This window comes from Mesorhizobium sp. B2-5-3, assembly GCF_006441005.1.
GTDB lineage: Bacteria > Pseudomonadota > Alphaproteobacteria > Rhizobiales > Rhizobiaceae > Mesorhizobium.
Map to the genome: position 1 here is coordinate 1 of NZ_VFUS01000010.1, position 56,823 is coordinate 56,823.

The following is a 56,823-nucleotide window of genomic DNA, read 5'->3' on the forward strand; positions in this document are numbered from 1 at the left end:
TGACTGGAGGTCAGAAAATGAACATCAAGAGCCTTCTTCTCGGCTCCGCTGCGGCCCTGATCGCAGTTTCCGGTGCGCGCGCCGCCGACGCCGTCGTCGTCGCCGAGCCGGAGCCCGCTGAATACGTCAAGATTTGCGACGTCTACGGCGCTGGCTACTTCTACATCCCCGGCACCGAGACCTGCCTGCGCGTCGGCGGCTATGTCCGTTACGACATCGGCGTGGGCGACACCGGCTCGTTCGACGGTGCGAAGGCTGCCGATCACCAGGACGGTGACGACCACAACACCTACTACAAGAACACGCGCTTCACGCTTAAGACCTGGACCGGCCAGGAAACCGAGCTCGGCACGTTGAAAACCTACACCGAGACCCGCTTCAACTTCGGCGACGACAATGCCTTCGACGAGCCGATCAACGCCGCCCACAACCGGGACGTCTCGCTGAACTTCGCCTGGATCCAGCTCGGTGGCCTGCGCGTCGGTAAGGACGAATCGGCCTTCGATACGTTCGTCGGCTACGCCGGCAACGTCATCCAGGATACGCTGGTTCCTTACGGCGATTTCGACACCAACGTCGTCCAGTACTACTTCGACGCCGGCAACGGCTTCTCGGCCGTGGTTTCGCTCGAAGAAGGCACCGGTACCGACACGATCGACAGCTATGTTCCGCACGTCGTCGGCGGCGTGAAGTATACGCAGGGTTGGGGCGCCATCACCGGCGTCGTCGCTTATGACAGCAATTACGAGGAAGTTGCCGGCAAGGTTCGCTTGGACGTCAATGTCAGCGACGCACTGTCGCTGTTCATCATGGGCGGCTACGGCACTGATGACAACCTCAACGACGATGCCGGCAATTTTGTCGAAGCCCATGGTCGCGGCTTCTACAAGGCGTGGGGCGGCAACTGGGCAGTCTGGGGCGGCGGCACCTACAAGTTCAACGAGAAGACCTCGTTCAACCTTCAGGTGTCTGCTGACGACTGGAAGAACGTCGGCGTTGCGGCGAACGTTGCTTATGACGTCGTTCCCGGCTTCACCGTCACGGCCGAAGTCGACTACCTCCATGCCGGCCGGTTTGACGATGCTGGCTTCGTCAACCCATCGTTTACGCCTGCCGATAAGAAGAACAGCGTCGGCGGCATGCTCCGCTTCCAGCGCTCGTTCTAACAGCTATCGCTTCGAATATAGAAACCCGGCGGGCAACCGCCGGGTTTTTTCATTGGGAGTTTCGACTGCGCGATTCCGCAGCGGACGATGATTGCTCTGGGATGCATCAGGTGTTTGGATCAGGCGGGCGGCAACGATTGCTCATTGCGCGCAACTTGCACCCGCCTACTGACCGCGCTAGCAAGAAGCCCCTTCCCTCACGCGAGCTTTTGCCATGCGTCTGCGCCCTCCCCTTATGCCGCTCGTTGCAGCGCTTCCGTCGACCGTGCCGTTTGTCGGCCCCGAAGCGCAGGAGCGCGAGCGCGGGCGTGCATTCCGCGCCCGCATCGGCGCCAATGAGAGCAGCTTCGGGCCGTCGCCGCGCGTCATCGCCCGGATGGCCGAGATCGCGCGCGACATGTGGATGTATTGCGATCCGGACAATCACGACCTGAAGGTGGCCGCGGCAGCGCATCATAATCTCAAGGTCGAGAACGTCGTGGTCGGCGAAGGCATCGATGGCCTGCTTGGTCTGGTGGCGCGCATGTATGTTGCGCCTGGCGATGCGGTGGTCACCTCGCTCGGCGCCTATCCCACCTTCAACTTCCACATTGCCGGTGTCGGCGGAAGGCTTGTCACCGTGCCCTATGCGAACGACCACGAGGATTTGGAAGGGCTGCTGGCTGCGGCCGCCAGGGAGAAAGCGCCGCTGGTCTATCTGTCCAATCCGGACAACCCCATGGGGAGCTGGTGGGAAGCGGCCGAGCTGACGCGCTTCATCGAAGCGCTGCCGGAAACCACCATGCTCGTGCTCGATGAAGCCTATGGAGAATTGGGGCCGGCCTCCGCACTGCCGCCCATCGACGTCTCGCGGCCGAACGTCATCCGCATGCGCACCTTTTCGAAAGCTTACGGGCTTGCCGGCATACGCTGCGGCTATGCGGTCGCCGAGGCCCAGGTGATCAGCGATTTCGAGAAGATCCGCAACCACTACGGCGTCAGCCGCATGGCGCAGGTGGCGGGCGTCGAGGCGCTCGCCGACCAGGATTATCTGGATTCAGTGGTGGCGCGGGTGGCGGCAGGGCGCCGGCGCATCGCGCAGATAGCCGAACAGAACGGGCTGACGCCCCTGCCGTCGGCGACCAATTTCGTCACCATCGATTGCGGCCGCGACGGTGCTTTCGCGCTGAAGATCCTGCAAGGCTTGTTGTCGCGCGACGTCTTCATCCGCAAGCCGATGGCGCCGGGGCTCGATCGTTGCATCCGCGTCAGCGTCGGACTGGACCACGAGCTCGACATTTTTGCTGAGGAACTGCCCGGCGCACTGGCCGCCGCCCGTGGAAACTGAACGAGCGTTGCCATAGCGGCGACACTTGCCGGCCCGTTAGAGATCGAGCTCCCAGTTCTGGCCGGTGAGTTCCTTGCCGAAACTGTGATGGCGCTCCTGTGAGACCAGTCTGAACCCGGCGCGCTCATAAATCGCGCGGGCGGCGACCAGAATGTCATTCGTCCACAGAACGAGCTTGATGTAGCCGCAGGCGCGCGCCTGGTTCACGCATTCCGCAACCAGGCGCTTGCCGATGCCCAACCCGCGCGCCGCAGCCTCGACATGCAGCAGCCGCAGTTTCGCGACCTCGTCGTCCTGGTGAACCAGAAACACCGCGCCAAGCGGGAGGCCGGCGCGTTCGGCGATCCAGCAGAAATCGCGCCCTGGCTTGAAATTGCGGATAAAGTCGGCCCCGATTTCGGCAACCAAGGCTTCGAACTCGATGTTCCAGCCATATTCCTCGGCGTAGAGCTGGGCCTGACGCTGCACCACCCAGCCAATGTCGCCGACGCGATGCGGACGCAACGTCACCACAGGGGCAGCCGCCTCGCCTTCAGCCGCCGGATCGCCCAGCAGCTCCGCTGCCTTGCGCAAGGCGTCGCCGAGTTCGGCCAAGCGGTGGTCGGGCAGGTTCTCGATAAGCCGGGAAGTGTCGCGGTCCGCCGCGGCCTGCAGACCGGCAAGGGCGTCCCGCCCCCTTGCCGTCAGCGACAGGATACGCCTTCGCCGGTCGACCGGATCGGTCCGGGTCTCGGTCAGGCCTTCGCCGGCGAATTTTCGCAGGATCCGCGTCAGATAGGCCGCGTCGAGACGCAGTTGCCTGGCGATGTCGGAGGCGGCCGGGCCGACATCGATGTCGAATGTCTCCGAAAGGAAGCCTCGCTCGCCGGCGATTTCCGCCGCCGCCGGGCGATCCCGATGACCAAGCTCGAACAGGACGCGCGCCTCGGTGAGCGTGAACGGGCTCTGCGTCAAGGTCTCGTCGAGAAGGCCGACAGTGCGGGTGTAGAAACGGTTGAAGTGCCTGATATCGGCCACCAAAGCACTGCGTTGGTCCAGCATCTGCGTTCAGCCCTTGGATGATGATAGCCACAGTGTTAGAAATTTAGTGGACTGAGTCAATTAAATTCGAGTTCGACTCGGGCCCCCTCCATCCTCGTTCGACCGGCCTGTTGCATTCCCCGTCGCCTGCGCCAGATTCCAGCAGACGAGCCTCGGGAGAGACGCAATGGCTGACGATCGCAAGGCAGTGCGTGTGCGGGCCCACGGCAAGGTGCAAGGCGTCGGCTACAGGATCTGGGTCCGAAGCCAGGCCGCCAGCCTTGGGCTTGCGGGCTGGGTGCGCAATGAAGCGGATGGCTCGGTGACCGCCGAGATTGCCGGCACAGGCGAAGCCGTCTCGACCATGATCGGCCGGCTTTGGAAAGGACCGCCGGGAGCGTCCGTTTCCGGGGTTGACGTCGAGGATGCGGTATCCAGCAATCCTGTTACCGGCTTCCGGATCGATGCCTGATGCGGCTTCGGCATACCTCTTGAATTAATTGAACGTTCGTTTTATTAATTCGCAACAAGGGAGGCTCTTTTGGCGCGCACGACAGGATCCGATGGCGGGAAGACCGAGGCGGCAGCCCGCGAGGCGGCGGTCAACCTGATCGCGCGGCTCGGCTATGAGGCGATGTCGATGCGCCAGCTGGCATCCGAAGTAGGCGTGCAGGCAGCCGCGCTTTATCGCTATTTCCCGACCAAGGAGGATTTGCTGTTCACGCTGATGCGCGAGCATATGGAAGAGCTGATCGCAGCCTGGAACGCCGCACGGCCCGCCGATGCCGATCCGGCAAGCCGGCTTTCGGCCTATGTCGAGAACCACATCGCCTTCCACATCGCCCGCCGCCATGCGACGCATGTTTCGAACATGGAGCTGCGCAGCCTGTCGCCCGAAAGACTGACCCAGATACTGCGGATGCGCACGGCCTATGAGAAGGAACTGCGCGCCATTCTGCGTGACGGCGCCGAGGCAGGCGTGTTCGTCGTCGAAGACACCGGCCTCACCGCCATGGCGCTGATCCAGATGATGACCGGTGTCATCGTCTGGTTCCGGCCGGGCGAGCGGCTGTCGATCGCAGAAGTCACAGCGACATATCTTTCGATGACGATGCGGCTCGTCGGCGCGACGATCGACACCTACAGCGCCGCACATCCGTTTGGACGCGCAAACGACGCCGTGGGATTTTAGTTTCGCGCATGATCTTTTCCGAAAATCCAAGTCGATTTTCGGGGGTCATGCGGCAGGAGGAACCGGATGTACACGAACACGCTCAGCTTCGGGCATGACGAGGATGTCGAGGCATTGCGCGAGCTGGTGCGGCGCTTCGCCCAGGACAGGATCGCGCCGATCGCGGCGGAAATCGACCGCTCGAACGAATTCCCGGCGCATCTGTGGGCGGAACTCGGCAATCTCGGCCTCCTCGGCATCACCGCCGATCCGGAGTTCGGCGGCAGTGGCATGGGCTATCTCGCGCACGTGATCGCCGTTGAGGAGATATCAAGGGCCTCGGCCTCGGTCGGCCTGTCCTACGGCGCCCACTCCAATCTCTGCGTCAACCAGATCAACCGCTGGGCAACGCCGGCGCAGAAGGAGAAATTCCTGCCGCCGCTTTGCTCGGGCGAGCGCGTCGGCGCGCTGGCCATGTCGGAGCCCGGCGCCGGCTCCGACGTCGTCTCGCTCAAGCTGCGCGCCGAAAAGCGCAACGACCGGTACGTGCTCAACGGCACCAAGATGTGGATCACCAACGGCCCGGACGCCGAGACGCTGGTGGTCTATGCCAAGACCGATCCGGAGCGCCATGCCCGCGGTATCACCGCCTTCATCGTCGAAAAGGCCTTTGCCGGATTTTCGGTCGCGCAAAAGCTCGACAAGCTCGGCATGCGCGGCTCCAACACCGGCGAACTGGTTTTCGATAATGTGGAGGTGCCGTTCGACAACGTGCTGCACGAGGAAGGGTGTGGCGTCGAGGTGCTGATGTCTGGTCTCGACTATGAGCGCACGGTGCTGGCCGGTGGCCCGATCGGCCTGATGGCCGCGTGTCTCGACGTCGCGGTGCCCTATGTGCATGAGCGCAAGCAGTTCGGCCAGGCGATCGGGGAATTCCAGTTGGTGCAAGGCAAGCTCGCCGACATGTACACGACGATGAACGCCGCGCGCGCCTATGTCTACGCGGTCGCCGCCGCCTGCGACCGCGGCCAGACCACCCGCAAGGACGCCGCAGGCTGCATTCTGTTTGCCGCCGAAAAAGCAACGCAGATGACGCTTGACGCACTCCAGCTTCTGGGTGGCAACGGATACATCAACGACTATCCGACCGGCCGGCTGCTACGCGACGCCAAGCTCTACGAAATCGGTGCCGGCACCAGCGAAATCCGGCGATGGCTGATCGGCCGCGAGATCATGGCGGAGGGGGTATAGCATGGCCGTCCTCCGGACCCAGATCTCCCCTTCCTCCGATACCTTCCACACCAATGCCGAACGCATGCGGGCGCTGGTCGGCGATATCGCCGAAAAGGCCGCGAGCGTCGAGCGCGGTGGCTCGGAAGAGGCGCGCGAGCGACACGTCGCGCGCGGCAAGCTGCTGCCGCGCGAGCGGCTGGCGCAATTGCTCGACACCGGGTCGCCCTTTCTTGAGATCGGCCAGTTCGCCGCATGGTCGATGTATGGCGAGGACATTCCCTCCGCCGGCATCATCGCCGGTATCGGGCGCGTCGAAGGCACGGAAGTGATGGTCGTCGTCAATGACGCCACGGTGAAGGGCGGCACCTATTACCCGCTGACGGTGAAGAAGCATCTGCGCGCGCAGGAGATCGCGCTGCAGAACAATCTGCCTTGCGTCTACCTGGTCGACAGCGGCGGCGCCAACCTGCCCAACCAGGACGAGGTGTTTCCCGACCGCGAGCATTTCGGGCGCATATTCTACAACCAGGCCAACATGTCCGCCTCAGGCATCCCGCAGATCGCCTGCGTCATGGGTTCGTGCACGGCGGGCGGCGCCTATGTGCCGGCAATGTCGGACGAGACGATCATGGTGCGCAACCAGGCGACCATCTTCCTCGGCGGTCCCCCGCTGGTGAAGGCCGCCACCGGCGAGGACGTCAGCGCCGAGGATCTCGGCGGCGCCGACGTCCATACACGGCTCTCCGGCGTCGCCGATCACTACGCGCTCGACGACGAGCATGCGCTGGCCATCTGCCGGCGCATCATCAAGAACCTCAATCGGAACAAGACCGTAAGCCTTGCCGTCCAGAAACCGATTCCGCCGCTTCATCCGGCAGATGAGATCTACGGCATCGTGCCGACGGATCTGCGCCAGCCCTATGACGTGCGCGAGGTGATCGCGCGCCTCGTCGACGGTTCGGAGTTCGATGAGTTCAAGCAGAATTACGGCACCACGCTCGTCACCGGCTTTGCCCATCTCCACGGCATGCCGGTCGGCATCATCGCCAACAATGGCGTGCTGTTTTCCGAAAGCGCGCTGAAGGGCGCGCATTTCATCGAACTGTGCTGCCAACGCAAGATTCCACTGGTGTTCCTGCAGAACATCACCGGCTTCATGGTGGGGCGCAAATATGAGGCAGGCGGCATCGCCAAGGACGGCGCCAAGCTGGTGATGGCAGTCGCCACCGCCCGCGTGCCCAAGGTCACCGTGATCATCGGCGGCTCGTTCGGCGCCGGCAACTACGGCATGTGCGGGCGCGCCTACTCGCCCCGCTTCCTGTGGATGTGGCCGAACGCCCGCATTTCGGTGATGGGCGGCGAGCAGGCGGCGACGGTGCTGGCCATGGTCAAGCGCGAGGGTATCGAGCGCAAGGGCGGCGAATGGAGCGCTGAGGAAGAAGCGAAGTTCAGGAAGCCGATCCTGATGAAATACGAGCATGAAGGCCACCCGCTCTATTCCTCCGCAAGGCTATGGGACGACGGCATCATCGATCCGGCCAAGACGCGCGAGGTGCTGGCGCTCAGCCTCTCGGCCGCGCTCAACGCGGAGATCGAGGAAACGCGCTTCGGCGTGTTCAGGATGTGAAATGGGCGAGGTGCAGGACAGGATCCGCATTAACGTCGGCGACATCACCAAGTTGGATGTCGACGCCATTGTCAACGCGGCCAATTCCTCGCTGCTCGGCGGCGGCGGGGTCGACGGCGCCATTCACCGGGCGGCGGGGCCGGAACTCCTCGCCGAATGCCGCACGCTCAACGGCTGCAAGACCGGCGATGCAAAGTTGACCAAGGGCTATCGGCTGCCGGCCCGCTACGTCATCCATACGGTCGGTCCAGTCTGGCAGGGCGGCGGCAAGGGCGAGGCGGAGTTGCTCGCCTCCTGCTATCGGCGTTCGCTCGAAATCGCCGCCGAGAAGGAATGCCGCTCGGTCGCCTTTCCGGCGATCTCGACGGGCATCTACCGCTATCCGAGGGATGAGGCGGCAGCAATTGCAGTCGGCGCCGTAAATAGCTTCTTGAGCGGAAATACGACGCCGCAGACCGTCATCTTCTGCTGCTTCGACGAACAAATGGCCGAACTATACCGTGAGGCCGTTGCTTCCTCGAGGCGAACGCAGTCTACGGAGGTTTCATGTTCACAAAGATCCTGATCGCCAACCGAGGCGAGATCGCATGCCGGGTGATCCGCACGGCGCGCAGGATGGGGGTGCGCACGGTTGCCGTCTATTCCGATGCCGATGCGAAATCCCTGCATGTCGAGATGGCCGACGAGGCGGTACATATCGGTGCCTCGCCTGTCAGCGACAGCTATCTGCGCGGCGACAAGATCGTCGCGGCCGCCTTGGCGACAGGCTCGCAAGCCGTTCATCCCGGCTATGGCTTCCTGTCGGAAAATCCTGATTTCGTCGACCAGGTGGCGGCCGCGGGGCTCACCTTCATCGGCCCGTCGGCGGCCTCTATCCGCGCCATGGGGCTGAAGGATGCCGCCAAACGGCTGATGGAAAAGGCCGGCGTGCCCGTCGTGCCGGGCTACCATGGCGAGGCACAGGAGATCGTGGTCCTGGCCTCCAAGGCACGCGAAATCGGCTACCCCGTGCTGATCAAGGCGCGGGCCGGCGGCGGTGGCAAGGGCATGCGCCGGATCGAGCACCCCGACGAGTTTTCCGAAGCGCTGTCGAGCGCACGACGCGAGGCGAAATCCGCTTTTGGCGACGACCGTGTACTGGTGGAAAAATATATCGACAAACCGCGCCACATCGAGGTGCAGGTTTTCGGCGACAATTTCGGCAATGCCGTCCATCTGTTCGAACGCGACTGCTCGGTGCAGCGACGCCATCAGAAGGTTATCGAGGAAGCCCCCGCCCCCGGCATGACGGAGGCGTTACGCAAGGCCATGACCGAGGCGGCGGTGAAGGCCGCCAAGGCGATCAGCTACTGCGGTGCCGGCACCATCGAATTCATCGTCGATGCCTCGCAAGGCCTGACGCCTGACCGCTTCTGGTTCATGGAGATGAACACGAGGTTGCAGGTCGAGCACCCGGTCACCGAGATGGTCACCGGCACTGATCTGGTAGAATGGCAGTTGCGGGTCGCATCCGGCGAGAAGCTGCCGAAAACGCAAGGCGAGATAAAGCTAGCCGGCCACGCCTTCGAGGCGCGCCTCTATGCCGAGGATGCCGCAAGGGAGTTTCTGCCTGCGACCGGCACGCTGCATCATCTGAAATTTCCCGACATGGTTCCCCAAGGGGCCGCCATGCGTGTCGAAACCGGGGTGCGGGCCGGCGACGCCATTTCTCCCTATTATGATCCGATGATCGCCAAGCTGGTGGTGCATGGCGGGGACAGGCCGGCTGCGCTGGAGGCACTCGGCGCGGCGCTTGCGCGAACCGAAGTCGCCGGTTCGATCGTCAATACCGCCTTCCTCGCCGCGCTGGTGACCGATCCGGACTTTTCGGCGGGCGATGTCGATACCGGCCTGATAGGCCGCCACCAGCAGGCGCTGACCGAGATTGCGCCGCCGAGCGGCGAAACGGTCGCGGCCGCGGCCATAGCGGCCTCCGGGGCGGGCGCGCTGCCGGCATCGGATGATCCATGGTCGTCGCTTGCCGGCTACACGCATTTCCATGGCATGGCGCGACAGATCCGGCTGAAGTTTGGCGAGGACGATATTCTGGCGAGGGTTTCGGTACGACCAGACCGGCGTTCCCAGGTGACGCTCCATGCACCCTATGACAGCGCCAATTCGCATGACCTTCGCGCCGTTCCTCGCCTCGCCCGCTGGCCAGGCCACATCACGATATTCGAAGGCGCGGCCGGCTATACGTTCGCGGTGCCGGACCCGTTGGCCAGAGGCGATGATGCGGCGGCGGCGTCAGGCAGTTTGCGCGCGCCAATGCCGGGACTGGTCAAGCTTGTGCGGGCGACAAAGGGCGATACGGTGATGAAGGGGCAACCGCTGCTTATTCTCGAGGCGATGAAGATGGAGCACACCATCGCCGCGCCCCATGATGGCGTGATCGCCGAGATCGCCACCGAGGGCGCGCAGGTTACCGACGGCACTGTGCTGGTGCGGTTCGAGGATATGCAAGGCTGACAGCCTCGCTGCCGGACGCCAAGCGTCCCTGTCCTGCCGGACAGAGAGAGGCGCCGTAGAATGTCGACCGCCGTTATATGTCCATGGCAAGACACACAGGCAGAAATGAAATGGCCGGGACGAGCCCGGCCATTTCATCGATATAGGCAGCGATTACGGCTGGATCGGCGCATACTTGCCGTCGTGCCACTGGTTGATGTCGTAGCTGGCGTTCTTGAGGTCGCCCTTCTCGTCGAAGGTGACATTGCCGACAACCGTGCTGATTGGCTGCCCGTTCTTCAGCGCCTCGGCGACCTTGGCCGGATCATCGCTGCCGGCACGCTTGATGCCTTCCGCAAAGGCCTGGATCGTGGCGTAGGAGAATAGCGTGAAGCCTTCCGGCACGAAACCGCCGGCTTTGATCTTCTCGACGGCTGCCTTGGCTTCCGGCTTTGCCTGAGGATCCGACGGGAAGACGAACATGGTCCCTTCGCCGGCCGGGCCGGCAACCTGCCAGAATTCCGGCGAGGCTATCGAATCCGGCATGATCAGCTGGAACTTGATGCCCTGTTCCGCCGACTGGCGCAGGATCAGGCCAGCCTCCGGGTGGTAACCGCCGAAATAGACAACGTCGGCCTTGAGGTCCTTGAGCTTGGTGACGAGCGCCGAATAGTCCTTTTCGCCGGCATTGATGCCTTCATAGTCCACTTCCTTCAGGCCGCCGGCATTCATCGTGGCCTTGACCGCATCGGCAACGCCCTGACCGTAGGCACTCTTGTCATGCAGGATGACGACGTTCTTGCCGGCATACTTCTTCGCGATCCAGGGGCCAATGAAGGCACCCTGCGCATCGTCACGCGTATAGAGGCGCATGATCGTCGGCCAGCCGGCCTTCGCTGCGGCGTCGGTCAGCACCGGGTTCGAGGAGGCCGGGCTCATCATCAGGGCACCGGCTTCGGCATAGACGGCGGAAGCCGGAATGCTCGAACCCGAGCAAGCGTGGCCGTCGATGAACTTGACGCCATTGGCGACGATACGGTTGGCGACCGAAACCGCCTGCTTCGGGTCGCACTGGTCATCCTCGATATCGAGCTTGATCTGGCGACCGTCGACACCGCCGGCAGCATTGATCGCGTCGGCGGCAGCCTGCGCGCCCTGCTTGAACTGATCGCCAATGGTGGCGAGCTGTCCGGTCATCGGACCGACCACCGAAAAGGTGATGTCGTCGGCATAGGCGACCGGCGCGCTCATCATCAGGCCGAAAATGGCCGCGTTCAAAATACTTAATTTTTTCATTGCGGTATGACTCCTCCACTCACGCGCGGCCGCCCCGGCCACGCTTCTTCCAGAGAGGCCGGACAATTTCATCCTTCGTGTGGCCTGTCTAGGCGCATTGGCGGCGCTCGATTAGGCCTGCGGAGCATCTCTGGAGCAAAAAGGCAAAAGCCGCGCCGGCCTTGTTCCGGCCGGTCGCGGCTTTGCCTGTCGAGCTGTTTCTCAAGCGCCCCCGCACTCGAACCCAACTCGCCTTCCCTGTCTTCCTGCTGGCCCTGATCTTTCCGAAACCGGATCATGGCCGCCGCGCCGCTGGCCCTGTCGGGCGTGCCGCGTTTTTGGTTTTGTCACGTGGCCGTCTTACCGCGGCCTTGTCCTTGCCTGGCGGACCAGAAGGCCGCCCTGCCTTATCTCTAAATTCAGTGCATCGTCATCCATTCGCGGGCTTCGCGCAGCGCCTTGGCGATCTCGACCTTCGACATCGCAGCCGACAGTTCCGAACGCAATTCCGCAGCGCGGGCCGAACCCTTGATCGCGGCGATGTTGAACCATTTGTGGGCGGCGACGACATCGGTCTCGCAATCGCGGCCCGTCGCATACATCATCCCCAGTTCGAAAAGAATGTCGGCCTGGGCAGTTGCCCCCATGGCGCCGAAGCCTGCTTCAAGCATTTCAAAACGTGCCATTTTTCAATCCTCTCTTCCGGCCCTGTCTGGCTCCCGAGAGCTGCCTCCGTTTGTCTGCCCGGGCTGCTCTTTCGATGCTTTCGAGAATGCCGCTCAGGCTTGAATCCGTCGTTAAATGGCGTGCTTAATTTGAGGAAAACAAAGCTAAAACAATAGGTAAACGTGGAAATTCGTTAAGGATACAAAGCCAGCGATTCAGCCGGATAGCGCCAAATTTGACGACAATTTTCGCGGGCGGAATCAACACTCTGCTAACCACGCGAAACAAACGCCGCGCATGCATGCATTCATTTCCCTGCCGACATTGCTTCCGTCGGCGCATCTGAATTGCCAAAGCTTCCGCTGCGGCACCGCTTTTGTTTTGCAGGGAGCTGGATTAGCTTACGTTTGCGTAAGCGGCAGACCGGCGAGGCGTAGCCTCCTGCCGGTATCCAAGGGAGGAAAGATGTTTCGAAAAGCAAGCCTGGCCCTGGCGGCCACTTTGATCCTGACCGGTCTGGCCTGGGCCGATCCGATCGAGGGAAACTGGAAGACGCAGGCCGGCGATACCGCGGCCATCGGGGGCTCGGGTTCATTTTCCATCACGCTGAAGTCTGGCAAATATGCCGGCAAGACCATCGGTTCGCTCAAGGCGTCCGGCGACAACAAATACACCGGCAACATAACCGACCCGGCAAACGACAAGACCTACTCCGGCAAGGCGACACTGTCGGGCACCTCGCTGAAAATGAGCGGCTGCGTGCTCGGCGGGCTGATCTGCAAGAGCCAGACCTGGCACAAGCTCTGATCGACCCCATCCTTGCGACATGAAAACGGGGCCGGCAGGCCCCGTTTTCGTTTCATGATCCTGGCGTGCTGTGCCGGCGGCCATGCTCCTTATGGCCAGCGCCGCCTCAAAACCCATCAACCAATTTGAACGGCAGATGAACGCCGGCATCAGAGCCGGTTCAGTCGTGCCCGGGCATTCTCCTGCGTGTTGAAGGAGACACGACCAATGCTCGCCCGCCGCTTCACCATCGTCTGCCTGCTGGTGAGCCTGTTTGGAATGTTCTTCGCCATCCTCGTCGCCGAAGCGGGCCGTTCGGCCCGTTCCTGGGACGAGGCCAGTTCCAGAACCTGCCGCCTCGCCTGCCCGACCACCCTTCGCCCCTGAGACAGAAACCAAAGACCTGACCAACCACAAGACCTCGAAAGAAAAGCAAAGACCATGAACCGCATCGCCGCCAATCTCTTCAAAACCGTTCGGCTTCTGCCGCGGGCGGCGCTCATCCTGGCGTTTCTTGCCGCACCGGTCCTGGCCGTGCCGATGATGCGTACCGATGCCGGGTCCACGATCGACGCGCCAGCACTGAAGAAATCCGGCGTCGGTTTCGTGCTGCTGGTCAGCCTGCAGCGCGGATAAATTGCGCCTTCGATCGGGACACCCCTCCCAACCGCCTATCCAAATCTCTATATTGAGCCATGGAAAAGCGAATCTACCCCCAAGCCATCGAATCTGTCGTCATGCCCGAGCCTTTTGGCCGGCAAAGCTTCGACACCGCCGAAAAGGCGGTCGCGGCGCTGCAAGCCCTTTATGACCGCAACACCAAGTTCCTGCGCGACTCCTTCGCGGCGCTTGCCGCCGGCGGGGACAGCAGCAAGCGCTACCGCGCCTTCTACCCGGAGATCGGCGTCACGACGAACTCGTTCACCCAGATCGATTCACGCCAAGCCTATGGCCACATGCCGACGCCGGGGCATTTTTCCACCACCATCACCCAGCCGAGCCTGTTCGAAAGCTATCTGGTCGAGCAATTGCGTCTGATCATGCGCAACCACGGGGTCGCGGTCACGGTCTCGGAATCGACAACGCCGATCCCGCTGCATTTCGCCTTTCTCGAAGGCACCCATGTCGACGGAACCGCGGCCGAGCGTATCCAGCGGCCTATCCGAGACCTGTTCGACGTGCCAGATCTCGACGGTACAGATGACCAGATCGCCAACGGCACGTTCGAAGTGGCGTTCGGAGAACCAAGGCCGCTGGCGCCCTTCACCGCGCAGCGGATCGACTATTCGCTCCACCGCCTGTCGCACTATACCGCGACCACGCCGCAGCATTTCCAGAATTTCGTGCTGTTCACCAACTATCAGTTCTATATCGACGAGTTCGTGGCACGCGCCCGTGACCTGATGGAGAATGGCGGCGGCGGATATGCCGAATTCATCGAACCGGGCAACGTGGTCACCAAAGCCGGGCAGAGCGCCCCGAGCGAAGGGGTGGCGCCGCAGCGCCTGCCGCAGATGCCGGCCTACCACTTGAAGAAGCCGAACCATGGCGGCATCACCATGGTCAATATCGGTGTCGGACCCTCCAACGCCAAGACGATCACCGATCATATCGCTGTGCTGAGGCCGCATGCCTGGGTGATGCTCGGCCATTGCGCGGGCCTGCGTAATACGCAGGCGCTGGGCGATTATGTGCTGGCGCATGCCTATGTGCGCGAGGATCACGTGCTGGACGACGACCTGCCAGTCTGGGTGCCGATCCCGCCGCTGGCCGAAATCCAGGTGGCATTGCAGGAAGCGGTGGCCGAAGTGACCGGCCTGTCCGGGTACGATCTCAAGCGCATCATGCGCACCGGCACTGTAGCCACCATTGACAACCGCAACTGGGAACTGCGCGACCAGCGCGGACCGGTGCAGCGGCTTTCGCAGTCGAGGGCGATCGCACTTGACATGGAATCGGCAACGATCGCGGCCAATGGCTTCCGCTTCCGCGTGCCTTACGGCACGCTCTTGTGTGTCTCCGACAAGCCGCTGCATGGCGAACTGAAGCTGCCCGGCATGGCGACCGAATTCTACAAGCGGCAGGTGGCGCAGCACCTCACCATCGGCATCAGGGCGATGGAAAAGCTTTCGGAAATGCCGATGGAGCGGCTGCATTCGCGCAAGCTCAGAAGTTTTTCGGAAACGGCCTTCCAGTAGCCGATCTGCGCGCCGCCAGAGCCATTCGCCGTCTTGCCGGCGATTCGCCATCTTGCCGGCAATTCGCTATCTTGATTGAGCCGCATTTTTGCCGATAACCGGGCGGGGACCATCGCAGGCAACTCATGCAGATCTGATCCGATGAAACGCAGTCGAGACATGGCGGCTTCACTGGTATTCATCGTGATGATGACGCTCTCGGTCGCGCTGGTGGCCGGCTTCTTAGGCGCGTTGCACCCGGCGCTCGATTCCTTTTCGCATTTCCGCATTCACCTCGCCGTGCTGATGGCGCTTTGCGCGCTGCCGCTGCTGGCGACATCGTTTCGCCTGCAAGCGGCCGCGGCCCTGGTTTTTGCCGTGGCCGCTCTTGCCACCGCTTCGACCGCCTTGCCCCGGCCGTGGCCGGTTCAGGCGGTCGCCAAACCCACCGACCAGGTAGTCTACAGCCTGCTGCAGATGAATCTGCGCTACGACAACCCGACGCCGAAAAAAGTGCTGTCACTGATCGGCCGGACCAATCCCGACGTCATCACCCTGGACGAGGTGTCGACGATGTGGGCGACGGAGCTTGGCTACATCGCCAGCGCCTATCCATACCGGATCCTCTGTCCCTATCCCAACGGCGTATTCGGCGTCGCGCTGCTCTCGCGGCGGCCCTTTCTCGCCGGCACCGCGCCACATTGCGAGCGCCGGGGCGCAATGGCCGTTGCGACCATCGATTTCGGCGGCAGGAGCGCCGACGTCGCCGCCATCCATCTCAGCTGGCCGTGGCCGCGGGAACAGTATTGGCAGATCGGCGAACTCTCGGAGCAGCTTTCATCGCTCGGCCAAACCGCCATCATGGCCGGCGATTGCAACGCGGTGCCATGGAGCGCCGCGGTGCGGCGCGTCGCCGCTCTCGGCGGACTGACGGTCATGCCGTCGGCCGGGTCGACCTGGATTCACCGGAAGCTGCCCGACTTCCTGCGCCGCTATGCAGGCCTCCCGATCGACCAGGCGTTCAGCAAGGGCGGCGTGACCATTCTGTCGTCAACGCGACTGGAAGATACCGGCTCCGACCATCTTCCCGTACTCGTGGAGTTCTCGCTTCGCCCCGACGACAGGCTGCCCCATGACGAGCATGAGAGCGCGCTCGCGGCGAGCGACCTTGAAAACAATCCGCGCGGTTGATGCTTCGGCATTCTCAGGGTTTGGTCAACGCTTCGACAAGGTGCTCGACAGGCCCGCCGCCGCGATGCTCGCGCGCATCGAAAGCGTTCTGCCTGGCTTCGTATTCGACATAGATGGTCTTGATTCGGCGCCGCGCCTCGAGATGCGTGCCGGTGCAGAACCAGTTGTCCGGGCGCCGCAGTCCGGCAAGCGCGGTCTCGGTGGCCCGCATCATCCGCCTCGCGATACCGCCATGCGTCTGCTCGTGCTTGCGAACGCCGACCATGAAACGGTCCCAACGCTCGCGCAGGACTGCGCTTGCCGACGAGAGCCGCGGGAAAGTGTAGGTCAGGTTGAGCGTCCCGTTGGCCTGCCGCAGATGGCAGGCTCCATCCTCCCGGACAATATCGAGATCCCAATGCACGGCGTAACCGGTTTCGGCGATGGCGCGCGTCATATAGCCGTGCTTGGGTCCCAGCCGGTCCATTGCCTCGACAAGGGCGGCTCCGGTATTTCCAGCGACATCATAGGTGCGGATGTGAACGGTGAGCTTTGTGCCCGCCGACGCGGCTGATGCGCAAAGCAGCATGAAGGCCATGGCGAGCATCGTCGGGCTGGTCAGGCGCATGTCCGCCTCCTTTGTCGGAGCCGAGCAGACCACACTCGGCGGAAGGCTTCAACGGGCTTGATCGAGGCAGGCGGTCGACGGCGACAGACAAGTCCGCCGCCGCTCGCATGTTTTCGTGACGGCTTAGCCGGGCACGCTCACATGTTCTGATAGACCGGGCCTTCGCCACCTTGCGGCGGCACCCAGTCGATATTCTGGTTCGGATCCTTGATGTCGCAGGTCTTGCAGTGGACGCAGTTCTGCGCGTTGATGACGAAGCGCACGTCCTTGGCCGCCGGATCGGCAGCGGCATTGCCGTCCTTGTCGACCCATTCGTAGACGCCTGCCGGGCAGTAGCGCGTCGAAGGTCCGGCAAAGACGTCATGCTCGGAACGCTTCTGCAGCTCCATGTCCGCCACCAGCAGATGCACCGGCTCGTTTTCCTCGTGGTTGGTGTTGGACAGGAACACCGAGGACAAGCGGTCGAAGGTCAGCACGCCATCGGCCTTGGGATAGTCTATTTTCTTGTGCTTCGCGGCGGGCTCTAGCGTGGCGTAGTCGGCCTTGCCATGCTTCAGCGTGCCGAAGGGCGAGGAGCCGAACAAAGTGTTCAGCCACATGTCCAGGCCGCCGATGGCGACGCCGGCGATGGTGCCGAAGCGCGACCACAGCGGCTTGACGTTGCGCACCTTCTTCAGATCCTTGCCGATGTCTGTCGCCCGCCACGCGGCTTCGTAAGCGGAGAGCTCGTCATTGGCGCGGCCGGCGGCGATTGCCTCGGCGACATGCTCGGCCGCCAGCATTCCCGACAACACGGCATTGTGCGAGCCCTTGATGCGCGGGACGTTTACGAGCCCGGCGGCGCAGCCCATCAACGCGCCACCCGGGAAGCACAGTTTCGGCACCGACTGCCAACCGCCTTCGGTAATCGCGCGCGCGCCATAGCCCAACCGCCTGGCGCCCTCGAAAGTACCGCTGATCGCCGGGTGGGTCTTGAAGCGCTGGAACTCCTCGAACGGCGACAGCCAGGGGTTCTTATAATTGAGGTGGACGACGAAGCCCACCGCCACCTGATTGTCGTCCAGATGATAGAGGAAAGAGCCGCCGCCGGTCTTGAGATCGAGCGGCCAGCCGAAGGAGTGCTGGACGAGACCCGGCCTGTGCTTCTCCGGCTTGACCTGCCACAGTTCCTTGAGGCCGATGCCGTATTTGCCCGGCTCGCGGCCCTCGGAAAGCCTGAACCTGGCGATCAACTGCTTGGCGAGCGAGCCGCGCGCGCCCTCTCCGATCAGCACATATTTGCCCATCAGCGCCATGCCCGGCGCGAAACCCGGGCCGTGTGTGCCATCCTTTTCGACGCCCATGTCGCCGGTGACAACACCGGTGACGGCGCCTTCCTCGTTATAGAGCAGGCCGGCCGCGGCGAACCCCGGATAGATTTCCACGCCGAGCGCCTCGGCCTTGGCGGCCAGCCAGCGGCAGACATTGCCAAGCGAGACGATGTAGTTGCCGTGATTGTTCATCAGAGGCGGCATCATCATGTTGGGCAGGCGGAAAGAGCCGGCGGGGCCAAGCACCAGGAAATGGTCCGCCGTGACCGGCGTTTTGAATGGATGGTCTTGTTCGTCGCGCCAGCCCGGCAGCAACCGGTCGATGCCGATTGGATCGACGACGGCGCCTGACAAGATGTGGGCGCCAACCTCACCGCCCTTTTCCAGCACGACCACGGAAAGCTCGGGATTGACTTGCTTCAGGCGGATGGCGGCGGCGAGGCCGGCCGGGCCCGCACCGACGATCACCACGTCGAATTCCATGCTTTCGCGTTCGATATCGCTCATCAACCCCTCCGCACTGGCTTGTCGCTATTGCGCGTATCTTGCTGGCTCATGCGCTGCATAGCGCATCAAGTCGCGACAGGAAACCGGCGCGCCTGTGACAACGCGGATTTGGCCAAAAAGTCGCGCATCGTGCCGAAGGACACCCGTTTTGCGCCGGCCTGCCCGCAACGCGTACGTTTTTAATTGTTCGACGGCTTGCTTATCGGCCATACTTCGCACCATGCGCATTCCTGGGCCAGCCGGCTTCTCATCAACGCGCTTCCCATCGACGCCCGGCAGGGCCTGCCGGGCGTTCCTTTCGGCCCTCCCCCTGCTGGCGCCGGTCCATGCCTTTGCAGACGAGGTGAAGGTCTGGGCCACCGGTGCCTACTCCTTCTCCGACGAGCTTGGCGGGTTCGAAATCACCGGCGCTTCCGGCACCGGCACCAAGGACGATCCGCTCGTCATCACCGAAGAGCTGAATTCAGCGACGCCGGTGACGTTGACCATCCGTGCAACCAAGCCGATCCAGGCGTTCGGCAAGGCGGGCGAGTTCGCCAACGGCATCATGTATTTGCGCTTGGACGTGCTCAACAACAGCGGCCAGGCCTGGATCGAATTCCAGTTCGAGCTTCAGGAGGTCCTGAATCAGCCGAGCGTCTTCGGCGACGGGCTTTCGTTCGACCAGCGCAACAAGACGCCTGACAATATCTGGTCGAGCAATTTTGCCGATTTCGACCGCGATTTTGAACCGTATGACCGTCTGCTGTTCAAGAACGGCAAGGTCGACCCGCTAAAGACCGCCAGGTTCGAATTCCTGATCACCGACTATACGCCGCGCTGGACCTTTTATCTGGTGCAGGACCCGCGCATACCGACGGGTTAGGTTGCGGTGAGCGTATGACGCTGCCACAGACAGGCCGTCATTGCCCGGTTGTGCCAATGTCCCCAATCACCAACTTGCAATATGCGACCAGTCGAACGATGGTGGCGCCATGACTGCCGCTTCCCCAAACAGCCGACCTGATATCGCCGAGCTGCTCGCCTTCTATGCCAGCGCGGGCGTCGACGAGGCGTTGGAGGACGCGCCGGTGAGCCGCTTCGCGGAAGCCGCGCCCAAGCCGGCGGAGCGGATGCCGGCTGCCGCGCCGAGCGATAGCGGGGCACCGGAGCGGCCCGCCCAACCGCGTCTCGATGCGAGCGCCGTGCCTAACGCTCCGCCGGCGCGCCCGCCCATTTCGGCGGTACCCGACGAGGCGCAGGCGGCGCTGGCGCGTGAATTGGCCTCGGCTGCCTCGACGCTGGACGAGCTTCGCCAGCACATGTCGACTTTTGACGGCTGCAACCTGAAGTTCACCGCCAAGAACCTGGTCTTTGCCGACGGCAACCCGGATGCATCGGTGATGCTGGTCGGCGAGGCGCCCGGCCGTGACGAGGATATAGAAGGCCTGCCCTTCGTCGGCCGCTCCGGCCGGCTGCTCGACCGCATGTTGGCCGCGATCGGGCTAGACCGGACATCCGTCTACATCGCCAATGTCATCCCCTGGCGGCCGCCGGGAAACCGCACGCCGACGCCGCACGAAACCGAGATCTGCCGGCCGTTCATCGAAAGGCAGATCGAACTGGTCAAGCCGAAGGTGCTGGTCAATCTCGGCGGGCCCTCGGCCAAAACCCTTCTGAATACGAGCGAAGGCATCTTGCGGCTGCGCGGCAACTGGCGCGCCCACACGACAGCGTCCGGCGTCGTTATTCCGGCGATGCCGACGCTGCACCCGGCCTATCTATTGAGGACGCCGGCGCACAAGAAGCTGGCTTGGCGGGATTTTCTCGAGGTGAAGGCGAAGCTAAGAGCGCTCACCTCTCCATGACCTCGCGGGTAATTGAAATGCGCCTGCCGTCGCCCTAACCATACCCTCATGATATCTCCTCAAACCTCCGCCGGCAGCCTCATCCGTGAATGGCGCACGCGACGCCGGATGAGCCAGCTCGACCTCGCCACGGAAGCCGATATCTCGCAGCGGCATCTGAGCTTCGTCGAGAGCGGGCGGGCCGCGCCGTCGCGCGACATGGTGCTACACCTGGCCGAGCAGCTTTCGATCCCGCTTCGCCAGCGCAACCAGCTCTTGCTGGCGGCGGGCTTTGCGCCGAGCTTCAGCGAAAGGCCGCGGACCGACATTTCGCTGGCACCGGCCATGGCGGCGGTCGAGACGGTGCTTCGAGGGCACGAGCCGTTCCCGGCGCTCGCGGTGGACCGGCACTGGAACCTCGTTTCGGCAAACACTGCCATTGGGCCGTTCCTGGCCGACGTTTCCGAGCCCTCGCTGCTCAAGCCGCCAGTCAACGTGCTGCGGCTCAGCCTGCACCCTGGAGGTGTCGCGCCGCGCATCGTCAATCTCGCGGAGTGGCGGGCGCACCTGCTGGAACGCCTGAAGCACCAGAACGACGCGTCAGGCGATCCGGTGCTGATCGAACTGGAGCGTGAGTTGCGCGGTTATCCCTCCGGCCTGAAGAGTGGGCGGCCGGCGCGGGTCGAGCCGAGCGGCATCGTGCATCCGCTGCGGCTTGCCCATGGGGATCAGGTGCTGTCGTTCATCAGCACCATCACCGTGTTCGGCACGCCGCTGGACGTGACGCTGTCGGAGCTGGCGATCGAGTCCTTCTTTCCGGCCGACGAGCAGACGCGGACGGCGCTGGTAAGATTGGCGAAAGAGCGGGCCTAACGGTGCTGATCACCCCTGCGGCGGGGCGGCCTTGCGCGTGCGGGTGCGTTCCAGGCCGAGTTGACGCTCGCGCCAGATGATGAAGATGCCGGCGGCAACGACGATCAGACCGCCGGTCAGCGTGTTCAGCGTGGCGACATCGCCGAAGACGAGATAGCCGACCAAGACGCCGAGGATCATCGAGGTGTATTCGAACGGCGCCACCACCGATGCCTCGGCATGGCGGTAAGCCGAGGTCATCAGGATCTGGCCAAGGCCGCCGCAGAAGCCGGCGGCGACAAGAAGGACCGCCTGCCCCGGCGTCAGCGCCTGCCACCCAAACGGCAGCGACAGCAGCGCCATGACGCTCGCGGTGACCGAAAACCAAAGCACGATCGTGGCGGTGCGCTCGCTTTGCACGAGATTGCGCACGAGCAGCATAGCGACGGCCGAAATCGCCGCCGCTATCAATGCGGCGATGACGCCGAGCACCTCCTGGTCGTCGAGCGCCTCGCCGGAACTCAGGAGCGTCAGCTCCGGCCAGGAGATGATCAGCACACCGACGAGGCCGACGGCGACCGCGCTCCAGCGATAGACACGAATGGCTTCGCCGAGGAAAATCGAGCTGAACACCACCACCAACAGTGGCTGGGCGTAATTCAGCGTGATTGCTTCTGGCAGCGGCAACCGCGTCAGCGCGAAGAAGCCGAGCCCCATGGCGCAGACGCCGACGACGCCGCGCGCGATGTGGTTGAACGGACGGCTTGTACTGAAAGCCGTGCCGAGATTTCCCTTGAAAGCCAGAAAGGCAATGATCGGAAAGATAGCGAAGAAGGAGCGGAAGAAGACGATCTGTCCCGCCGGCACAGTGCCCGCCGCCTTGATGCAGGTCGACATGCCGACGAAGACCGCCACCGAGACGATCTTCAGCATAATGCCGGTGAGCGTGTTGTGCCCTACGGTATTGTCACTGTTGTCGCGGCCTGCTGTCACGCTCCCGCCGCTTCCCGCGTGGTTGCCCAGGTGCGCGCCGGCGTTGCCGGTCTCTCGATATGCCTGACGTCGTAGACGGCGGCCATGACTGCCTCGCGATGCTGGAAAGGAAGGTCTGAATAGACCTTGTCGCAGTTTTGTCGAGCCGCCGGTTCGTGTAAAGAGCGCGGACTTCAAATTTTTGGACGGGCAGGACAGGCCCGGAAAGACAGGAACCACGGAATGCGCACCGACACTGGCCAGGTCTTCAAACTCGAAGACTATCGCCCCAGCGACTATCTCATTCCGGAAACGAGCCTTGAATTCCGTCTTTCGCCAGGGGCGACGATCGTCACGGCAATTTTGACCGTCGAGCGCCGGGATGGCGTCGCGGCCTCTACGCCGCTTGTGCTGGATGGCGACGGGCTGACGCTCAGGCGCGTCGAGATCGACGGCAGGAAAGCCAAGCCGACGGATTTTGCCGTGACGCCCGACCGACTGACCATCCTCAAGCCCCCGGCGGCGCGTCGCTTTCGGCTGTCGATCGAGACCGAGCTGGCGCCGTCGGGCAATGAAGCGCTGATGGGCCTCTACCGCTCAAGCAACGTCTATTGCACGCAATGCGAAGCAGAGGGCTTCCGCCGCATCACCTATTTCCTCGACCGCCCCGACATCCTTTCCGTCTACACCGTGCGGATCGAAGCCCGCCGCGACGAGGCGCCGCTGCTTCTGTCCAACGGAAACCGGGTCGACAAGGGCGATCTCGGCGATGGCTGGCACTATGCCATTTGGCACGATCCCTTCCCCAAGCCATCGTATCTGTTCGCGCTGGTCGCCGGCAATCTCGGCCGGGTCGCCGACAGTTTCGTCACCATGTCCGGCCGCACGGTCGAGCTCGGCATCTATGTCGAGCCCGGCAAGGAGAAGCTCGCCGGCTACGCCATGGATGCCTTGAAGCGATCGATGCAATGGGACGAGGAGGCATTCGGCCGCGAATACGACCTCGATGTCTTCAACATCGTCGCCGTGTCCGACTTCAACATGGGGGCGATGGAGAACAAGGGCCTCAACGTCTTCAACGACAAATATGTGCTGGCCGACCGGGAGACCGCGACGGACGCCGATTTCGCCAATATCGAGGCGATCATCGCGCATGAGTATTTCCACAATTGGACAGGCAACAGAATCACTTGCCGCGACTGGTTCCAGCTTTGCCTGAAGGAAGGGCTGACCGTTTATCGCGACCACGAATTCTCCGCCGACCAACGTTCGCGTGCGGTCAAGCGCATCGCCGAGGTACGCACGCTGCGCGCGCATCAATTCCCCGAGGACCAGGGGCCGCTGGCGCATCCGGTCAGGCCGCGCCGCTATCGCGAGATCAATAATTTCTACACGGCGACCGTCTACGAAAAAGGCTCGGAGGTGGTGCGCATGATCCGTACCATCCTCGGGCCTGATAGCTTTCGCGCCGGCATGGACCTCTATTTCGAGCGGCACGACGGCACGGCGGCGACGATCGAGGATTTCCTGACAGTGTTCGAGGAGGTGTCCGGCCGCGACTTGTCGCAATTCGCGCTCTGGTACCATCAGGCCGGCACCCCTAACCTGGCGGTGAGCTCGACTTATAACTGGGCGGAGCGGGAATTCACGCTGGAAATCGAGCAATCGGTGCCGCCAACCCCGTCGGAAAGCCGCAAACGACTGATGCACATACCGCTCGCCTTCGGTCTGATTGGCGCCGGCGGCGAGCCGGTCGCCTATGACGCGGTCGACGGCGCCAGCGTCGAGGACGGCATCATCCACATCCGCAAGCGCCGGCATGTGGTGCGCTTCTCAGGCGTCGCCGAGCGTCCGGCGATTTCGCTGAACCGCGGCTTCTCGGCGCCGATAACGCTTGCCGTCGAGCAGAAGACCGACGACCAGTTCTTCCTTGCCGGCCACGACAGCGACAGCTTCTCGCGCTGGCAGACCTTCAACACGCTGCTTACGGATGCATTGATCTTGGCCTTCCGCCAGATTCTCGACGGCGCCGAGCCTGGCTTCACCGCGCGGCTGACCGAGCTTGCCGGCAGGATCGCGAGCGACGAGACGCTGGAGCCGGCCTACCGGGCGCTGGCGCTTTCGCTTCCGGGCGAGACCGACATAGCGCGCGACATCGGCAAAAACATCGAACCCAACGCCATCTTCGCTGCGCGCGAGGCGCTGGCGCTGGCAATCGCCAGGGCTAACCGCGACGCGTTCGCCGGCCTCTACGAGCGGCTTGCCGACGCCGGCCCGTTCAGCCCGGACGCAGCTTCCGCCGGACGGCGGGCGTTGCGTAACGTCATGCTCGATTATCTCTCGCTGCTGTCAGATGGCGCCGGGCTTGCGGCGGAGCACTTCCGGTCGGCCACCAATATGACTGACCGCGCGGCGGCACTGACCGTGCTGGCGCACCGCCACCATGGTTCGCCGGAGGCAAACAAGGCACTGGCGGCTTTCGAAGCGACATATGCGTCCGACCCGCTTGTGATGGACAAATGGTTCCAGATTCAGGCCAGCGTACCCGGTCCGCAGGCGGTGGAGACGGTTCGCGCCCTGACCACGCATCCGGCCTTCTCGATGGCCAATCCGAACCGGGTGCGCTCGTTAATCGGCACATTCTCCAGTGCCAACCAGACCGGATTCCACCGCGCCGACGGCGAAGGCTACCGATTCTTCACGCAGACCGTGCTCGAGGTCGAAAAACGCAATCCGCAGGTGGCGGCAAGGTTGGCAACGGCGCTCCGGTCGTGGCGTTCGCTCGAACCTGGCCGGCAGGCCAAGGCCAGGGAAGCGCTGCTTTCGATTGCCAATGCCGAAAACCTGTCGGCGGATTTAAGCGATATCGTCGAGCGTACGCTGGCGTGAGCCAGACCCAAGCGGCCACCATGGTGGTCGGCGGCAATGCCAAGGCAACGCCACCGGCCCGTCAGGCTGTGCTTCTGCTGCTCGAACGGATTCCCGCCTCCCTACGCGGGTATCAACATGGCGATGCGATGCACGCCGACCTCGGCGCTCGTATTCGTCGCCTCGTCGGTCTTGCCCTTGGCGCAAGTGTATATGTCGCCTTCCTTGAGCTTGAACTCCTTGTCGGCCTTCTTGATCGTGAATTCGCCCGCAGTGATGGTGCATACCATGTCGTTGTCCATCACCATCGCCGGCGCATGTGTGCCGGGCTGAAACACGACATCGACGATTGAGATGCTTTTGTAGGCAGGAATGTCTGAGTTTCCCGTGCCTACCTCCACCACTCTGATGCCGGGCGCAATCTCCTTGCCCTCCTTCGGGCCGTATGTCCTCGTTTTTACCGACGCCGCCAGGGCGAACAAAGGCGTTACCGCTGCCGCTGACACGCCGAGAGCAATTGCAGATCTGCGATTCATGCTTTCCTCCCAATGTGCAATCCCGCACGGAATATGCGTGATTTCTAATATTATTCCCTTTCCACGGTAATCGCCATCGCATGCCTCTGCTCGGTTGGCGGAAAAGCCGCTATTTTAGTCGATTTTTAATCTTTTTTCGCCGGACCACTGGACAAGGCGAATCACCTTTGATTCTTTAATGGCGATTCGGAAGTGCGGCGTTTGCCGGATCATCAAGCATAGGCAAATCGGGGAGTGCCATTTATGGCGAAGGCGGACGCGTGGGGCGCGCCCGGAGGGATAGCTTTTGCGCGTCGCGAGACGCCGCGAGGCGACGGCCTTGCCGGGAATACGCGGCTCATCGCCGAACCGGCCTACAAGCGGCTTCTGGCGGCGGAGCCATTGCTGCGCCGATCGATACCGGCTCTCATCGTCATCTTCCTGATCGCGATCGCGGCGCTGCGCGTCCTGTCGCTGATGAACGAACGCGACGATATCGAGCGCAACGCCAAGGCGATCCTGATGCTGGCGTCCGGTCAACTGGCGAGTTCGCTGGCCACCACGTCCGACACCGCGCCGGGCGCCATCCAGGACCTGTTGGAAACGACCAGCCGCCAGGGCGCGATGAGCCGCGGCCACGTTCTTGTCATCACCGACAGCGCCTTCAAGATCACCGCGGTGACGCCGCGCTCGATGTCCTGGCAAGGCCGTTCGCTGGATAGCCTCGCCCAGGGCGGCCAGCCTCTGTTCATGTTCGGCGACCGCGCCGGAGTGATGGAGGTCGATATTGGCGGGCAGGACTGGTATGCAGCGGTCAGCCTGACGAACGGTCGCAAAGGCGCGGCAGCGGCGCTGGTGCCGCAGGACGCTGTTTTCGACGCCTGGCGCAAGACAGTCTCGCTGAATGTGACGCTGTTCGTACTGACGGCCGGCGTGCTGATCATCATCCTCTATGCCTATTTCGGCCAGGCGGCGCGCGCGCAGGCGGCCGACCGCATCTATCTCGAAGCGCATCAACGCATCGACATGGCGCTGGTACGCGGCCGCTGCGGCTTGTGGGACTGGGACATGGTGCGCGGCAAGATGTATTGGTCGCGTTCGATGTACGACATGCTGGGCTACGAGCCATGCGACACGATGCTGTCCTTCGGCGAGGTCGACGAGATCATCCATCCCGATGATGGCGACTTGTTCCAGCTCGCCAACAAGATCGTCGCGCGCGAGATCGATCATATCGATCAGGTGTTCCGGATGCGGCATGCCGACGGGCAGTGGGTATGGATGCGCGCAAGGGCGCAGGTCATGGATCCGGAAGCACCCGAAATCCAGTTGATCGGCATCGCCGTCGACGTCACCGAGCAGCGTCACCTGGCGCTTCGTTCCGAGGCAGCCGATTTGCGCCTGAGGACGGCGATCGAGAACATCAACGAGTCCTTCGTGCTGTGGGATGCCGCCGAGCGGCTGATCATGTGCAATTCCAAATACCAGAAGGACAATGGCCTTTCGGACCGTGACGTGATGCCAGGCGCCGTGCGCGCCACGCTGGAAGAGCGCATGCTCGCTTTCGCTTCCGATCGGCGGCTTGCCAACAGCAATGGACCGCAGGGCGGCGCGACGTTCGAACGGCAGCTGGCCGACGGCCGCTGGTTGCAGGTCAACGAACTCAGAACCCGCGACGGCGGCATTGTCTCGGTCGGATCCGACATCACCCAGATCAAGCTGCATCAAGAAAAGCTGGTCGACAGCGAGCGCCGGCTGATGGCGACCATACACGATCTCAGCCTCGCCCGCCGGGCCGAAGAGGAGCGCGCGCGCGAACTGGTCGAGCTCAACCGCAAATACATGAAGGAAACCGAGCGCGCCGAAGCGGCGAACCGGGCCAAGTCCGAATTCCTGGCCAACATGTCGCATGAACTGCGCACGCCCTTGAACGCCATCATCGGCTTCTCCGAGCTGATGGAACAGGGGCTGTTCGGCCCGCTGGGATCGGAGCGCTACGAGGAATACGCCACCGACATCAACAGCAGTGGCAAATATCTCCTGGGCGTCATCAACGACATTCTCGACATGTCGAAAATCGAGGCCGGCCAATTCTCGCTTGACCGCGAAGAGATCGATCTCGGCCCGCTGATCAGCGAGACGGTCAGGGTCGTCTCGCTGCAGGCCGCACAGAAGGCGATCACCGTGGAGACCCGCATCGCCGACGCGCTGACGCTGTTTGCCGACCGCCGAGCGATCAAGCAGATCGTCATCAACCTTTTGTCCAACGCAGTGAAATTCACCGGCCAGGGCGGCCACATATCGGTCAGGGCCCGCAATACCTCAGGGGCGCTGGTGCTGACGATCGAGGATAATGGCTGCGGCATCCCGAAGGAGGCGCTCGGCAAGCTCGGACGGCCCTTCGAACAGGTGCAGAACCAGTTCTCCAAGAGCCATGCCGGGTCCGGTCTCGGCCTCGCCATCTCGCGCTCTCTGGCCGAACTGCAAGGCGGTGCCCTGAAAATCCGCTCAACCGAAGGTGTCGGCACGATCGTGTCGGTGCGCATTCCGGTGAAGAAGGCGACGCCCGTGGTCAAGGTCGCGGCTTAAGCAACGGGCTCCGGCGATGTCGCCGAAGCCCGTGCCGGAAGGCGTTATTGCATGCTGCCGTCGTCGCCTTCGTCATCCCACTGACGGTGTAAGCTAAAGCGGCCGCCCTTTGGCAGTTCGCCCTTCTTGATCTTTCCGTCGTTGTTCTTGTCGAGCAGGGCAAAGAGCTTCTTGTCGCGACTGGCGATGTCGTCCGTCGTCAGCGTACCGTCGCCCTTGTTGTCGTAACGCGCGATGATGCGCCTGGCCATGTGCTCGAAGCGGGCCTTTTCCAGCGCTGCGGTGAGCTGCTCCACCGTGAGCTTGCCACCATTGTCGGCGACCAGCTTCTTCAACCGCGAATCCATGACGCTTGAGAACTGGTCGAAGCTGATGGTGCCGTCATTGTCCTTCATCGCCTTGTTGAGGCGCATCATCGTGCGCTCACGCATGTTTGCGCTGTCGATGTTCTCGGCATAGGCCGCAGTGCCGACGGCTCCTGCCAACGCGATGAAGGCGAACGCGAGCTTGGTTGTCTTTCTCATGGTCTTCTCCTGTTGCATCGTCACCCCCGATGCGATCCGCACGGCCGTTGATCACGGCCGCCCGGCACGAAGCAGAAGGTTGAAATCCTTCCTGACCTTCCGCGACGTCTCCTTGAGATGTGCTTCCAGCACACCGAAATCCGGCAAGTCGGTGACCGCCAGAAGCAGATCCGAAAGCCCCGGCGGCACATCGTCCCGCTCGAACTGGCCGGTGAGGCAAAGCCTGATCATCTGGGTCAGCGCCAGATAGAGGCGGTAGGCCTCGCCAAGCTCCTCCCTGACATCGGCGGCTGCGAATTGTGGCGCAAGGCGCGACAATACCTCCGCGGTTGCCGTGACCCTGCGGCCGGACTCGACATTGCCCGTGACGACGGCCACCTGGGCGATGAATTCGAGATCGATCAGGCCGCCGGCAATGAGTTTGATGTCCCAGAGGTCGCGCGGCGGCTTTTCCTTTTCGATCATGGCGCGCATGTCGGACGCTTCCGCTTTCACCTTTGCTGCGTCGCGCAATTGCCCGAGCACCGCCGCAACGTCGGCTTCGACCTCGGCACAGAGCCTGGCATCTCCGGCAATGGCGCGCGCCCGCGACAGCGCCATGTGCTCCCAGGTCCAGGCCTCCTGGCGCTGGTATTTCTTGAAGGCGTCGACGTGGGTGGCCACTGGCCCCTTGTTGCCGGACGGCCGCAGCCGCAGGTCGAGTTCATAGAGCACGCCTTCCGCGGTCGGCGCGGAAACGGCCGAGATGAGGCGCTGCGTCATCCTGGTGTAGTAATGCGAGGGCGCCAGCGGTTTTTCACCGTCGGATTCCTCGGCGTCCGCATCGTGATCGTAGAGCAGGATGAGGTCGACATCCGACCCCGCCGTCAATTCACGGCTGCCGAGCTTACCCATGCCGAGCAGCGAAACCACGCCGCCGGCGATTGTGCCATGGCGCGCCTCGAATTCGGCCATAACCGCGTGCAACGCGGCCTCAATGGTGAGGTCGGCCAGGTCAGAAAAGGCGCGGCCTGCGCGGGCCGGATCGATCGAGCCGGCGAGCAGCCGCACGCCGATCAGGAATTTCTGCTCGGAGGCAAAGATGCGCAAACGATCGAGAACGTCCTCATAGGCGCGGTCGCCTTCGAGGAAAGCGGTAAGCCGTGCCGATAGATAGCCACGATCCGGCAATTCGTTGAGAAGAGCGGGATCGAGCAGGCCATCGAACACATGTGGCCGGCGCGTGATGATCGCGGCCAGTCGTGGCGCGGCGCCCATGATCGTCGCCATAAGCTTCAGCAACGCCGGATTGGACTGGAGCAGCGAGAAGAGCTGGATGCCTGCAGGCAGGCCGGCGAGGAACTCGTCGAAACGGATCAACGCCTCATCGGCCCGACGCGTCTGGCCAAAAGCCTTGAGCAGCGCCGGCGTCAGTTCCGTAAGTCGCTCGCGCGCCTCAGCCGACTGGGTGACGCGGTAGCGACCGAAATGCCAGCCACGGATCACGCGGCAGATGTCGCTCGTTCGCTGGAAGCCGAGACCGTGCAACGTCTGCAGTGTATCGGGGTCGTCGACGTCGCCGGTGAAGACCAGATTGCCGATGCCTGCCGAAAGCTCCGGTGCGGTTTCGAACAGCGCCGCGTAGTGACGTTCGACCTGCTGCAGCGAGGCGCGGAAGCCCAGGGAAAAAGCAGCCGCATCGGCAAAGCCCAGCATGCGCGCGATTCGCTCCAGCCCTTCATCATCCTCCGGCAGGGTGTGCGTCTGCTCGTCGGCCACCATCTGGATGGCATGCTCGACCCGGCGCAGGAACCAATATTGCCGGGCCAGTGCGTCGCGTGCCTCGGCGGTGATCCAGCCGCGCGCGGCCAGCTGGCCGAGCATCGGCACGGTCTCGCGGCCTCGCAGTTCCGGGAAGCGGCCGCCGGCGATGAGCTGCTGCGTCTGGACGAAGAACTCGATCTCGCGGATGCCGCCGCGCCCGAGCTTGACGTTGTGGCCCTTGACCGCGATTTCGCCATGCCCCTTGTGGGCGTGGATCTGGCGTTTGATCGAGTGGACGTCGGCGATCGCGGCATAGTCCATGTATTTGCGCCAGATGTAAGGTTGGAGCTCCTTGAGGAAAGCGGTGCCGGCGTCCAGATCGCCGGCCACAGGACGCGCCTTGATCATGGCAGCGCGCTCCCAGTTCTGGCCGCGCGCCTCGTAGTAGCGCAGCGCCGCCTCGACCGGGATCGCCAGCGGGGTCGAACCGGGATCGGGACGCAGCCTGAGGTCGGTGCGGAAGACATAACCATGTTCGGAGCGGTCCTGCAGGATGCGCACCAGACGGCGCGTCAGCCGCGAAAACAGCTCCGTCGCATCGAGCGGATCGACGACGGCCGACGCTTCCGGGTCGAAGAAGACCACGAGGTCGATATCGGAGGAAAAATTGAGCTCATGCGCGCCAAGCTTGCCCATGCCGAGCAGGATCCAGCCCGACCGGTTCGAGGGATTGGCGGGATCCGGCAACTTCAGCTTGCCCTGGCCATGCGCGTCGCGCAGCAGAAAATCGACGGCGGCGCGCGTGCACGCATCGGCAAGGTCGCTCAACCGCCGCACCGTAAGCGAGGTCTCGGCCTCGGCGGCCAGATCGGCCAGCGCGATCAGGAAATGCGCATCGGCCTTCCATTGCCGCAGTTCCATCATCAATCTGGATTCGGAGATCGTCTCGGAGAACGATGCCCGGTCGATCGCCACGATGATCGCCTTCAGCCGGGCCTCGATCGGCTGGTCGAAAAGCCCATCCAATATCTGCGGCCGGCGACGCGCCATGTCACGCAGGAACGGCGACAGGTCGAAGACAGCGGCCAGGAAGTCCTGCGCCTCACCGGTTCCAGCCAGGAATTTCGCCAGCCGTGTCAATCCTTCTTCGCGTGCCAAGGTGGCGATCTCGGCCAGCTCCTGCCGGGCCCGGCTGTCGTCCAGAGGAGCAAGCCTTGCCGCGGGCTTCAACAGCCAGTCCTTCGCCGTCCGCTTTGCAGCCGCCGTCATCAATGATCCTCCCGCGCGGGAAAACTCATGACCACGGATAATCCGGGATTACCAGGCAACAGATCAAGCCGGCCATAGTGGAATGTCATGACCGCCTTTGCGAGGCTGAGGCCAAGCCCGGAACCTGGCTGGGAACGGCTCTTCTCGAGCCGCACGAACCGTTCCGTCGCCCGGGCGCGATCGGCATCGTCCGGAATGCCCTGGCCGTTGTCGGCGACGACAAGCCTGATTTCGCCATGCGTGCGTTCGAGCGTCACGCGGACAGTCGGCTTGGAGGTGGAATCGGTCGAGTACTTGATCGCATTGTCGACGATGTTAGACAGCGCCTGGCCGATCAGCTCGCGGTTGCCGTCGACAAGGAATGCGCCATTGACCGCGGCTTCGAGCGAAACGCCAGCCTCTTCCGCCACCGGCTCGTAGAGTTCGACGACATCGCGCACGGCTGCGGCCAGATCGACGCGACTGGTGCTTTCGGAGGAATAACCCGCCTCCAGCCGGGAGATCATCAGGATGGCGTTGAAGGTCTTTATGAGCTGGTCGGACTCGGCGATGGTGCCTTCCAGCGCCTGGCGGTAGTCCGATGTCTTGTGCTTGCCCGAAAGCGTCGCCTCGGCGCGGTTGCGCAGCCGGGTCAGCGGCGTCTTCAGATCATGCGCGATGTTGTCGGAAACCTGTTTCAGCCCCTCGTTGAGCATGGCGATCCTGGCCAGCATGGCGTTGAGGTTCTCGGAAAGCCGGTCGAATTCGTCACCGGCGCCGGTCACCGGCAGCCGGCCCGAAAGATCACCGCCCATGATGCGGCGGCTGGCTTCCGAAACGCCATCGATGCGCTTCAGGGCGGCGCGGCCGACGAAGAACCAGATCAACAGCCCGCCCAGTCCCATCATGCCGAGCGCCAGCATCAGGGAGCGGCGGATGACGGCGCGGAACCGCTCAGGTTCGCCGAGATCGCGGCCGACCAGCATGATCATCTGGTTCGGCAGGCGCAGCACCAGCGCGATCGCATTGTGGCCCTTCTCACCTTCGGATCGGACCGCCGTATCGCCGGCTTGGGGCGTGGTCTGATCGGAAGGTGTGCTGCGCTGCCGGTCGAGCTCGCCTTCGCCGAAACGACGGTAGGAGAACGGCTCGGTCGTCCAGCCTTCGGTTTCGATGACCCCCGGCTCCAGGCTCTGCACGTTGCCGGTCAGGATCTGGCCGTTGGCGTCGGCGATCAAATAGAGATTGGCGCCGGGCTGGCGCGAGCGCTGCTCCACCACGCGCACCAGGACCGGCAGGCCGCCGCGCTGGTAGGCGCGGGCAAGGCCGAGCACCTCGTCGTTGATGGTCTCCTGCGTCTGCGCGGTCAGCATGCGCGCCGAAAGCGAGGTCATGTAGAGGACAAGCAGCACGGCGCAGAGTGCGAAGAGCAGGAGATAGAGCGCCGAAAGCCGCGCAGCCGTCGTCTTCATGATGGCAGGCACGGAAAGGGCCATGCCGCCGCCTAACCGGCCCTAAGCATGTAGCCGGCGCCGCGAATCGTATGCAGGATGGGCTTGTCGAAGCCTTTTTCGATCTTGCCGCGCAGTCGCGAGACATGGACGTCGATAACGTTGGTCTGCGGATCGAAATGATAATCCCAGACATTTTCGAGCAGCATGGTGCGCGTCACCACCTGACCGGCATGGCGCATCAGATATTCAAGCAGGCGGAACTCGCGTGGCTGCAGCGTGATCTCGCGTCCGGCGCGCCTGACCGAATGCGAAAGCCGGTCAAGTTCGAGATCGCCGACGCGGTAGACGGTTTCGGCCTCCTTGGCGCTGGCCCGGCGGTTCAGCACCTCGACGCGGGCGAGCAGCTCGGAAAAGGCATAGGGCTTGGTCAGATAATCGTCGCCGCCGGCGCGTAGGCCGGTGACCCGATCGTCGACCTCGCCCAGCGCCGACAGGATCAGCACCGGCGTGGCGTTGCCCCTGGAGCGCAGGCCGGCGATGACCGACAGGCCGTCGCGGCGCGGCATCATCCGGTCGATGACCATCACGTCGTAGTCGCCGGCATCGGCAAGCGCGAAGCCGGTCTCGCCGTCACCTGCGACATGCGCGGTGTGCCCGGCCTCGGTAAAGGCTTTCTGCAGATAATCCGCAGCCTCGCGATCGTCTTCTATGACGAGAATCTTCATAGGACCGTTATACGCGATTTCGCAGGAAGATTGAGTAGCCGGCATCTGCATTTTAGCCTTCGCCAAAGCGCATCGCGATCAAGATGATCCAGGCCGCGCGCGATAAAGTCTTGGTTCTCTGGTGTTACTGGCCCAGACATGCTGCCGGAATGCCGTTGCCATCAAAGCGCTCCGCTTGTTCGCTCAGCCTGAGCGCATGGTCTGCGGGTGAGTGCGGCAGCGGGCGATGGGAAGCCCGCTGCCGCCGGAGGGGAGCACGATGACTGACTAACGTGCTCGGCTCCATACTTCCCGTGCGGCGGCTCGGGGGTGTTTGAAACCGCCGCACTGGAAAAGTCGTTGTCAGCCCTTGGCGACGGGCAGCGCCACAAAGCGGTTGTTGTCGTCGCGGGTGATCTGCATCAGGACAGCCTTGCGCCCGGATTTCACCGCTTCGTCCATGGCCTTGGTGACGTCGTCGGTGCCGTTGACTTCCATCGAATTGACCGCGGTGATGATGTCGCCCGGCTGGATGCCACGGTCGGCGGCATCGCTGTCGGGATCGACATCGGTCACCACCAAACCCTTGCCGTCCTCGGATTTGGTGACGGTCAGACCGAGATCGGCGAGCGTATCGGCCTTGGCCGGAGCCGCAGGCTTATCGTCGGCCGAGGCCCGCTTGTCGCTTGAAGGCAGCTTGCCGAGCTCGACCTTGACGCTCTGGCTCTTGCCGTCGCGCCAGACCGTGACGTCAACCGACTTGCCCGGCGAATAGGCGCCAATCAGGCGGGCGAGCTCCTTCGGCGAAGCAACATCCTTGCCGTCGACCTGGGTGATCACGTCACCGGCGGTGATGCCGCTCTTCTTGCCGGGGCCGTCGTCCTGAGCGCTGGATACCAATGCGCCGTTGTTGGACTTCAGCCCGAGCGATTCGGCGATGTCTGATGTGACCGGCTGGATCTCGACGCCGAGCCAGCCGCGCTGCACGGCACCGCTCTTCATCAGATCCTCGACGACCTGCTTGGCGGTCGAGGCAGGAATGTCGAAGGCGATGCCGACGCTGCCGCCGGAAGGCGAGAAGATAGCGGTGTTGATGCCGACCACCTGACCGCTGAGGTTGAAGGTCGGGCCGCCAGAATTGCCGCGGTTGACCGAGGCGTCGATCTGGATGAAATCATCATAGGGACCGGCGCCGATGTCACGGCCCCGCGCCGAGACAATGCCGGCGGTGACGGTGCCGCCGAGACCGAAGGGGTTGCCGACGGCCACGACCCAATCGCCGACCCGAACCTTGGAGTCGTCGGCGAAGTCGACATAGGTAAATTTGCCGCCACCCTCGACCTTGAGCACCGCGAGGTCGGTGCGCGGGTCGGTACCGACCAGCTTGGCGTCGAGTTCCTTGCCGTCATTGGTCACCACGGTGAAGGCGGTGCCCTCTTCGACGACATGGTTGTTGGTGACGAGATAGCCATCCTCGGAGATGAAGAAGCCCGACCCTTGAGCCACCGGGCGCGGCTCGCCATTACCGCGGTCACGATGCCCGAACCGGCGGTGGCCATCGTCGTTCTGGCCGCCCTGATCGCCAAAGCCGCGGAATTCCTTGAAAAAGCGGCGCAGCTGCGGATTGTTGGGCAAATTGTCGAAACCGTCCTGGTCGTCGGAGCCGTCATCGGCGGTGGGCTGGACCTTGGCCTTGACCTTGACGCTGACAACGGCGGGCGAAACGCGCTCGACGACATCGGCGAAGCTGGGGACCTGCGGCGCCTCGACGCGCACGGCATCGGCCAGAACGGGGCTGGTTCCGCTGGTCAACGCGCCAATGCCGATCGCGCCGGCAACGGCGACGGAAGCGACGGCAGCCAGGAGACGCTTGCGGGTGCGGGAATATGAATTGGGGGCAATATTCATGGGGTCTCGTATCCTCTTTTCGAAGGGACGCGCCTTGTCGGCATCCTGAGGAAGAGAATTAGAGCGGCGTACATTACGACGCCATTTCCGACGCATGAAACTTTGGTAATGTTGGCGAACGATCGCCGCCTGCACTCAATCGCGGCGCAGGATCGCCTCCAGTGCCGCCCGCTCGTCGGCGGAGAGGGATTTTGTCGCCAGTGTCCGGCGCGATCTCGCGCTGAGCACGACGAACAGGCCACCGGCCAAAAGCAGGATCACCGGCGTGCCCCAAAGCAGAGCGTTGCGCAGGTCGAAGCGCGGCTTCAGCAGCACGAACTCGCCGTAGCGCGAAACCACATAGTCCATCACCTGCTTGTCGGTATCGCCAGCGACCAGGCGCTGGCGCACCAGAACGCGCAGGTCACGGGCAAGATCGGCATCGGATTCGTCGATCGACTGGTTCTGGCAGACCATGCAGCGCAGCCCTTCCGACAGCGCTCGCGCTCTCGCTTCCAGCGTCGGATCGGCAAGCATCTCGTCGGGCTTCACCGCCAGCGCCGTGCCGGCAAAGGACAGCGCCAGCACCATCACGAGCGACGCGATGGACAACTTCGCCTTCATGGCAGGCCCGCGGGGCTCATGGCGCCGGCCTGCTTGCGGCGGCGCGAGGGTGCGCCGACGCGCAGGCGCCTGTCCATCAGCGACATGGCCGCACCAACCATCATGACCAGGCCGCCGCCCCAGATCAGCGTCACCAGCGGTTTCCACCACAGGCGCACCACGACCGATCCGTCATTGCCCTCGTCGCCGAGCGAAATGTAAAGCTGCGAAAGGCCCATCGTCCTGATGCCTGATTCCGTCGTCGTCGTCTGGCGTACCGGATAGAAGCGCTTGGCCGAGCTGATTTCGCCAACCGGACTGCCGCCGACACCGATCAGTTGGAAGCGACCGCGATCCTCGCTGTAATTCGGTCCCTGCGCCGGATGGAGCCCGACGAAACGCAGAGTGTGGCCGGACAATTCGACGGTTTGCCCGGCATGCATCGACAGGATCTTCTCGGTGCCGAAGCAAAGCGTGCCGACGATGCCAAGCGTGGTCAGGCCAAGACCGAGGTGGGCAAGCGCTGTGCCGAAGACCGAGCGCGGCAGGCCGAGCAGGCGCCTGACCATGACCCTCGCAGCCACATTGCCGAACCCCGCCTTGACAGCGAGGTCGGTGAGAGCGCCGAGGATCAGCCAGACGGCAAGACCCACGCCAAGGGCTGCGAATACCGAAGCGCCGTTGATGAACAGGGCGGTGACCAGCGTTGCCAGAAGCGTCGCCGCGAAAGCTGCCATCAGGCGCTGCGCGACGGCGAAGACGTCGCCGCGCTTCCAGGCCAGCAGCGGCCCGAACGGAACCATGGCCAGCAACGGCACCATGAGCGGTCCGAAGGTGAGGTCGAAGAACGGCGCGCCGACCGAAATCTTGTCGGCCGAAAGGGCCTCGACGGCCAACGGATAGAGCGTACCGACGAGTACGGTGGCGGTGGCCGTGGTCAGGAACAAATTGTTCAGCACCAGCGCGCCTTCGCGCGAAACCGGATGAAAGAGGCCGCCGGCCGTCAGCCTCGAGGCGCGCAGTGCAAACAGCGTCAATGATCCACCGATGAACAGCGTCAGTATGCACAGGATGAAGATGCCGCGCGTCGGATCGGTGGCGAAGGCATGCACCGAGGTCAGGACGCCCGAACGCACCAGGAAGGTGCCGAGCAACGACAGTGAAAAGGTCAGGATGGCGAGCAGCAGCGTCCAGATCTTCAGCGCCGAACGCTTTTCCATGACGATGGCCGAATGGAGCAGCGCGGTGCCCGCGAGCCAGGGCATGAAGGAGGCGTTCTCGACCGGATCCCAGAACCAGAAGCCGCCCCAGCCGAGCTCGTAATAAGCCCAATACGAGCCCATGGCGATGCCGCCGGTCAGGAACATCCAGGCGACCAGGGTCCACGGCCTCACCCATCGCGCCCAAGACGCATCGATGCGTCCGTCGATGAGCGCGGCTACCGAGAAGGAGAAACAGATCGAGAAGCCGACATAGCCGAGATAGAGCAGTGGCGGGTGCACTGCGAGGCCGAGATCCTGCAGGATGGGATTGAGATCGCGCCCTTCGATGGGCGCCGGCGAAAGCCTGGCGAAGGGATTGGACGTTGCCAGTATAAACAGGAAGAATGTCGCGCCGATCGCACCCTGCACGGCAAGCACGTTGGCGCGTAGCGTCGCCGGCAGGTTGGAGCCGAAGGCGGCGACCAGCGCACCGAAGAAGGTCAGGATCAACACCCAGAGCAGCATCGAGCCTTCGTGATTGCCCCAGGTTCCAGTGATCTTATAGATCATCGGCTGCAGCGAATGGGAATTTTCCCAGACGCTGGCGACCGAGAAATCGGAGCTCGCATAGGCGCTGACCAGTGCGGCGAAGGACAGCGCCGTCAGGGCAAAGCCGGTGATCGCGACGGGAGCGCCGACCGCCATCAGGCGCTGATTGTTGGTGCGGGCGCCAAACAGCGGCACCACCGTCTGCACCAGCGCCAGCGCGAAGGCCAGGACCAGCGCGAAATGTCCGGTCTCAACCATGATCGCCAACCCGGCTATATCGAGCCTGCCTATTCACTCTTGCTCTCCTGCCAAACGCCCTTGGCCTTCAGCCCATCGGCCACTTCCTTGGGCATATAGCGCTCGTCGTGCTTGGCCAGAACGCTGTCGGCCACAAAGACGCCATCCGGGCCGAACGTGCCTTCGGTGATGACCCCCTGCTCCTCGCGAAATAGGTCAGGCAGGATGCCTGTATAGGTGACCTTGACCGATTTATGGGTGTCGGTCACAGAAAACGCCACTGTCGCCCCCTGCCCGCGCTGGATCGTGCCTTTTTCCACCAGGCCGCCCAGCCTGATGCGCTGGCCCGGCTGCACCGTCGCCGTGGCCAGATCGGCGGGCATGTAGAAATAGGACGCCTTCTGGCCGAGCGCATAGAATGTCAGGCCGGTGGCGGCGCCGAGGAAGGCCAGGCCGCCCGCGATCACCGACAATCGTTTCTGTTTGCGTGTCATTGTCCGGTCCAGCCCTATTGCGTCGCCGTCAGGCCGAGCGAAGCGGCAAAAGCGGTGAATTTCCTGGCTTCGTCACTGTCGGCTCCAAAGACGGCAATAGCTCGGCTCAACGCCTCGCGCGCCTGGTCGGCCTTGCCCAGCACGATGTATGAACGAACGAGCCGCATCCATCCTTCCGGGTCGCGCGGATTCTGCCGCAGCTTCTCGTCGAGCCCGGCGACCATGGTGTTGATCATGGCTTCCCTGTCCTGCGGCGACATCGATGAAGCGGCATCGATATCGCCCGCGGTCGGTCCGTTTGCCGGCTCGCTCGAAGCGACGCCTGCATTGCCGGCGCCGGAACTACCGGACTTGGCCAGCGCCTGCTCGATCGCGCCGCGCCATGGCGAATCCTTCGGCAGCGTGCCCAGCATCGCCTGCCAGGCCGCGGCCGCCTCCTTGCTGCGGCCCTCCTGCGCCAAGGCCATAGCCAGGTAGAAGCCGGCCTTGGCATTGGCCGGGTCAAGTTTCAGGGCCGCCTCGAAGGCCTCCTGGGCATCCGCCGAAACGATGCCGCCGGCGGCGCTGGCGATCGCCTCGCCGAGACCGGCCCGGCGAACAGCGCTGTCGCCGTCGAGGCGAATGGCGTTGCGATAGGCGGCGACCGCGTCGGAAAAGCGCTGCATGCGCAGATAGACCGGCGCCAGCACGTCCCATCCCCTGCCGTCGGACGGATTGGCGGCAAGATGGGCTTCGGCGCGAGCCACAAGTTCGTCGACCGAGCTGTCGGCCGGATTCTTGGCCAGCCGCTCGCTGAGCGGCTGCGAGGGCAGATCGGGCGAGCCTATGTTGATGTAAAGGCCCCAACTGACCAGCGGCACCGCCAGCACGGCCGCGGTGGCGACAAGCCGCGTCGCGACGGATGTACGTCCGACGGATGCGCTGCCGGCCTGGTCCGCATTGTCGAGGCGAAGGATGCGCCGGGCGATCTCGGCGCGCGCCTCATCGGCTTCGGCAGGCTTGATCAGGCCACGGGCGGCGTCGCGGTCGAGTTCGGACAGTTGGTCGCGATAAACTTCCAGATCGTGCTCGCCGCTCGAAGACGCGCTTCTGGCGCCACCGGCCAGCGGCAGCAGCACCGCCAGGCTGGCGCCCAGCGTTAGGATTGCGGCTATGACCCAGAACAGCATGGTTCTTCCAATAACGGCAGAGCCTTGCCCTGCCAACACAAGCATACTGCGACGCTTTGACGGCGGGCGCGCCGCATATCCTTCATCGACATCAACCGGCCGGGTCCGAAATGGACCGGCTAGCCTGTCAGGTGAGCGGCGTCCAACTGCCATCGGCGTTGCGGCAAGCCGTTCCACGCGCCGTGACGCCTGCCCCGCCGGCAAAGACGGTCTGCGTGTACTGGCGGCAGTCCTGTGAGCCGACGCGGTAGGGCTGAGCCGGAACCACTTCGCCATAGCGGGACGCCTGGGTGCCCTTCCACGTCACCTTCTGGCCGCTCGTGGTGTATTCGAGCGCCTTGTATTCAGCCTCCAGCGCGCTGCGCTTCTCGGCTTCGCTAAGGCCGCTGCCGACCGACCCGCCGATGAGGCCGCCGCCCATCGCCGAAATGATCGTCGTGGCGACTTTGCCGCTGCTGGGTGGCGTGGAGGCCGGCGTCGCAGCGATGGTGGGAGCCTTGCCGCCCAAGGTGGTGCAGCCGGAAACGGCCATCAATGCGGAAACAAGCGCGACGCGAATCTTCATGCCAACAACCGGTTTTCTTGAGCTGGAGCCTGTCATGGATGAGCCGGGGGCCGCGTCATCGGAGAAGTCGGCGAGCCTATAATGTTGATATTTGTCGGAAATTTGGCCGTTGGGCCGGCTACGGAGCCAATCGGTGCGCCGCCATAACATGCCCAGTCCGTCAATGTCGATCGGCCGGGGAAAGGCATCACTGAAGGCTCCGCAATCGCACTACCGCCTTCAATCCGCCCATGCCGGACCGTTCGAGCAGCAGTATGCCTCCATACTCGTTGACGAGGTCGGCGACAATGGCCAAGCCGAGACCCGTGCCCGGCTTGGTCTCGTCCAGGCGTCGTCCGCGTTTCAACGCTTCGCGCGCTTTTTCCTCGGGTATGCCCGGTCCGTCGTCTTCGATGGCGATCTCGAACATGTTGTCGTCCTTGTCGCCCACGGGAACGACGGAAACCGAAACCGCGCTCTTCGCCCATTTCATCGCGTTTTCGAGCAGATTGCCGAGCAACTCCTCGAGGTCCTCGCGCTCGCCGGCAAAGACGATCTCGATCGGCGGCAGCGACAACGACAGGTTGGTCCGCGGATTGAGCTTCTGCAAGACCCTGACCATGCGCTGCACCAACGGCGCTATCGGCGTGCGGTAGACGACGCTGTCGCGCTGCGCCGCGACGCGGGCGCGCTGGAGATAGTGATCGACCTGCTTCTGCATGGAAGCGGCCTGTTCGGCGATCAGTTGCCCCTTGGCGCCACCAAGCGCCCGCCCCTCGTTGAGCAGCACCGCCAGCGGCGTCTTCAGGGAATGGGCGAGATTGCCGACCTGAGTCCGCGAGCGCTCGACGATACGCCGGTTGTTCTCGATCAAGGCATTGGTTTCGTTGGCAAGCGGTTCAATCTCGGCTGGAAACTGGCCGTCAAGTCTTTGCGCGGTGCCTTCGCGCACCATGGCGAGCGCGTCCCTGACCCTTCGCAGCGGTTGCAGGCCGAGCAGGATGGCGATGGCGTTGATGGCGATCATGCCGACGCCGAACAGGGAAAGGTAGGTCAGGAGGCGGCGCTGGAAGGTGGCGATCTCCTGTTCCAGTTCGGTCTTGTTGCCCATGACGCGAAAGCGGGCGGCGCGGTTCTTGGCATCGAGAACGAATTCGCTCTCGAACACGACCAACTCCTCGCCATCGATGCCTTGCGCCGCGTAGCTGCGCTGGAAATTGGCGTTGAAGGGAACGTCCGCCACATCGGGCGACGGGATCGTCCTGGTCATCGACGATGAGTGGAGATTGCCGTGCACGCCTTCCGAAGCGGGTTCGACGGACCAGTACCAGCCCGAATTCGGTTCCGAGAAGCGGAGGTCGCCGAGATCCGGAGCGCCGGTGAGCGCGCCGGTATCGGAAATGCCGATGGAGCCGATCAGGTTGAACAGATGCGCAGAAAGCAGGCTGTCGAAACCGCGCTCGCTGGCCTGGCGGTACAGCGTGGTAATGAGGGTGAAAATGACGATGAGGGTCAGGATCGCCCAGACCGTGGAAAAGGCGATGACGCGGAACGTCAGCGAGCGCGGCCACAAGCGCAGCGAGAGCCGCTTGCTCACGGTTGGGTTGGTAGGGAGCGGTTCCGCCTTACGCCTCCGGCTCACGCATGCGATAACCCATGCCGCGCACGGTTTCGATCATGTCGATGCCCATTTTCTTGCGGAGCCGTCCGACAAACACCTCGATCGTGTTGGAATCGCGGTCGAAATCCTGGTCGTAGAGATGCTCTACCAGTTCGGTCCGCGAGACGACCTCGCCCATGTGATGCATCAGGTAGGCAAGCAGGCGGAACTCATGCGATGTCAGCTTCAACGGCACGCCGGCGACATCGGCCTTCGAGGCCTTGGTGTCGAGGCGTAGCGGCCCGCAGGTCAGTTCGGATGAGGCGTGGCCGGCGGCGCGGCGGATCAGCGCCCTGACCCGCGCCAGGACCTCCTCGATGTGGAACGGCTTGGTGACATAGTCGTCCGCGCCGGCGTCGATGCCGGAGACCTTGTCGCTCCAGCGGTCGCGGGCGGTCAGGATCAGCACCGGCATCTTGCGGCCGCCGCGCCGCCAGCGCTCGACCACGCTGATGCCGTCCATCTGCGGCAGGCCGATGTCGAGCACGACCGCGTCGTAGGGCTCGGTGTCACCGAGAAAATGGCCCTCCTCGCCGTCATATGCCCGGTCGACGACATAGCCGGCGTCGACCAGCGCATCCGATATCTGCCGGTTGAGATCCTTGTCATCCTCGACGACCAGTACGCGCATGCGAAGACCACTGCCTGTTGACCGATTGCTTCAGCTATAGGCCGATTCCGCCGGCCTGGGAAACGACGGGGGGTCAGTTCTGCGGGACGACGATCTCGGAGCGGCGCGGACGCTGCCCGTTCTTGCCCGGAACGAGCACGACGATGACGCAGACCGGCTGCCCGCCTCGCGTCGACTGCGAGGCCTTGGCAAGCGTCCCGCCATTCTGCTCGGCCACCTGCTGGCCGATCGCGTAGCAGTCGGCCGCCGCCACGACAATCGATTCATCCTGCGCGGCTGCCGGCGCAACGCTTGCCGGCACCGCAAGCAGCCCCGCGCAGAGCGCCAGGGTCGCGGTTCGGAAATGGGAGCGAAGCGTTCTCATGGCCAGCGTTGTAACGCATCGGCGCTGAACGTGAAATGAACGGTGATCGCCGCTGAAACCATGCTCGCCACCCCTGCAATGCGAGACAAACAAATTGAGATTTCACCGCCCAACCCGATGAAACCCATGAAGTTCCAGTCTAGACTCCGTTTCGTTCATATTGAAAGCGCGCGTCAGGCGTTTTCCTGGGTCAGCGCCCGAAAACGCAGCAGGCCGTGATGGACAAGCAGTTCCTCGTCATACCGCGCCTCGCTGAATTCGAGCGACAGGCGTGTCTGGCCGCGAGCGCCGACCTCCAGCACCGCGTCGGCAAGGCGCGCCTCGATGGCATCCATGATGGCCCGCGTTTCGGCTTCGCCATGGGCCTTCGACCAGACATGCAGCGTAATAAGTTGATCGTCGCGGTTCTCGGCCCCGGTGTCCCAGTCAAAGGCGCAGGTCTGGCCGCATGTCACATAGGGAAAGGCGACGTTGTCGGTTGGTTGTTCGCGCAGTCCGGCGCCGCCCAGCAGAGCCGACAGGGACGGATCGCTTTTTAGCCTCAGAAACAGTGCCTGTTGCAAATCGCCGGGCGCCGTCATCGTTTCTCCCTCACCCGGTGCGCTATCGACCCTGCTCGCCAGAAGCTCTTCCGCACTCCAGACGCTTTGCCATATATAGCCATTTACCGAACGAACACGATTGCCGATTCGTTGTCACGATGATGAATGTCGATGATCTCGAAAATACGACTTCCCGACAATCTCGTCAGCGAATAGCGGGTACCCTTTGCGAACCGCAAGCATCAGCAACGCCCGGCAGCGCCGCATTTCCTAATTTCAGGAGCTGACCATGCTCGATCCAGAAAAGGCCAGGGCCGCGTCGCGCCTCCTGGTAGGCCATTGGGACAAGGGCACCCGCCTCGACGCCATACCCGAGGAATTGCGGCCGAAGACGCGGGCCGAAGGCTACGCCATCCAGTCGCACGTCATGGATCGCTCAGTGGCTCCGCTCTTCGGCTGGAAGATCGCGGCAACCAGCCTGGCCGGCCAGCGGCATATCAACGTCGACGGCCCGATGGCCGGGCGCCTCCTCGCCGAGAAGGCGGTCGAGGTCGGTGGCTCCGTTTCCCTGGCGACAAGCAAGATGCGTGTCGCCGAGATCGAATTCGCCTTCCGGTTCGGCCGTCAGTTGCCGCCTCGCCCGGGGCCTTATGAAATCGGTGATGTAATGGACGCCGTGGCGAGTTTGCATCCGGCGATCGAAATACCGGACTCCCGCTATGACGATTTCTGCGCTGTCGGCGCGCCGCAGCTCATCGCCGACAATGCTTGTGCCAATCTGTTCGTCATCGGCGAGGCGGCGGAAGACGATTGGCGTGACGTAGATTTCGCGAAGCACCCGGTGGCCGCTTCTGTCTCTGGAAAGTCGCAGCATATCGGATCAGGAGCAGCCGTGTTGGGCGATCCGCGTGTTGCGCTGACCTGGATCGTCAACGAACTGTCGGGGCTGGGCATAACGCTCCAGCCGGGGCAAGTGGTGATAACCGGCACCTGCGTGGCGCCGATAAATGTCGAGGCCGGCGACGAAGTCATCGGCGATTTGGGCAGGTTCGGCCGGGTCTCGGTGCGCTTCTGCTAGGAGTTTTACCCCTGTGACAATCCCCTGAGGCAGACAGGCGCCCGGTCATTGTCCTCCACGCAGCCGCACCACAACGCTGCGCACTGCAAGCACCAGCACGGTGATGACGATCAGGATCACTGAAAGTGCCGCGATCGCCGGGTCGATATTGTCGCGCAGACCCATCCACATCAACCTGGGCAGCGTGATGGCGTTGACCGAGGTGATGAACAGCGTGACGCCGATTTCCTCCCAGGAGAGCACGAAGGACAGCAGTGCCGCGGTGACGATGCCGAATTTGATGTTGGGCATGATGATGCGCGTGGCGCGCTCCCAGACGCTGGCGCCAAGGCCACGCGCTGCGAGGTCGATACGGCGGTCAAGCTGGCTGAGGGAGACCAGGATCAGCACCGTGGCGAAGGGCACCGTCATCACCGAATGCGCCATGGCCACACCCAGCCAGGTGTCGTAGCCGAAAAAGGAACTGACGCCGGAGATCGAGGTGAGCAGGAAATAGAGCGTCACCGCCGAGACCACCGGCGGCACCACCATCGGCAACAGCACGAAGCCGACCAGAGCCGCGGTGAAGCGCGGCTTGAACATCCACACGCCAAGGCTGAAGCACAGTGCCAGCACCGTCGAGATGACACTGCTGACGATGCCGATCCTGATCGAGAGCAGGATGGACTGGAGCCAGCGCGGATCCTCGACCAGCGAGCGGTAGTGGCGCAGCGACAACTCGCCCGTCGGCATCGCCAGCATGCGGCTGGGCGTCAGCGAGACCGGGATCACGGCCAGCAGCGGCAGGAGCAGGAACAGCGCCACCAGGACGGCGAGGGCCAGCGAGACGGGACCGGGGCGATAGGTCGGCATAGGCTACACCAATTGCTTCGGTCTGACGTAGCGGAAGAGCAGCGCCATCAGGATGCCGACGAACAACACCAGCACCACGCTGATGGCAGCACCCAGCCCCCAGTCCGGGCTCTGGAAGATGCGGAGATAGATCAGTTCGGCGATCATGACGCTGCGGCCACCGCCAAGGATCGCCGGCGTGACGAAGAAGCCGAGCGAGAAGACGAAGACGATCAGCGCGGAGCCGATGATGCCGGAGCGCGTCATCGGCACGAACACCGTCCAGAAGGTGCGCATGCGGCTGGAACCCAGCCCGCGCGCGGCGAGCAGCACACGCTCGTCGAGGCTGCGCATGGAAGACGCCAGCGGAAAGACGGCGAAAGGAATGAGGAAGTGCGTCATGCCGACGATGACGCCGAATTCGTTGCGCACCAGCGTCAGCGGTTCGCCAATGAAGCCGATCGACTGCAGCCAGGTGTTGATCAGGCCGCGGTTGGAGAGAAGCGCCACCCAGCCGAAGGCGCGCGTCAGCACCGATATCCAGAACGGCACCAGGATGCAGAATTCGGCCAGCACCCGCTGCGCCGGGCTGCCGCGCACCCAGACCACTGTGATGGCGTAGGCAGCGGCAACCGATACAACGGTGACGATCGCCGCGATGCGCAGCGTGCGGACGAACACCGACTGTACCAGCGGGTCGGTTATCAGCGCGCCGTACTGGCCAAGCCCCGGCGTCGGCAGCGTGAAGCTCCACTTCACCACGCCGAGGAACGGCCAGGCATAGGCGAGGCCAAGGAACAGGAGCAGCGGCGCCATCAGCAGCGCCGCGCCCATCCTATCCGAGAGAACGCCTCTCATGTCAGCCCAGCGCCGGTCAGGCGGAGATGATCTTGGTATATTCGTCCAGCGCCGCCCCGTAATTCTTGGCGTACCAGTCCATGTCGAGCGGGATCTGCTTCTTCATGTTCTCGGGATCGACCGGGTTGATGCGCTTCTTGTCGGCGGGAACCAGAGCGTCGGCAGCCGGGTTGGCCGGGCCCTGACCGAGCTTGTCGAACATGACAAGCTGCTTTGCAGGGTCCTGCGCGCTGGCGATGAACTTCATCGCCGCGTCCTTGCCGCCGGGGTTGTTCTTCAACACGGCCAGTGCGCCGGGCGAAATCAGGCCCTGGTCCCAGATGAACTTGATCTGACCGCCCGAATCCTGCTCTATCAGCGAGGCTCGCGTCGACCAGACGATCGCCATCGAGGCTTCGCCGTTGAGCAACACGCTCTGGCTTTCCGCGCCGCCGCCCCAATAGGCGACGACGTTCTCCTTAAACGCGGCGATCTTGTCATGCGCGCGCTTGAGGTCGAGCGGATAGAGCGACGCCGGCGCGATGCCGTCGGCGAGAAGAGCCGCCTCCCAGCTCGACACGCCCCATTTGTAGAGGGAGCGCTTGCCGGGGAATTTCTTCACGTCGAAGAAATCGGCCATGCCGGTCGGGGCATTGCTGCCGTATTTCTGCGAATCGTAGGCGATCACATAGGAGAAGAAATAGGTCGAGGCGGCGTAATCCCAGCCGAAACCCGGCCGCATCTTCTTCTTGTCGACTATTGTGTAGTCGATCGGCTCGAGCATGCCTTGCGCGCCAAGCGTGATGGCCGAGAACGGGTCGACGTCGACAAGATCCCAGGTCGGCGCACCGCTTTTAAATTGTGCCGCGATGGCCCCTTCGGTCGGGCCGGAGCCATCCATCTTGACGGTGATGCCGGTGTCCTTGGTGAAAGCCTGGCCATAGGCGGCGTCGTAAGCCGTGATGGCGTCGCCGCCCCAGTTGACCAGCACCAGTTCCTTCGCGGCGGCGAAGGACTTGGTCGAGCGCAGCAGCAGCGGCGTGCCGGCAAGCACGAGGCCTGCAAGTTGCGTGAATTGCCGGCGCGAGATCTCACCGCGCCTTGTCCTTTCGGAGAGCGTTTCGATGGCCTGTTTCTTGGTATCGTTCATGTTAGTTCCCCTTTGTTTTCGTTGATCGAATCCGGAATCCGGTGCGGCGAATTCAGGCCGCGCCGGTGCTCATTGCCCTCCGTCCGGAAGGAGGAAACCCTTTTCCGCCGGCCAGGTCAGCCAGACGGAATTGCCTTTGCTGAGTGCCGCGGCCGCGACCTCGTTCGGCACAGAGACGGTCACCTTCGCACCTTGGCGTGTCGTAAGGTCGAGTTTGGTCGCCGCGCCCAGATAGGTCGATCCGATCGCGGTGGCAGCTATGCCGTTCTCGCCTGCCGCCGCCTCGCGCGCTATCGACATATGTTCTGGCCGGATCGCCAGGATGGCATTGCCATCCACTGCTTCGGCGTTGCCGCGCAGCTTGATTGCCCGGTCTTCGCAGAGCGCGGTCGCGCCATGGTCGGCGACGCGCACGCCCTTCAGCGGCAGCATATTGATCTCGCCCAGGAACTCGGCGACGAAGCGGTTGGCGGGCCGGTCATAGACCTCGTCAGGCGCTCCGACCTGCAACAATTTGCCATGGTTGAAGATGGCGACACGCGAGGACAGCGCCAGCGCCTCGCTCTGGTCGTGGGTGACGAAGACGAAGGTGGTGCCGGTCTCCTGGTGCAGGCGCTTCATCTCGGCCTGCATCTGGCCGCGCAGGCTCTTGTCCAGCGCCGAGAACGGCTCGTCGAGCAAAAGCACGCCCGGCTCGAACACCAGCGCGCGGGCCAGCGCCACGCGTTGTTGCTGGCCGCCGGAAAGCTGCGCCGGCAGCTTCTTCTCGTGGCCGAGCAGACCGACGCGCTCTATCATCTCGCCGACGCTACGCTTGATTTCGGCGGCAGATTTCTTGCGCACCTTGAGGGGAAAGGCGATGTTTTGCTCGACGCTCATATGCGGGAAGAGCGCATAGCCCTGGAACACCATGCCGGCGGCGCGCTGCTCGGCCGGCCGGTCGGTAATATCGACGCCGTCGCTGAACAGGCGGCCCTCGCTGGGCTGCAGGAAGCCGGCCAGGATCATCAGGAAGGTGGTCTTGCCGGAGCCGGAGGGGCCAAGCAGCGTCAAAAACTCGCCGCGGCCGATATTGAGCGTCAGATTGTCCAGCGCACGGAACGAGCCGAAGCTCTTGCCGATCCCGTTCGCCTTGATCTCTGCGGCCCGGCCGGGTTGCTGCATCCTGCCTCTTCCTTGGTGGCTGGGAAATCGTAGGCAGCGCGAAGGCTCACCGCAACCGAATAGTTTTCGCCGGATCGGCAAATTTGATTCATCTATGGTGAATACCGGCGACGCTGGAGCCGCCGATTTCACCCCTCGTAGGGAGATCGGCTGATCTCAATATGTCCGCAGCCTGTTTTCCGATAGCTTCGATCTCAACCATCCCCCAAACGCCTCCAGCACAGGGTGACCCGCCTTCGCGTGCTCGGAAACCAGGAAATAGGAACGCGGCGACGGGATCGAGGTCTCGAACGGCTTGACCAGCCGGCCTTCACTCAGCGCCCGACGGCTGGTCAGCTCGTCCCCCATGGCGATGCCCTGGCCGGCAATCGCCGCCGAGAAAACGAGGTTCATGTCGGAAAAGAAGATGCCGCCCTCGGTGTCGGGGTTCTCGACCTTGGCCAGCGCCAGCCAGCGCGCCCAGTCCTCCGTATCGCCAAGATGCAGCAGGTTGGCGCGCAGGACGTCGGCCGGCTTGGAAAAGCCGCCCACTTTGTTGAGTAGCGTCGGGCTGCAGAGCGGCGTGAACGAGATTTCGCACAGCAGTTCCACCACGCGGTTCGGCCAGTTGCCGACGCCAAAGGCAATGAAGGCGTCGGCGTCCGGATTGCTGACGTCGTCGAGCCGCCGGGGCGTCAGTATGCTCAGCGCCACGTCCGGATACATCTGCCGGAACTCGCCGATATGGGTGCACAAGAACAGCGAGGCAAAGCCTGGTGTGCATGAGACTGCGAAGGAGCCGCCGACCCCGGTGCCGGCGTTTTGCGCCACCGCGTCGCCGAGCACGGTCAGCGCCTTGCGCACGTCCGCGGCATAGCGCTGGCCGCGCGGCGTCAGCGCCACGCCCTTGCCGATGCGCTCCAGCAGATCGAAGCCGAGGTCGCGTTCGAGCAAGCGCAATTGATGGCTGACCGCGCTGCGGGTGAGGTGCAATTCGTCAGCGGCGCGCCAGACGCTGCCATGACGGGCGAAACTGTCGAGGGCGCGCAGCGCCTGCGTCGATGGAATTCTCAAGAGGTGAACCGAATTTGCACGAACCGGGAAAACATATCACTTTTTGGCGAGCCGCTTCACTGCTTTCTTTGGCGCATGGAGAAACCGGTGACGACATCGGCGCAAGAAACCGCTCTTGCCTGCCTCGACGGCATCCAGCCGCTGCTGTCGGCCTGGACGCGCACCATCTTCGACTTCGGCGAGACCGCCTGGCGCGAGTACCAGTCGGCAGACTGGTACGTCGATTCGCTGAAGCGCGAGGGGTTTTCGGTCGAGGAAGGCTCCGCCGGCATGCCGACGGCCTTCTGCGCCCACTGGACCAATGGGGACGGTCCGACCATCGGCATGTATGCCGAATATGACGCCGTGCCCGGCAACTGCCAGGACGCTGCCACGGTGAAGCGGCCCCGCCCAGGGCTCGGCTCCGAAGCCGGCGGCCATACCGATCCGCACTCGGGCCTGGGCATGGCCAGCCTGGGCGGTCTGCTCGCCACAAAGGCCGCCATGCAGCGCCACGGCATTGCAGGCACGCTGCGCTTCACCGGCGAGCCGGCGGAGAAGGTGCGCGGCTCGAAACCGATCCATGCAGCCAAAGGCTATTATGACGGCCTTGCCGGCATGATCTCCTTCCATCCCTTCTACATGCTGCCGCTCTGCAACACTGCGCGCTGGGACACCCATTGCGGCGCTGCCTACGCGATGATCTATCGCTTCATCTGCGATGAGCCCGAGAATTGGGCACGCGCCGCCGGCGACGGCGCCCCGATCCCGCAGGCACATTCGGCGGTTCGCGCGCCCGGCGCCAACGACGCGCTGATGACGATGTACATGGCCTCCAAGGCGCTGCGCGATTCCATGCTGCCGCACCAGGGCGGCTGGTCGATCAGCGAGGCGATCCTGACGGCGGGCCAGGCCACCGCCGACAATCTGCCGGCAGGCCTTGCCGAGATCCAGTACATGATCCGTGTTCCGACCATCGCCATGGCCGAGCAGGTCACCGCCGTGCTCGACCGAAACGCCTCGGCCGCCGCCGCGATCAGCGGCTGCCGCTACGAACGGCACTGGGTTTCGAAGTCGCGGCCGGGGCTGGCCAATCATGCCATGGCCGGGATCGCCTATGAGGCGTTGGCGAGCGTCGGCCCGCCCCGCTGGGACGAGGCGGCGAAGAAGATCGCCCGCGAGATCCAGGTCAATGCCGGTGGGGTGGCGAGCGAAAACCCCTTCATCGACGAGCTGGAGCGGCTGATTGCACCACAGGAGGCAGAGGCGATCCTGCGCCGCGACCTGCCGCCGTCGCAGGTGAACTCGACCTCGGACGACTACACCGACATGAGCTGGCACACGCCGACGGCGCGTTTCTATGTCGCCCGCCCTGCCCTGCGTTCGGCAAACGGTCATGTTTTTCCAGCTTGGGCGATGAACGCGCTGGGTGGCATCCCGGCGACCATCGACCCGATGGTCATCTGCGCGGCGAAGACCGTCGCGCTATCCGCCCTTCGCCTGCTGGAAGACAAGGCCGCGCGCGACATGGCGATGGACGAGTTCGTCACCCGAACCGGCGGCGGCATTGGCGGTTCGACCTGGATCGCCCCGCTCTGCGACTACGATCCGCCCATCAACTTCCGCTGGCCGGAATATGTCACCACGCCGCGCGGCCGCGACTGGTGGATACCAAGCAAGCAATGACCGCAAACGCCCATACGAGGAGAACCGCATGACCGTTCATGACCGCATCATCGCCGAGCCGTTTTCGCTGCAGCGCCGCAACCCGGCCGGCGGCACCAAGCCGCTGACATCATGGGGTTTCGCCAACGAGACCGACGTCTTGACCGACGTGCTGCTCGGCTCGCCCAATTTCCTGCGCCATCTCTCGACCAGCTCCCTGTCGCGCAAGCACCTGCGCGAGGCGCCCTGCAACATCCAGATCGCGCAGGCACAACACAAGGATCTGGTCGCGGCCTACGAGCATTTCGGCGTCAACATCCACTGGCACGAGCCGACGCCGGAGCTGCCGATGCAGGTCTACTCCCGCGATTCCAGCGTAATGACGCCGTACGGCGCCATCATCACCGCCATGGCCAATTGGTGGCGGCGCGGCGAGAATTACGCCGCCATCCGCACCTATGAAAAACTCGGCATCCCGATCTACGACATGGTCACCGCAGGCACCTTCGAGGGCGGCGATTTCAACGTCATCGAGGACGGCGTGGTGCTGATCGGCTGCGGCGGGGCCCGCACGCAGGAAGAAGGCGCCCGCCAGGTACAGGCGTGGTTCGAGAAGGAGGGCTGGGAAACACGTATCGCCTTCATCGACGAGTACTATGTCCATATCGACCTGATGGTGGTGCCGATCGCCGAAAAACTCACCGCCGTCTGCCTCGCCTGCACCGAGCCGGGGATCGTCGACTGGCTGAAGGGCAAAGGGCACGAGATCATCGACGTGCCGTTCCAGGACACGATGGCGCTCGGTTGCAACTTCATGTCGCTGGGCAAGGACAGGGTGATCGCGCCGACATCCAGCCAGTCGCTGATCGGTCAACTCAAGGCGCGCGGCTTCGAGGTGGCGGCCGTCGACATGAGCGAGATCTCCAAGACCGGCGGCGGCATCCACTGCATGGCGCAGGCGCTGAAGCGCGAGGCGGCCTGAGCCCGGAACGGCAACCCCCATCTTCGCCGGCCTGATCAGCGTCAGGCGGGTGAATGGCAGTTTGTAACCGCCCCCATCAACAAACCCCGCAGGTGTGTCCTCGCCACCCTTGTGGGCGTCCGCAAATGGATGAATAGTCAGGGCGGCGTCGCCCTGAAACTGCCCGCTTGGTTTTCAGGCCGTGCCATAGCCGTCCGGGTTTTTGAATGGTCAGTCCTGAACCACGCAAGAGAAGAGGTGCGATCGCCGCTCGGCTGCTGGCGCTCGACGCATGGATCGATTCCTCTCTCTACGAGATCGGGTTCAAGGCGCGCCAGTTCTGGGAGGGCGCGACGATTTTCTCGCGGCGCTTTCGCGTCAACGGCTGGCGCCGTGGCATCGTCGAGCTGTTGAGCGAAGGTTTCACGCTTGGCGCCGGCGGCATCGTCGTCATGCTGGCGCTGGCTATTCCCGCCTTCCAGGACACGGCCGGCGACTGGCGCGCCCAGGGCGACTTCGCCGTTACCTTCCTCGACCGTTATGGCAACGAGATCGGCCAACGCGGCATCATCCAGCGCGATTCCGTGCCGGTCGACGAAATGCCCGATCATGTCATCAAGGCGGTGCTTGCCACCGAGGACCGGCGTTTCTTCGACCATTACGGCATCGACGTTCTTGGCCTGTCGCGCGCAATCTTCGAAAATGTGCGGGCAAACTCCGTCGTCCAGGGCGGCTCCAGCATCACGCAGCAGCTCGCCAAGAACCTGTTCCTGACCAATGAGCGCACCTTCGAGCGCAAGATCAAGGAAGCCTTCCTGTCGCTGTGGCTCGAAGCCAATCTGTCGAAGAAGGAAATCTTGCAGCTCTATCTCGACCGCGCCTATATGGGCGGCGGCACATTCGGCATCGAGGCGGCGGCGGACTTCTATTTCGGCAAGAGCGTCAAGGACCTCAATCTCGCCGAGGCGGCGATGCTTGCAGGCCTGTTCAAGGCGCCGACCAAATACGCGCCGCACATCAACCTGCCGGCGGCGCGCGCGCGCGCCAATGTGGTGCTGTCCAATCTCGTCGATTCCGGCTTCATGACCGAGGGCCAGGTGCTGCAGGCAAGACTGCATCCGGCCGATGTCGTCGACCGCGGCGAACAGAAGAGCCCCGATTATTTCCTCGACTGGGCCTTCGACGAGGTGAAGAAGATCGCCAAGCCCGGGCAGCACTCGCTGGTGGCGCACACCACCTTCGACGCCAACATCCAGAAGGCTGCGGAAGAGTCGGTGGAGTTCCACCTGCGCCAGTTCGGCAAGGAGTACAACGTCACCGAAGGTGCCGTGGTGGTCATCGAGACCAACGGTGCGGTGCGCGCGATCGTCGGCGGCCGCGACTATGGCGCCAGCCAATTCAACCGCGCCACCAAGGCACTGCGCCAGACCGGCTCCTCCTTTAAGCCCTACGTCTATGCAACGGCGATGGAGCACGGCTTTACGCCCAATTCGATCGTATCAGGCGGGCCGATCAGCTGGGGCAACTGGTCGCCGCACAATTACGGTGGCGAGTCGGCGGGCAAGGTCCCGCTGATCGTGGCCATGGCCAAGTCGATCAACACGGTGCCCGTGCGGCTTGCCAAGGACTATCTCGGCATCGGGCCGATCAAGGCGATGGCGGAATCATTCGGCGTGGAATCGCCGCTCGAAGCGCACAAGACCATGGTGCTCGGCACCTCGGGCATGACCGTGATGGACCAGGCGACGGGCTACAGCGTGTTCGCGCAGAACGGCTTCGTCGGCTCCAGGCATGGCATCACGCAGCTCGTCACCCGCACCGGCGAGGTGGTCTACGATTTCGCCAAGGATGCGCCGCCGCCGCATCGCGTGCTGTCCGAGCAGGCGCTGAAATCGATGAACACCATGCTTGTCGCGGTACCGGCGATGGGTACCGCCAGGCGCGCGCAGATCCCCAACATCGTCGTCGCCGGCAAGACCGGCACGACGCAATCCTACCGCGATGCCTGGTTCGTCGGCTTCACCGGCAACTACACGGCGGCCGTCTGGCTGGGCAATGACGATTTCACCCCGACCAAGAACATGACAGGCGGCTCGCTGCCGGCGATGGTGTGGCAGCGGCTCATGGTCTATGCGCATCAGAACATCGACCTCAAGCCTATCCCCGGCATCGACAAGCCCTTCGTCGACGAGGAGATCGCGGCCAAGGCCGCGGAAGCGCAGAAGAAGAGCGAGGAACAGGCAGCGGCCGATGCCGCCGCCGAACGGCCGCCGGTGCTGTCCAGCCGGACGACACAGACGCTCAGGGACATGACCCACCTGTTCGAAACGGCGCGCAGGCTCGGTGCATCTGCTCCGCCCGAAACGCTGTCGGCGCTGTGATCGCGGCGCCTCTTCCCTTCTGTCTTCGGGAAGATGGAAAAGCCGCACCTTGCGAATCCGCGTCCTGCGGCTTGCCACACGACCCCGCGCCGCGATATCCCCGAGCGGCAATTCTTCATGCGCCCGGCCTTTCATGCTCAAGAACGCCTTCCTGACGCTGCTTTCGCTTGCCATAGCCATCGGCGGCGGCGGCGCCAGCGTCTGGTATGCGCTGAAAATGCAGGACGGCGTCGGGGCGATCAGAATCGGCCAGTGGACCGCCTTTCCCGACATCGGCACACCCGCAGCCGACCCCTATTCCAAGGCCCGCGTGGCGCGCGAGGGCGTGCTCGCGCTTGGCCGCGCCGAAGGGCTGTCCTTTGTCGCCGAGGACGACGCAGCTGGCGGAGAGCTCAGGCGCGAATGTACCTACACGATCGAAGGCGGATTTCCGACCGCCCGATTCTGGACCCTCTATGCCGCCGACCAATCGCTCGGCGTGCTCGAGACCGGCAAATCGCGGCTTGCCGCACTTCAATCCTATGGCGTGCTGCGCCAATCCGACAATTCGGTGCTCATTTCCGTCGGCCATCAACCGATGCCCGGCAATTGGCTGCTGACCGACGGTTCCGGCAGGATGTATTTCGTCTTGACATTCTACGACACGCCGATCGCCAGCAGCACCGGCCTGTCGGATGTTTCGCTGCCCAAGATCACCAAGGTCGGCTGCGATGCGTAGTGTCTACGCCGCGACGCGCAGACTTGTGCATGCCGTCCTTCTCGGCCTCGTCGGTGCCGGTATCGTGCATATCGTCGTGCTGCTTCTGGTGCCTGAATTCTCGGAACGCGATGCCTGGTCGCGGCTGTCGATGGCATCGGATCTGTACCGGATGACCCGGCTCGATGCCGAGGCGGGCGGCGCGCCGGTGGTGAAATCGGTCGACCCGCTGTTTTATGCGACGGCTTGCCGGTTCGACCTCGAGGAGGGAATGGTGAGGATCAGAGCGCCGGGCAATGTGCCCTTCTGGTCGGTGTCGGTCTATGACCGCAACGGCCACAACATCTATTCATTCAACGACCACACGGCGACCGGGAGCAAGCTGGATGCCGTGGTGCTGACGCCGGCGCAGATGATCGACATACGCAGGGACCTTCCCGAGGAGCTTCAGGGAGCGATCTTCGTCGAAGCGCCGATCGACGAGGGCATATTCGTCATCCGCAGCTTCGTGCCGGACGACAGCTGGAAGTCGATCGTGTCGCGCTTTCTGGAGCAGAGTTCGTGCGAGCTGCAAGACTTTTAGACCGCGGCCCGGACAATCGCATCAGAACAATCAAGGGCGGTGCCGCAGGGATGATTCGCGCCTCGGCCTCAAGAACGTTCAGTGGTGCGGCACTGGCGCGCGTGGCGATCCCGGCTTGTCAGGGCCGGCGGGCCGCGCTTCCCCCGCGGCGGACCGCTCATAGCGGATGCCGGGAAAGATGATTACCGCCGCCGGTATTTCGGTGGTTTGCTTTGCTCGATTGGTTGGTGCCGTTCTCGGCACGAAAGACAGTACCATGCCCATGGTTCGCGTATTCCTCTCGGTTGCCCCGGAGCACAACGCAACGCCTCCAAATATCATTAAGGCCGGCAGAGGGTTAACGGAGCGCTAACGGATCCCAGCTAACTTGATCTTTGTTTTTGGCAATCGCGAAACCGACATGGTTCCGAGCATGGTCAGGCGTGTATAGAGTATCGGGCGTATCCCTCGTGTCATCTTCGGACTTCAGGCAAATCGCGGTAGGGACGGAATCGGGAAAGGCCGAAAGGCTGTTCCGCGCAGCGGTGTCTGCGTTCTGCTCGCTTACGCGGCCGTCCCGCCGGGAGATCGGCCAACTGGAAGATCTGACGCTGCCGCTGTTCGACAACGTGTCCGTCGAATCGCGCCGCTACGTGGCGGCGGCCCTCTCTGAATGCGAATATGCTCCGGCCGGGCTGGTGCGGCGCCTGTGCGAGGAGCCGGTAGACATCGCCGCCC

Annotated in this window: 51 protein-coding genes (1 of these 51 only partly in view); 25 read left to right on the forward strand and 26 right to left on the reverse strand. The window is 63.5% G+C overall.

All coding sequences use genetic code 11. The features are described 5' to 3' along the window. The first annotated feature begins 17 nt into the window (after window positions 1-17). Together FJ867_RS21895 and FJ867_RS21900 are read left to right on the forward strand one after the other, a co-directional pair. The gene (locus FJ867_RS21895) at window positions 18-1,166 is read left to right on the forward strand and encodes a porin (protein ID WP_140520696.1); all 1,149 of its coding nucleotides are present in this window, start codon (window positions 18-20) and stop codon (window positions 1,164-1,166) included. A gap of 214 nt (window positions 1,167-1,380) precedes the next feature. Continuing rightward, complete coding sequence (locus FJ867_RS21900) at window positions 1,381-2,493, forward strand: pyridoxal phosphate-dependent aminotransferase (protein WP_140567731.1); 1,113 nt, start codon at window positions 1,381-1,383, stop codon at window positions 2,491-2,493. A gap of 36 nt (window positions 2,494-2,529) precedes the next feature. Here FJ867_RS21900 and FJ867_RS21905 read toward each other — a convergent pair whose 3' ends face one another. Further along, entirely contained in the window at window positions 2,530-3,534 is a 1,005-nt protein-coding gene (locus FJ867_RS21905; RefSeq protein WP_140734991.1) for a bifunctional helix-turn-helix transcriptional regulator/GNAT family N-acetyltransferase, read from the reverse strand. A 166-nt stretch (window positions 3,535-3,700) separates the two neighbouring features. Here FJ867_RS21905 and FJ867_RS21910 point away from each other — a divergent pair, with 166 nt between their 5' ends. The 6 genes from FJ867_RS21910 (at window position 3,701) to FJ867_RS21935 (ending at window position 10,052) form a co-directional block, all read left to right on the forward strand. Next, the gene (locus FJ867_RS21910; RefSeq protein WP_140494632.1) at window positions 3,701-3,985 is read left to right on the forward strand and encodes an acylphosphatase; all 285 of its coding nucleotides are present in this window, start codon (window positions 3,701-3,703) and stop codon (window positions 3,983-3,985) included. A 69-nt stretch (window positions 3,986-4,054) separates the two neighbouring features. After that, entirely contained in the window at window positions 4,055-4,705 is a 651-nt protein-coding gene (locus tag FJ867_RS21915) for a TetR/AcrR family transcriptional regulator (protein ID WP_140567723.1), read from the forward strand. Window positions 4,706-4,771: 66 nt separating this feature from the next. Next, on the forward strand, window positions 4,772-5,935 hold the full coding sequence (locus tag FJ867_RS21920; RefSeq protein WP_140818577.1) for an isovaleryl-CoA dehydrogenase: 1,164 nt from the start codon (window positions 4,772-4,774) through the stop codon (window positions 5,933-5,935). Between the two features lies 1 nt (window position 5,936). Beyond that, window positions 5,937-7,544 carry a carboxyl transferase domain-containing protein gene (locus tag FJ867_RS21925; RefSeq protein ID WP_140517991.1) on the forward strand — a complete coding sequence of 536 codons (1,608 nt, stop codon included), beginning with the start codon at window positions 5,937-5,939 and terminating at the stop codon, window positions 7,542-7,544. A 1-nt stretch (window position 7,545) separates the two neighbouring features. Further along, window positions 7,546-8,109: an O-acetyl-ADP-ribose deacetylase gene (locus FJ867_RS21930; protein WP_140517990.1), complete on the forward strand. Its 564-nt coding sequence runs from the start codon at window positions 7,546-7,548 to the stop codon at window positions 8,107-8,109. Continuing rightward, complete coding sequence (locus FJ867_RS21935) at window positions 8,091-10,052, forward strand: acetyl/propionyl/methylcrotonyl-CoA carboxylase subunit alpha (RefSeq protein WP_140559448.1); 1,962 nt, start codon at window positions 8,091-8,093, stop codon at window positions 10,050-10,052. Before FJ867_RS21930 ends, FJ867_RS21935 begins: the two co-directional genes overlap by 19 nt. 153 nt (window positions 10,053-10,205) lie before the next feature. Here FJ867_RS21935 and FJ867_RS21940 read toward each other — a convergent pair whose 3' ends face one another. Both FJ867_RS21940 and FJ867_RS21945 read right to left on the reverse strand, forming a co-directional pair. Further along, window positions 10,206-11,327, reverse strand: coding sequence for a branched-chain amino acid ABC transporter substrate-binding protein (locus tag FJ867_RS21940; RefSeq protein WP_140494645.1), 1,122 nt, complete (start codon window positions 11,325-11,327; stop codon window positions 10,206-10,208). A gap of 398 nt (window positions 11,328-11,725) precedes the next feature. Next, window positions 11,726-11,992 carry a sel1 repeat family protein gene (locus FJ867_RS21945; protein WP_010915070.1) on the reverse strand — a complete coding sequence of 89 codons (267 nt, stop codon included), beginning with the start codon at window positions 11,990-11,992 and terminating at the stop codon, window positions 11,726-11,728. Between the two features lie 445 nt (window positions 11,993-12,437). Here FJ867_RS21945 and FJ867_RS21950 point away from each other — a divergent pair, with 445 nt between their 5' ends. The 5 genes from FJ867_RS21950 (at window position 12,438) to FJ867_RS21965 (ending at window position 16,126) form a co-directional block, all read left to right on the forward strand. Beyond that, window positions 12,438-12,779 (forward strand): DUF2147 domain-containing protein, encoded by a 342-nt coding sequence (locus FJ867_RS21950; protein ID WP_140494647.1) that lies wholly within the window; start codon window positions 12,438-12,440, stop codon window positions 12,777-12,779. A 207-nt stretch (window positions 12,780-12,986) separates the two neighbouring features. Next, a complete protein-coding gene (locus tag FJ867_RS28815; RefSeq protein ID WP_181165140.1) occupies window positions 12,987-13,145 on the forward strand; it encodes a hypothetical protein in 159 nt (52 codons plus the stop codon). A 54-nt stretch (window positions 13,146-13,199) separates the two neighbouring features. Next, window positions 13,200-13,394: a hypothetical protein gene (locus FJ867_RS21955; RefSeq protein ID WP_140517987.1), complete on the forward strand. Its 195-nt coding sequence runs from the start codon at window positions 13,200-13,202 to the stop codon at window positions 13,392-13,394. Between the two features lie 101 nt (window positions 13,395-13,495). After that, the gene (locus tag FJ867_RS21960) at window positions 13,496-14,956 is read left to right on the forward strand and encodes an AMP nucleosidase (RefSeq protein ID WP_224617604.1); all 1,461 of its coding nucleotides are present in this window, start codon (window positions 13,496-13,498) and stop codon (window positions 14,954-14,956) included. A gap of 141 nt (window positions 14,957-15,097) precedes the next feature. Beyond that, complete coding sequence (locus FJ867_RS21965; protein ID WP_140520705.1) at window positions 15,098-16,126, forward strand: endonuclease/exonuclease/phosphatase family protein; 1,029 nt, start codon at window positions 15,098-15,100, stop codon at window positions 16,124-16,126. Between the two features lie 13 nt (window positions 16,127-16,139). Here FJ867_RS21965 and FJ867_RS21970 read toward each other — a convergent pair whose 3' ends face one another. Next, window positions 16,140-16,733, reverse strand: coding sequence for a DUF922 domain-containing protein (locus FJ867_RS21970; RefSeq protein WP_140520706.1), 594 nt, complete (start codon window positions 16,731-16,733; stop codon window positions 16,140-16,142). A gap of 137 nt (window positions 16,734-16,870) precedes the next feature. Then, complete coding sequence (locus tag FJ867_RS21975) at window positions 16,871-18,550, reverse strand: electron transfer flavoprotein-ubiquinone oxidoreductase (RefSeq protein WP_140520707.1); 1,680 nt, start codon at window positions 18,548-18,550, stop codon at window positions 16,871-16,873. A 220-nt stretch (window positions 18,551-18,770) separates the two neighbouring features. Here FJ867_RS21975 and FJ867_RS21980 point away from each other — a divergent pair, with 220 nt between their 5' ends. The 3 genes from FJ867_RS21980 (at window position 18,771) to FJ867_RS21990 (ending at window position 21,249) form a co-directional block, all read left to right on the forward strand. Beyond that, entirely contained in the window at window positions 18,771-19,415 is a 645-nt protein-coding gene (locus tag FJ867_RS21980) for a hypothetical protein (RefSeq protein ID WP_140517982.1), read from the forward strand. A 109-nt stretch (window positions 19,416-19,524) separates the two neighbouring features. Then, window positions 19,525-20,397, forward strand: coding sequence for a uracil-DNA glycosylase (locus tag FJ867_RS21985; RefSeq protein WP_140517981.1), 873 nt, complete (start codon window positions 19,525-19,527; stop codon window positions 20,395-20,397). 48 nt (window positions 20,398-20,445) lie between these two features. Next, a complete protein-coding gene (locus FJ867_RS21990; protein WP_140818579.1) occupies window positions 20,446-21,249 on the forward strand; it encodes a helix-turn-helix transcriptional regulator in 804 nt (267 codons plus the stop codon). 9 nt (window positions 21,250-21,258) lie between these two features. On the opposite strand, the gene FJ867_RS21995 is transcribed toward FJ867_RS21990, so the two are convergent. Beyond that, the gene (locus tag FJ867_RS21995) at window positions 21,259-22,161 is read right to left on the reverse strand and encodes a DMT family transporter (protein WP_224617863.1); all 903 of its coding nucleotides are present in this window, start codon (window positions 22,159-22,161) and stop codon (window positions 21,259-21,261) included. Window positions 22,162-22,443: 282 nt separating this feature from the next. On the opposite strand from FJ867_RS21995, the gene pepN reads away from it, so the two are divergent. Then, on the forward strand, window positions 22,444-25,089 hold the full coding sequence (gene pepN / locus FJ867_RS22000; RefSeq protein WP_140818581.1) for an aminopeptidase N: 2,646 nt from the start codon (window positions 22,444-22,446) through the stop codon (window positions 25,087-25,089). A 101-nt stretch (window positions 25,090-25,190) separates the two neighbouring features. On the opposite strand, the gene FJ867_RS22005 is transcribed toward pepN, so the two are convergent. Continuing rightward, a complete protein-coding gene (locus tag FJ867_RS22005; RefSeq protein WP_140517978.1) occupies window positions 25,191-25,604 on the reverse strand; it encodes a hypothetical protein in 414 nt (137 codons plus the stop codon). 243 nt (window positions 25,605-25,847) lie between these two features. Here FJ867_RS22005 and FJ867_RS22010 point away from each other — a divergent pair, with 243 nt between their 5' ends. After that, window positions 25,848-28,172 (forward strand): PAS domain-containing sensor histidine kinase, encoded by a 2,325-nt coding sequence (locus FJ867_RS22010; protein WP_140494675.1) that lies wholly within the window; start codon window positions 25,848-25,850, stop codon window positions 28,170-28,172. Window positions 28,173-28,216: 44 nt separating this feature from the next. Here FJ867_RS22010 and FJ867_RS22015 read toward each other — a convergent pair whose 3' ends face one another. From FJ867_RS22015 to FJ867_RS22080, 14 genes are all read right to left on the reverse strand, one after another. Beyond that, complete coding sequence (locus FJ867_RS22015) at window positions 28,217-28,696, reverse strand: hypothetical protein (RefSeq protein ID WP_140818583.1); 480 nt, start codon at window positions 28,694-28,696, stop codon at window positions 28,217-28,219. A 51-nt stretch (window positions 28,697-28,747) separates the two neighbouring features. Continuing rightward, window positions 28,748-31,708 carry a bifunctional [glutamine synthetase] adenylyltransferase/[glutamine synthetase]-adenylyl-L-tyrosine phosphorylase gene (locus FJ867_RS22020; protein ID WP_140818585.1) on the reverse strand — a complete coding sequence of 987 codons (2,961 nt, stop codon included), beginning with the start codon at window positions 31,706-31,708 and terminating at the stop codon, window positions 28,748-28,750. Beyond that, window positions 31,708-33,183 carry an ATP-binding protein gene (locus FJ867_RS22025; protein ID WP_140559439.1) on the reverse strand — a complete coding sequence of 492 codons (1,476 nt, stop codon included), beginning with the start codon at window positions 33,181-33,183 and terminating at the stop codon, window positions 31,708-31,710. The genes FJ867_RS22020 and FJ867_RS22025 overlap by 1 nt, the downstream gene beginning before the upstream one ends. Before the next feature lie 8 nt (window positions 33,184-33,191). Then, window positions 33,192-33,866: a response regulator transcription factor gene (locus tag FJ867_RS22030; protein ID WP_181165141.1), complete on the reverse strand. Its 675-nt coding sequence runs from the start codon at window positions 33,864-33,866 to the stop codon at window positions 33,192-33,194. A 342-nt stretch (window positions 33,867-34,208) separates the two neighbouring features. Then, on the reverse strand, window positions 34,209-35,753 hold the full coding sequence (locus FJ867_RS22035; protein ID WP_140818588.1) for a Do family serine endopeptidase: 1,545 nt from the start codon (window positions 35,751-35,753) through the stop codon (window positions 34,209-34,211). 135 nt (window positions 35,754-35,888) lie between these two features. Further along, on the reverse strand, window positions 35,889-36,356 hold the full coding sequence (locus FJ867_RS22040; protein ID WP_140494688.1) for a cytochrome c-type biogenesis protein: 468 nt from the start codon (window positions 36,354-36,356) through the stop codon (window positions 35,889-35,891). Beyond that, window positions 36,353-38,344, reverse strand: coding sequence for a heme lyase CcmF/NrfE family subunit (locus FJ867_RS22045; protein ID WP_140818590.1), 1,992 nt, complete (start codon window positions 38,342-38,344; stop codon window positions 36,353-36,355). Before FJ867_RS22045 ends, FJ867_RS22040 begins: the two co-directional genes overlap by 4 nt. Before the next feature lie 29 nt (window positions 38,345-38,373). Continuing rightward, the gene (gene ccmE, locus FJ867_RS22050) at window positions 38,374-38,817 is read right to left on the reverse strand and encodes a cytochrome c maturation protein CcmE (protein ID WP_140494692.1); all 444 of its coding nucleotides are present in this window, start codon (window positions 38,815-38,817) and stop codon (window positions 38,374-38,376) included. A 14-nt stretch (window positions 38,818-38,831) separates the two neighbouring features. Then, window positions 38,832-39,986 (reverse strand): c-type cytochrome biogenesis protein CcmI, encoded by a 1,155-nt coding sequence (gene ccmI, locus FJ867_RS22055; RefSeq protein WP_140624509.1) that lies wholly within the window; start codon window positions 39,984-39,986, stop codon window positions 38,832-38,834. 127 nt (window positions 39,987-40,113) lie between these two features. After that, window positions 40,114-40,551 (reverse strand): hypothetical protein, encoded by a 438-nt coding sequence (locus FJ867_RS22060; protein ID WP_140818592.1) that lies wholly within the window; start codon window positions 40,549-40,551, stop codon window positions 40,114-40,116. 187 nt (window positions 40,552-40,738) lie between these two features. Beyond that, a complete protein-coding gene (locus FJ867_RS22065) occupies window positions 40,739-42,127 on the reverse strand; it encodes an ATP-binding protein (RefSeq protein WP_281405113.1) in 1,389 nt (462 codons plus the stop codon). A 28-nt stretch (window positions 42,128-42,155) separates the two neighbouring features. Beyond that, window positions 42,156-42,821, reverse strand: a complete 666-nt coding sequence (locus FJ867_RS22070; protein ID WP_140494700.1) for a response regulator transcription factor — start codon at window positions 42,819-42,821, stop codon at window positions 42,156-42,158. Window positions 42,822-42,894: 73 nt separating this feature from the next. Beyond that, entirely contained in the window at window positions 42,895-43,185 is a 291-nt protein-coding gene (locus FJ867_RS22075) for a hypothetical protein (RefSeq protein ID WP_140494702.1), read from the reverse strand. A gap of 173 nt (window positions 43,186-43,358) precedes the next feature. Then, entirely contained in the window at window positions 43,359-43,766 is a 408-nt protein-coding gene (locus FJ867_RS22080) for a DUF3168 domain-containing protein (RefSeq protein ID WP_140494704.1), read from the reverse strand. A gap of 250 nt (window positions 43,767-44,016) precedes the next feature. Here FJ867_RS22080 and FJ867_RS22085 point away from each other — a divergent pair, with 250 nt between their 5' ends. Then, the gene (locus FJ867_RS22085) at window positions 44,017-44,805 is read left to right on the forward strand and encodes a fumarylacetoacetate hydrolase family protein (RefSeq protein ID WP_140649139.1); all 789 of its coding nucleotides are present in this window, start codon (window positions 44,017-44,019) and stop codon (window positions 44,803-44,805) included. A gap of 45 nt (window positions 44,806-44,850) precedes the next feature. On the opposite strand, the gene FJ867_RS22090 is transcribed toward FJ867_RS22085, so the two are convergent. From FJ867_RS22090 to FJ867_RS22110, 5 genes are all read right to left on the reverse strand, one after another. Further along, the gene (locus FJ867_RS22090) at window positions 44,851-45,657 is read right to left on the reverse strand and encodes an ABC transporter permease (RefSeq protein ID WP_140494707.1); all 807 of its coding nucleotides are present in this window, start codon (window positions 45,655-45,657) and stop codon (window positions 44,851-44,853) included. Window positions 45,658-45,660: 3 nt separating this feature from the next. Then, complete coding sequence (locus tag FJ867_RS22095; protein WP_140517968.1) at window positions 45,661-46,494, reverse strand: ABC transporter permease; 834 nt, start codon at window positions 46,492-46,494, stop codon at window positions 45,661-45,663. Between the two features lie 16 nt (window positions 46,495-46,510). Beyond that, complete coding sequence (locus FJ867_RS22100; RefSeq protein ID WP_140494711.1) at window positions 46,511-47,623, reverse strand: ABC transporter substrate-binding protein; 1,113 nt, start codon at window positions 47,621-47,623, stop codon at window positions 46,511-46,513. Window positions 47,624-47,692: 69 nt separating this feature from the next. After that, a complete protein-coding gene (locus tag FJ867_RS22105; protein ID WP_140494713.1) occupies window positions 47,693-48,787 on the reverse strand; it encodes an ABC transporter ATP-binding protein in 1,095 nt (364 codons plus the stop codon). 156 nt (window positions 48,788-48,943) lie between these two features. After that, the gene (locus FJ867_RS22110) at window positions 48,944-49,840 is read right to left on the reverse strand and encodes a LysR substrate-binding domain-containing protein (protein WP_140553936.1); all 897 of its coding nucleotides are present in this window, start codon (window positions 49,838-49,840) and stop codon (window positions 48,944-48,946) included. A 75-nt stretch (window positions 49,841-49,915) separates the two neighbouring features. On the opposite strand from FJ867_RS22110, the gene FJ867_RS22115 reads away from it, so the two are divergent. From FJ867_RS22115 to FJ867_RS22145, 6 genes are all read left to right on the forward strand, one after another. Continuing rightward, entirely contained in the window at window positions 49,916-51,505 is a 1,590-nt protein-coding gene (locus FJ867_RS22115) for an amidohydrolase (protein ID WP_181168409.1), read from the forward strand. 28 nt (window positions 51,506-51,533) lie between these two features. Beyond that, complete coding sequence (locus FJ867_RS22120) at window positions 51,534-52,466, forward strand: dimethylarginine dimethylaminohydrolase family protein (RefSeq protein ID WP_140517963.1); 933 nt, start codon at window positions 51,534-51,536, stop codon at window positions 52,464-52,466. 206 nt (window positions 52,467-52,672) lie between these two features. Beyond that, complete coding sequence (locus FJ867_RS22125; RefSeq protein WP_140517962.1) at window positions 52,673-54,826, forward strand: penicillin-binding protein 1A; 2,154 nt, start codon at window positions 52,673-52,675, stop codon at window positions 54,824-54,826. Window positions 54,827-54,959: 133 nt separating this feature from the next. After that, window positions 54,960-55,544 (forward strand): DUF1214 domain-containing protein, encoded by a 585-nt coding sequence (locus FJ867_RS22130; protein ID WP_140658005.1) that lies wholly within the window; start codon window positions 54,960-54,962, stop codon window positions 55,542-55,544. Further along, window positions 55,537-56,106 (forward strand): DUF1254 domain-containing protein, encoded by a 570-nt coding sequence (locus FJ867_RS22135; protein WP_140658007.1) that lies wholly within the window; start codon window positions 55,537-55,539, stop codon window positions 56,104-56,106. Before FJ867_RS22130 ends, FJ867_RS22135 begins: the two co-directional genes overlap by 8 nt. Window positions 56,107-56,555: 449 nt before the next feature. After that, window positions 56,556-56,823: the 5' end (the start) of a hypothetical protein gene (locus tag FJ867_RS22145; protein WP_140818596.1), read on the forward strand. 764 nt of this gene lie beyond the right edge of the window; the window shows 268 of its 1,032 coding nt (coding positions 1-268); it begins with the start codon at window positions 56,556-56,558; the stop codon falls past the right edge of the window.

What these genes read in the sequence shown, in the direction of transcription:
- FJ867_RS21895 (WP_140520696.1), top strand. Translation starts at nt 18, where the DNA reads ATGAACATCAAGAGCCTTCTTCTCGGCTCCGCTGCGGCCCTGATCGCA.
- FJ867_RS21900 (WP_140567731.1), top strand. Translation starts at nt 1,381, where the DNA reads ATGCGTCTGCGCCCTCCCCTTATGCCGCTCGTTGCAGCGCTTCCGTCG.
- FJ867_RS21905 (WP_140734991.1), bottom strand. Translation starts at nt 3,534, where the DNA reads ATGCTGGACCAACGCAGTGCTTTGGTGGCCGATATCAGGCACTTCAAC.
- FJ867_RS21910 (WP_140494632.1), top strand. Translation starts at nt 3,701, where the DNA reads ATGGCTGACGATCGCAAGGCAGTGCGTGTGCGGGCCCACGGCAAGGTG.
- FJ867_RS21920 (WP_140818577.1), top strand. Translation starts at nt 4,772, where the DNA reads ATGTACACGAACACGCTCAGCTTCGGGCATGACGAGGATGTCGAGGCA.
- FJ867_RS21925 (WP_140517991.1), top strand. Translation starts at nt 5,937, where the DNA reads ATGGCCGTCCTCCGGACCCAGATCTCCCCTTCCTCCGATACCTTCCAC.
- FJ867_RS21930 (WP_140517990.1), top strand. Translation starts at nt 7,546, where the DNA reads ATGGGCGAGGTGCAGGACAGGATCCGCATTAACGTCGGCGACATCACC.
- FJ867_RS21935 (WP_140559448.1), top strand. Translation starts at nt 8,091, where the DNA reads ATGTTCACAAAGATCCTGATCGCCAACCGAGGCGAGATCGCATGCCGG.
- FJ867_RS21940 (WP_140494645.1), bottom strand. Translation starts at nt 11,327, where the DNA reads ATGAAAAAATTAAGTATTTTGAACGCGGCCATTTTCGGCCTGATGATG.
- FJ867_RS21945 (WP_010915070.1), bottom strand. Translation starts at nt 11,992, where the DNA reads ATGGCACGTTTTGAAATGCTTGAAGCAGGCTTCGGCGCCATGGGGGCA.
- FJ867_RS21950 (WP_140494647.1), top strand. Translation starts at nt 12,438, where the DNA reads ATGTTTCGAAAAGCAAGCCTGGCCCTGGCGGCCACTTTGATCCTGACC.
- FJ867_RS28815 (WP_181165140.1), top strand. Translation starts at nt 12,987, where the DNA reads ATGCTCGCCCGCCGCTTCACCATCGTCTGCCTGCTGGTGAGCCTGTTT.
- FJ867_RS21955 (WP_140517987.1), top strand. Translation starts at nt 13,200, where the DNA reads ATGAACCGCATCGCCGCCAATCTCTTCAAAACCGTTCGGCTTCTGCCG.
- FJ867_RS21960 (WP_224617604.1), top strand. Translation starts at nt 13,496, where the DNA reads ATGCCCGAGCCTTTTGGCCGGCAAAGCTTCGACACCGCCGAAAAGGCG.
- FJ867_RS21965 (WP_140520705.1), top strand. Translation starts at nt 15,098, where the DNA reads ATGAAACGCAGTCGAGACATGGCGGCTTCACTGGTATTCATCGTGATG.
- FJ867_RS21970 (WP_140520706.1), bottom strand. Translation starts at nt 16,733, where the DNA reads ATGCGCCTGACCAGCCCGACGATGCTCGCCATGGCCTTCATGCTGCTT.
- FJ867_RS21975 (WP_140520707.1), bottom strand. Translation starts at nt 18,550, where the DNA reads ATGAGCGATATCGAACGCGAAAGCATGGAATTCGACGTGGTGATCGTC.
- FJ867_RS21980 (WP_140517982.1), top strand. Translation starts at nt 18,771, where the DNA reads ATGCGCATTCCTGGGCCAGCCGGCTTCTCATCAACGCGCTTCCCATCG.
- FJ867_RS21985 (WP_140517981.1), top strand. Translation starts at nt 19,525, where the DNA reads ATGACTGCCGCTTCCCCAAACAGCCGACCTGATATCGCCGAGCTGCTC.
- FJ867_RS21990 (WP_140818579.1), top strand. Translation starts at nt 20,446, where the DNA reads ATGATATCTCCTCAAACCTCCGCCGGCAGCCTCATCCGTGAATGGCGC.
- FJ867_RS21995 (WP_224617863.1), bottom strand. Translation starts at nt 22,161, where the DNA reads ATGCTGAAGATCGTCTCGGTGGCGGTCTTCGTCGGCATGTCGACCTGC.
- pepN (WP_140818581.1), top strand. Translation starts at nt 22,444, where the DNA reads ATGCGCACCGACACTGGCCAGGTCTTCAAACTCGAAGACTATCGCCCC.
- FJ867_RS22005 (WP_140517978.1), bottom strand. Translation starts at nt 25,604, where the DNA reads ATGAATCGCAGATCTGCAATTGCTCTCGGCGTGTCAGCGGCAGCGGTA.
- FJ867_RS22010 (WP_140494675.1), top strand. Translation starts at nt 25,848, where the DNA reads ATGGCGAAGGCGGACGCGTGGGGCGCGCCCGGAGGGATAGCTTTTGCG.
- FJ867_RS22015 (WP_140818583.1), bottom strand. Translation starts at nt 28,696, where the DNA reads ATGAGAAAGACAACCAAGCTCGCGTTCGCCTTCATCGCGTTGGCAGGA.
- FJ867_RS22020 (WP_140818585.1), bottom strand. Translation starts at nt 31,708, where the DNA reads ATGACGGCGGCTGCAAAGCGGACGGCGAAGGACTGGCTGTTGAAGCCC.
- FJ867_RS22025 (WP_140559439.1), bottom strand. Translation starts at nt 33,183, where the DNA reads ATGGCCCTTTCCGTGCCTGCCATCATGAAGACGACGGCTGCGCGGCTT.
- FJ867_RS22030 (WP_181165141.1), bottom strand. Translation starts at nt 33,866, where the DNA reads ATGAAGATTCTCGTCATAGAAGACGATCGCGAGGCTGCGGATTATCTG.
- FJ867_RS22035 (WP_140818588.1), bottom strand. Translation starts at nt 35,753, where the DNA reads ATGAATATTGCCCCCAATTCATATTCCCGCACCCGCAAGCGTCTCCTG.
- FJ867_RS22040 (WP_140494688.1), bottom strand. Translation starts at nt 36,356, where the DNA reads ATGAAGGCGAAGTTGTCCATCGCGTCGCTCGTGATGGTGCTGGCGCTG.
- FJ867_RS22045 (WP_140818590.1), bottom strand. Translation starts at nt 38,344, where the DNA reads ATGGTTGAGACCGGACATTTCGCGCTGGTCCTGGCCTTCGCGCTGGCG.
- ccmE (WP_140494692.1), bottom strand. Translation starts at nt 38,817, where the DNA reads ATGACACGCAAACAGAAACGATTGTCGGTGATCGCGGGCGGCCTGGCC.
- ccmI (WP_140624509.1), bottom strand. Translation starts at nt 39,986, where the DNA reads ATGCTGTTCTGGGTCATAGCCGCAATCCTAACGCTGGGCGCCAGCCTG.
- FJ867_RS22060 (WP_140818592.1), bottom strand. Translation starts at nt 40,551, where the DNA reads ATGAAGATTCGCGTCGCGCTTGTTTCCGCATTGATGGCCGTTTCCGGC.
- FJ867_RS22070 (WP_140494700.1), bottom strand. Translation starts at nt 42,821, where the DNA reads ATGCGCGTACTGGTCGTCGAGGATGACAAGGATCTCAACCGGCAGATA.
- FJ867_RS22075 (WP_140494702.1), bottom strand. Translation starts at nt 43,185, where the DNA reads ATGAGAACGCTTCGCTCCCATTTCCGAACCGCGACCCTGGCGCTCTGC.
- FJ867_RS22080 (WP_140494704.1), bottom strand. Translation starts at nt 43,766, where the DNA reads ATGACGGCGCCCGGCGATTTGCAACAGGCACTGTTTCTGAGGCTAAAA.
- FJ867_RS22085 (WP_140649139.1), top strand. Translation starts at nt 44,017, where the DNA reads ATGCTCGATCCAGAAAAGGCCAGGGCCGCGTCGCGCCTCCTGGTAGGC.
- FJ867_RS22090 (WP_140494707.1), bottom strand. Translation starts at nt 45,657, where the DNA reads ATGCCGACCTATCGCCCCGGTCCCGTCTCGCTGGCCCTCGCCGTCCTG.
- FJ867_RS22095 (WP_140517968.1), bottom strand. Translation starts at nt 46,494, where the DNA reads ATGAGAGGCGTTCTCTCGGATAGGATGGGCGCGGCGCTGCTGATGGCG.
- FJ867_RS22100 (WP_140494711.1), bottom strand. Translation starts at nt 47,623, where the DNA reads ATGAACGATACCAAGAAACAGGCCATCGAAACGCTCTCCGAAAGGACA.
- FJ867_RS22105 (WP_140494713.1), bottom strand. Translation starts at nt 48,787, where the DNA reads ATGCAGCAACCCGGCCGGGCCGCAGAGATCAAGGCGAACGGGATCGGC.
- FJ867_RS22115 (WP_181168409.1), top strand. Translation starts at nt 49,916, where the DNA reads ATGGAGAAACCGGTGACGACATCGGCGCAAGAAACCGCTCTTGCCTGC.
- FJ867_RS22120 (WP_140517963.1), top strand. Translation starts at nt 51,534, where the DNA reads ATGACCGTTCATGACCGCATCATCGCCGAGCCGTTTTCGCTGCAGCGC.
- FJ867_RS22125 (WP_140517962.1), top strand. Translation starts at nt 52,673, where the DNA reads ATGGTCAGTCCTGAACCACGCAAGAGAAGAGGTGCGATCGCCGCTCGG.
- FJ867_RS22130 (WP_140658005.1), top strand. Translation starts at nt 54,960, where the DNA reads ATGCTCAAGAACGCCTTCCTGACGCTGCTTTCGCTTGCCATAGCCATC.
- FJ867_RS22135 (WP_140658007.1), top strand. Translation starts at nt 55,537, where the DNA reads ATGCGTAGTGTCTACGCCGCGACGCGCAGACTTGTGCATGCCGTCCTT.